Genomic DNA, 57671 nt, shown 5'->3' with positions numbered 1-57671 from the left:
AGATCGTCGAGGGGAGCGAGAGCGGCAACACCAAGCGGGTCGAGGTGATCGGGACGCTCGACATCCTGCCGCCGGGGTTCAAGGTGCAGGACCTGGTGACCGAGTACACCGTCTATCCCGAGGAGCACCGCATCACGAGCCGCACGATCGACTTCAAGCTGGCCGACATCGACTCCGACTACAGGTTCACGTCCACCTCCGACGGGAAGACGCTGCTCACCTTCACGCAGTCGAGCAAGCAGAAGCAGCAGGCGCTGGTCGAGGCGCTGCAGAAGGGCGCGATCCGCGAGACCTACATCACCCAGGTGCGCGCGGTGAACCGCGCGCTCGGGCTCGCGCCGATGCCGGAGAAGCGCGCCGCGGGCTGAGCGGCGGCGCGCCATGAAGGTCATCGCGGCGCGCTTCCTCGGCGCCGCGGCCACTCCCGGCGGCGGGCCGCCGCCCGGTCCCCCGGAGGTCGCGATCGCGGGGCGCTCGAACGTCGGCAAGTCCGCGCTCATCAACGCGCTCGTCGGCCGGCGTGGCCTCGCGCGCACGAGCCGCACGCCGGGGCGGACCCGCCAGCTCAATTTCTTCGCGCTGGACGCGCGGCTGGTGCTGGTGGACCTGCCGGGCTACGGGTTCGCGGTTGGCCCCGAGGCGGAGCGGCGCGCGTGGAAGCCGCTGGTCGAGACCTACCTCCGCGAGCGGCCCACCCTGCGCGGGGTGCTGCTCGTGGTCGACGCGCGGCGCGGCATCGCGGCCGCGGAGGAGGAGCTGCTCGCGTATCTCGCGGCGCTCGGAAAGGCCGCCGCCGTGGCCGCGACCAAGCTCGACAAGCTCGGGCGCGAGGAGGCGCGGCGCGCGCTCGCGGCCGCCGGCCGGCGGCTCGGGGGCACGGTCCCGCTGATCGGCTTCTCCGCGCGCACGGGCGAGGGACGGGCCGCGCTCTGGCGGGTCGTCGACGGTTGGGTAGCTTGAGGCGGACGGTGCGGTGGGGGATAAGACGCCCGGGCATGGCCAGCAGGGACGACGCGATCGGGATCTTCGACTCGGGCGTCGGCGGGCTCACCGTCCTGCACGCCCTCCTCGCGGCGCTGCCGCGCGAGGATCTCGTCTACCTGGGCGACACGGGCCGCTACCCCTACGGCACCAAGTCGGCGGAAACGGTCACCCGCTACAGCATCGAGAACGTCGACTTCCTGATCGCGAAGGGCGTCAAGCTGCTCGTGGTCGCGTGTAACACCGCCTCCTCCGTAGCCCTCGCTGCGCTCGCCGCGCGCTACCCCGTGCCGGTCATCGGCGTGATCGAGCCGGGTGCGCGCGCCGCGGCCGCGCGCACCCGCAACGGCCGTGTGGGCGTCATCGGCACCGAGGGGACCATCGCCTCGGGCGCGTACACGGCGGCGCTGCGCGCGCTCCGCCCGGGGCTCGAGATATACACGCGTCCGTGCCCGCTCCTGGTCGCGCTCGCCGAGGAGGGCTGGGTCGAGGGGCCGATCCCGCGCGCAGTCGTCGAGACCTACCTCGCGACCTTGAAGAAGAGCGGCATCGACACGCTCGTCCTCGGCTGCACCCACTATCCGCTGCTCAAGGCGCTGATCGCCGAGGCGATGGGCGAGCGGGTGGTGCTCATCGACTCGGCCGAGGAGACGGCGCGCGCGGTCGCCGAGCTGCTGGGCGGACAAGGCCTGGAGCGCCAGCGTGGGGCCGGGTCGGCGAGCTTCTTCGTGACCGACGTGCCGGACCGCTTCGTCCGCATCGGCCAGCGCTTCCTGGGCGCCCGGCTCGAGTCGGCGGTGCGGATCGAGCGGTGAGACCGACGGTGCATGGAAGAAGGGTCGAGCGGCGCCATCGAAGGAGGTCGAGCCGAGATCCGTCGAGGTGAGTGGCTGGCCCGTCGAGCCTTGACCTCCCCCAACCCCACGACGACAATACTGCGTTCCCCATGCCGAATTTCCTGACCCGCGTCTTCGGGAGCGCCAACGAGCGCACGCTCAGGCGTCTCTGGCCGATCGTCCACGACATCAACGACCTCGAGGCGAAGCTCCAGGACCTGCCCGCGGAGGCCTTCCCGGAGAAGACCGCGGAATTCCGCGCGGACCTGGCCGACGAGAAGGTCACGCCCGACGACATCCTGCCCGAAGCGTTCGCCTACGTTCGCGAAGCGGCGCGGCGCACGATCGGGCTCCGCCACTTCGACGTGCAGCTGCTCGGCGGCATCGTCCTCCACCAGGGGAAGATCGCCGAGATGAAGACCGGCGAGGGCAAGACCCTGGTCGCGACGCTGCCGCTCTATCTGAACGCGCTCGGGGGCAAGGGAGCCCATCTCGTTACGGTCAATGACTACCTGGCCCGCCGTGACGTCCAGTGGATGGGGCCCATCTACCACTACCTCGGCCTCACGGTCGCCTCGATCATCCACGACACGAGCTTCCACTTCGACCCGACCTACATCCCGAAGGACTACCGCTTCCTCCATCTCCGCCCCATCGAGCGCCGCCCGGCCTACCGCGCCGACATCACTTACGGCACCAACAACGAGTTCGGCTTCGACTACCTGCGCGACAACATGAAGTTCAGCCTGGACGAGTACGTCCAGCGCGAGCTCAACTACGCGATCGTCGACGAGGTGGACAACATCCTGATCGACGAGGCGCGTACGCCGCTCATCATCTCGGGGCCGGCCGAGGAGTCGACCGACAAGTACTACGTCGTCGACCGCATCATCCCCCGCCTGCGCAAGGACACCGACTACACGATCGACGAGAAGCACCGCTCGGCGGTGCTCACCGAGGAGGGCATTTCCAAGTGCGAGCGCCTGCTCGGGGTCTCGAATCTCTACGACCCGAGCCAGATCGACGTGCTCCACCACGTGACGCAGGCCCTGAAGGCCCACACGCTCTTCAAGCGCGACGTCGACTACGTGGTGAAGGACGGCGAAGTCATCATCGTCGACGAGTTCACGGGGCGCCTGATGCCCGGCCGGCGCTGGTCCGACGGCCTCCACCAGGCGGTCGAGGCCAAGGAGGGCGTCAAGATCGAGCGCGAGAACCAGACCCTCGCCACGATCACCATCCAGAACTACTTCCGCATGTACACCAAGCTCGCGGGCATGACGGGCACGGCGGACACCGAGGCGGTCGAGTTCAAGAAGATCTACAAGCTCGACGTGGTGGTCATGCCGCCCAACAAGCCCATGCGGCGCGTCGACCACCCCGACGTGGTCTACAAGAGCGAGCGCGAGAAGTTCGACGCGGTGGTCGAGGAGATCAAGGAGTGCCACACCAAGGGCCAGCCCGTCCTCGTCGGCACCACCTCGGTCGAGAAGTCCGAGCGCGTCTCGAAGCTCCTGAAGAAGGACGGCGTCAGGCATAACGTGCTGAACGCCATCAACCACGAGGCCGAGGCCAACATCATCGCCCAGGCCGGTCGTCATGCCCAGGTGACCATCGCGACCAACATGGCGGGCCGCGGGACGGACATCCTGCTCGGCGGCAACCCGGAGTTTCTGGCGCGCTCCGAGATGGAGAACGAGTGGATCCGGCGCGCGGGGAGCTTCGAGGGCGGCAGCAAGGCGGAGCGCTACGAGGACGCGCTGCGCACGCTGCGCGAGCGTTACGACGAGGAGGTGCAGCGCGCCGGGGCGAAGTACCAGAAGGAGCTGGCGGCGCTCGAGGAGCGGCGCGGCGACGCGCTCCGGCGCCTGACCGACGCGCACCGGAAGATCCTCGAGCTCTCCCCCTATCGCGCCATCCGCGCGCGCTACGAGGAGGTGAGCTCGGTCGAGCTGATCCCCGCCGTGCGCGACCGGGACCCGATCCCGGCGCGCTACCGCCGCGCGAAGGAGGAGCTCGAGGCGACCCTGCTCGGCGCCGAGGGCGGCGGCGCGGTTGCGAGCGAGCGCTCGGCGCTCGAGGACCTGCGCGCGCGCTACGAGGCGGCGCTCGCCGCCTGGGAGGAGGGCGGAGCCCGCACCGACGAGGCCGGACGCGAGCTCGACGAGCGGCGCTCCGAGTACGAGCGCGGGCTCTCGGTGATGGAACTGGCCCTCCTCGTCAAGGGCAACGCCGGGAACGGCGCCGGCAACGGCGAGCTCGAGCCGCTGCGCGCCGAGTACCGTGCCGCCGAAGACGACTACGTCGAGGCGGAACGCTTGCACGAGGAGAAGCAGGGACCCTACGAGGAGGCGCTGCGCGCCGCGGAGCGGCGCTACGAGGCGGACCGCGCCAAGTACGTCGCCGCCGTCGAGGAGATCCGTGAGCAGCTCCAGAAGGCGCCGGAGGAGTACGAGGCGCGCTACAAGGACATCCTCGAGAAGTACAGGCAGGTCTGCGCCGAGGAGCGGGAGCTGGTGGTCGCTGCCGGCGGCCTCCACATCCTCGGCACCGAGCGGCACGAGGCGCGTCGCATCGACAACCAGCTGCGCGGCCGCGGCGGGCGGCAGGGCGATCCCGGCTCGTCGCGCTTCTACCTCTCGCTCGAGGACGATCTGCTGCGCATCTTCGGCGCCGACCGGATGCAGGGCATGATGGAACGGCTCGGGATGGAGGAGGGCGTGCCGATCGAGCACCGCCTGATCACGCGTGCCATCCGCAACGCGCAGGAGAAGGTCGAGGCGCACAACTTCGACATCCGCAAGCACCTCCTCGAGTACGACGACGTCCTCAACAAGCAGCGCGAGGTGATCTACACGCGCCGGCGCCACCTCCTCTCGCGCGACGAGCTGAAGGACGACGTGCTCGAGCTGGCCGAGGGCATCGCCGAAGACCTGATCGCCGCCCACGCCGACGCCGAGACGGCCTCCGAGGAGTGGGACTGGAAGGCGATCGACGACGCGGTCTTCGCGCAGTTCAACTTCCGGCTCAACCTGCCCGAGGAGGAGCGTGCCGGCGTCCGCACCGGTGCGCTTCAGAACCTGCTGGTCGAGCGCGTGCGCAAGGTCTACGAGCAGCGCGAGGCGACCTTCGGCGCGCCCATCATGCGCCACCTGGAAAAGCTCATCATGCTCCAGACGCTCGACGCGCTCTGGAAGGACCACCTCCTCAACATGGATCACCTGAAGGAGGGCATCGGACTGCGCGGCTACGGCCAGGTGAACCCCCTCCAGGCCTACCAGAAGGAGGGGTACGAGATGTTCGAGGACATGATCCGGCGCATGGAAGCGGACGTGATCGAGAAGCTGATGAGCGTGCAGCTCCGCACCGAGGCCGCCGGTGCGCGGCCGGTGGTGCGCGTGGAGGGCGTGGCGGACGAGGAGGCGCCGCTCCCCGCCGAGATCGAGGCGATGGAGCGGCGGCAGCGCCAGGCGACGCGCGTGCGGCTCTCGCACGGCGGTCCGGCGGTGCCGGAGAAGATCGAGACCGTGCGGCGCGACGCGGAGAAGGTGGGGCGGAACGATCCCTGCCCGTGCGGCAGCGGGAAGAAGTACAAGAAGTGCCACGGGCGAGCGTGACGCTCACGCGCGGCCCGCGGGCGCCGGGGGTGCCCCCTCCGCTCCCGATCCTCGGCCCGTGCGCGCCTCGGGGCCGTGGCGCCCCCCCGCCGGCCGTGTGCGCGCGCATGGGCCTGCGGGGGTCGCGGTGGGGGCACCCCCGGCGCCCGCCGGGCGCGGGCCGGTGAGGCTCGCGCGCGGCGCGCATCGCATCCGCGTGCCCGGGTTTCGGTTCGCTGGTGTGCGGTGCGGGATGAAGGAGCGGGGGCCGGATGTCGCACTGATCGTTGCGGAGCCGCCGGCGGTCGCTGCCGGCGTGTTCACGGTGAATCGGGCGCCGGCGGCGCCAGTGCGGGTGGCGCGGCGGCGGGTGGCGGGGGGGAGGGTGGCGGCGGTGCTGGTGCATGCGGGGAACGCGAACGCGTGTACGGGGGCCGAGGGGCTCCGCACGGTGGAGGTGTCGACGGCGCTCGCGGCGCGCCTGCTCGGGTGCGTGCCGGGCGAGGTGGCGCCTGGCGCGACCGGGCGTATCGGTGTGCAGGTCGACCGGCCGCGGCTGCTGCGCGGCGTGCGCGCGGCGGTCGCGGCGCTCTCGCCCGCCGGCCTGTCCGCGGCCGCGCAGGCGATCACCACCACGGATGCGTTCCCGAAGACGGCCGTGCGGCGGCTCAGGCTCGGCGGCCGGCCCGTGACCGTCGCGGCGCTCGGCAAGGGCGGGGGCATGATCGCGCCCGACATGGCGACGCTGCTCGTGTTCGTGGTGACCGACGCACGGGTCGCGGCGGCGGCCGCCCGGCGCACGCTCCACGACGCGGTGGCCCCGACGCTCAATGCGATCACGGTCGACGGCGACACGAGCACCAACGACACCGTGCTCCTCCTCGCGGGCGGCGCGGCCGGCAACCGGACAGTCGCCGCCGGCTCGCGCTATCACCTCCGGCTCACGCGAGCGGTGACCGAGGTGCTGGGCGAGATCGCCCGCCTGGTCGTGCTCGACGGCGAAGGCTCGACGCGCGTGGTCGAGATCGTGGTGCGCGGGGCGCGCTCCGCCGATGGCGCGCGCCGGGTGGCGCGCGCCATCGGCGACTCGATGCTCTGCAAGGCGGCGTTCCACGGCGGCGATCCCAACTGGGGGCGCTTCGTGATGGCGGCCGGGAACGCGGGCGTGCCGATCGACCAGGCGCGGGTCGACGTGACGATCGGCGGCGTGGCGGTCGCGCGGCGTGGGCGGCCGCTCCCGCGGGCGCTCGCGCGGGCGCGGCGGCGGATGCGGGCGCGCGAGTTCACGATCGCGCTCGACCTGCACCTCGGGCGCGGCGAGGGGCGCATCCTGGCCGCCGACCTGTCGGTCGCCTACGTGCGCTTCAACGCCGAGTATACCACCTGAGTGCGGACGGTCGGGCTCCTCGGCCTCGTCGCCGCCGTCCTGGCGGTGACCGCGCTCGCGAGCCCGTGGGTGGCGTGGGGCGCGGCGGCCATCGTCGGCCGTCCCTTCGGCTTCGCGCGGGTCTACGACCGGGTGTTCGAGGTGCTGCTCGTGGCCGGCGTGTTGACCTCGTGGCGCCGCCTCGACCTGGGCAGCGCGGCGGGCCTCGGCTTTCGGCGGCACGCCTGGGCGCGCGAGCTCGCGCGGGGCCTCGCGATCGGGTTCGCCGGCCTCGCCGTCGGGCTCTCGGTGGCCGCGCTCTTCGGCGGCCTCGTGCCCGCGCTCCGGTTCTCGCCGGGGAAGACGGTCCGCAAGGCGCTCCTCGGCGCGGGCGCGGCGGTCGTGCTCGCGGTCGGCGAGGAGACGCTCTTCCGCGGCATCGTGCTGCGGCGCATCCGGCGCGACGCGGGAGACGTGCTCGCGGTCGCGGCGACGGCGCTCCTCTATGCGGCCGTGCACGTGATCCGTGCCCGGAGCTTTGGCGGTCCCGGGGACGCGTGGTCGGGGGTGGCGCAGACGATCACGCTCTTCGCGCCGCTCGCGAGCGGCGCGGCGCTGCCGCAGCTCCTCGGGCTCGCGTTGCTCGGCTGGCTCCTGGCCGTGGCGCGTCTCCGCAGCAGCGCGCTCTGGCTCCCGATCGGCATCCACGCCGCCTGGGTGGCAACGTTCCGCGTCGGGCGGCTCTTCTTCGGAATCCGGCCGACGCCCGCCTGGCTCGTCGGCACGGGCTGGCCGCCGCTCGTCGGCGGTGTCGCGGGGTGGATCGCGGTGGGCGTCGCCGCAGCGCTGCTCGCTCGTCGGCGCTTGATGTTCCGGTGACATCGCCTTCGCTCGGCAGCTCGGGCGCAACGTCGATTGCAACGAACGCGTGGAGATCCTGCGCGCACCGGACCGGAAGGCGAGGCGCTACTGCGAAACCGCCATCGCCGGCCGCGGCGAGCGCATCAACCTCGCCGCGCTCCCCGACGCGTGCGTCGCGGTCGACGAGCTCCTGCCCGGCCGTTAGCCCGCGAGCGCCTTCCGCAGCAGCTCCTGCACCACCTGCGGGTTCGCCTTGCCGCCCGTCGCCTTCATCACCTGGCCGACGAGGAAGCCGAGCACGCGCTCCTTGCCGGCGCGGAATTCGGCGACCTGCGCCGGATGCTTGGCGAGCACGTCGGCGACGGCCGCGTCGAGCGCGCCGCGGTCGCTCACCTGCGCGAGGCCCTCGGCGGCCACCAGCTCGGCCGGGTCGCGGTCCGTGCCGCGCAGGCGCGGGATCAGGCTTTTCGCCGTGTTGCGGGTGATCGTGCCCGCGTCGACCAGCTTGACGAGCCCGGCGAGCTGCGCGGCCGCGAGCGGCCAGTCCCGGATCACGAGCGCGCGGTCGAGCTTCTCGTCGCGCACGACGCGGAGCAGTTCGGTCATCACCCAGTTCGCCATCTCCTTCGGGGCCGCTCCGGCCCCGATCCCGGCCTCGAAGTAGTCGGCGAGGTCCTTGCGCTGCGTGAGGACGTCGGCGTCGTAGGGCGAGAGCTGGTGGTCGCGCACGAAGCGCTCGCGGCGCGGGCCGGGCAGCTCGGGGAGGGTGGCGCGGATCTCGTCCACCCAGCCGCGCTCGACCACCAGCGGCAGCAGGTCCGGCTCGGGGAAGTAGCGGTAGTCGTGCGCGTACTCCTTGCTGCGCATCGAGCGCGTCTCCTCGCGCTCCGCGTCCCACAGGCGCGTCTCCTGCACCAGCCGCTCGCCGCGTGCGAGCGCCTCCGACTGCCGCTCGATCTCGTAGGCGAGCGCCTTCTCGACCGCGCGGAAGGAGTTCATGTTCTTGACCTCGACCTTGGTGCCGAGCGTGGTGCTCCCCGCCGGCCGCACGGAGACGTTCGCGTCGCAGCGGAAGCTCCCTTCCTCCATGTTGCCGTCGCAGATCTCCAGATACTGGAGGATGGAGCGCAGGCTGCGCAGATAGGCGCCGGCTTCGGCGACGCTCCGCATGTCCGGCTCGCTCACGATCTCGAGGAGCGGCACGCCCGAGCGGTTGAAGTCGACCAGGCTCGCGTCGCCGTGCGCGTCGTGGATGTTCTTGCCCGTGTCCTCCTCCATGTGGATGCGCGTGAGCCCGATGCGCCGCACCTGGCCGTCGACCAGCACGTCGAGGTGCCCGCCGGTGCACAGGGGCAGCTCGTACATGCTGATCTGGTAGCCCTTGGAGAGGTCGGGGTAGAAGTAGTTCTTGCGTGCGAAGCGCGAGCGCGGCGCGACCGTGCAGTGGGTCGCGAGGCCGGCGCGGATCGCGAACTCGACGACACGGCGGTTCAGGACCGGCAGCACGCCCGGCATCCCCGTGCAGACGGGGCAGACGTTCGTGTTGGGCGGGCCGCCAAACTCGGCGGTGCAGGCGCAGAAGATCTTGGAGCGCGTGAGCAGCTCCGCGTGCACCTCGAGGCCGATGACGGGTTCGAAGGCGCTCACAGCGGCGCAGGCCTCCGGTGCCACCCGGTCGCCTGCTCGTAGGCGTGCCCGATGCGGAGCACGCTCGCCTCGTCGAACGGCCGGCCGATCACCTGGAGCCCGATCGGCAGCCCGCTGCCGTCGAAGCCGCAGGGGAGGGCGAGGGCGGGGAGGCCCGCCAGGTTGACCGAGATGGTGAAGATGTCCGAGAGGTACATGGTGAGCGGATCGGCCGTCTTCTCGCCCAGGCGGAAGGCCGTGGTCGGCGCGACCGGGGTCACCAGCGCGTCGCAGCGGGCGAGCGCCTGCTGGAAGTCGCGCCGGATGAGCGTCCGCACCTGCTGCGCCTTGAGATAGTACGCGTCGTAGTAGCCGGCCGAGAGCGCGTAGGTGCCGAGCATGATGCGGCGCTTCACCTCCGCGCCGAAGCCGGCGGCACGCGTCGCCTCGTACATCTCGGTGAGCGCCGCGCGCGGCGCGCGCAGCCCGTAGCGGATGCCGTCGTAACGCGCCAGGTTGGAGGACGCCTCGGCGGTGGCGATGAGATAATAGGTGGCGATCGCGTACTCGGTGTGGGGCAGGGACACCGGCTCGACGGCGGCGCCGAGGCGCTCGAGCTCCGCGACCGCGGCGCGCACGCCGGCCTCGACCTCGGGCTGCATGCCCTCGACGAAGTACTCGCGCGGGAGGCCGAGGCGGAGGCCGCGCACCGAGCCGTCGAGCGCCGAGAGATACGACGGCACGGGCCGCGGCGACGCGGTCGAGTCCGCCGGGTCGTGGCCGGCGATCGCCTCGAGCACGACGGCCACGTCGGCGACCTCGCGCGCGAGCGGTCCCACCTGGTCGAGCGACGAGGCGTAGGCGATGACGCCGTAGCGCGAGACGCGGCCGTAGGTGGGCTTCATCCCCGCCACGCCGCAGAACGCCGCCGGCAGGCGCACCGAGCCGCCGGTGTCGGTGCCGAGCGCGGCGTGGCACTCGCGCGCCGCGACGGCCGCGCCGGACCCGCCCGAGGAGCCGCCCGGGACGCGCCCCCCGTCCCAGGGGTTGCGCGTCGTGCCCAACCCCGAGTTCTCGGTCGAGGAGCCCATCGCGAACTCGTCGCAGTTGAGCTTGCCGACGATGACGGCGCCCGCCCGGCGGAGGCGCGCCGTCACGGTCGCGTCGTAGGAGGGCACGAAGCGCTCGAGGATGCGCGAGGCGGCGGTGGTGCGGAGCCCGGCCGTGCAGATGATGTCCTTCACGCCGATCGGCACGCCCCCGAGCGGCCCCGCGTCCTCGCCGGCGGCGACCTTGCGGTCGATCGCCTCCGCGGCCGCCAGCGCCTCGGCCTCGTTCAGGGTGAGGAACGCGCCGACCTTGCCGTCCACCGCGGCGATGCGCGCGAAGGCGTCCCGCACGAGGTCCGTGGCGGAGATCTCGCGCCGGCGGACGCGCGCCGCCGCCTCGCGTAGCGACAGGTCGGCGAGAGCCGTCACTCGATGATCTTCGGCACGCGGAAGAAGCGCCCGTCGCGCGCGGGGGCGTTCGCGAGGAGTGCTTCGGTGGCCGGCGGATTCGCGACCACGTCGTCGCGGAAGGCGGGGCGGTCCTCCTCGACCTGCGCGGTGGGCTCGACCGCGCTCGTGTCGAGCGTGCTCAAGCGCGCGAACGCCTCGAGGATGTGATCGAGGTCGGCGGTCAGGCGCTCCTCCTCGGCGGGCTCGAGGCGCAGCCGCGCGAGCGCCGCGATCCGCCGCACCTCGTCGCGGGTGATGGCCACCGCGCCTTGGTAGCGTACCGCCCGCTGCCGCGCAACGACGACCGCCTTGCGAGGGCGAGAAGCGGCGGGTAATGTCGCGGGCGCGTGGACGGGCGGGGCGAGCTCGGGCGGCGGGGCGAGGCAGTTGCGGAAGCGTTCCTCCGCACGCACCGCTACACGATCGTGGCTCGCAACTACCGCTGCCGCGCTGGGGAGATCGATCTGGTGGCGCTCGACGGGCCGGTGCTGGTGTTCGTCGAGGTGCGGAGCCGCCGGGGCAGCGCCGCCGGCACCCCGCTCGAGTCGGTCGACGGCCGCAAGCAAGCGCGCGTGGCACGTGTCGCCCGCCACTTCCTGGCCGAGCGGCGCTGGCACGAGCGCGACGCGCGCTTCGACGTGATCGGCATCCGCTTCGACCGGGAGCCGCCGGCGGTCGAGCACGTGCGCGGTGCCTTCGAGGTGGCTGGCTAGATGCTCGACATCCGGCTCATCCGCGCTGAGCCCGAGCGCGTGAAGGCCGAGCTCGCGAAGGTGGGCTTCCCGGCGGCCGAAGTGGACGCGCTCCTCGCGGCCGACCGGCGCTGGCGCGAGGCCCTCCACGCCCTCGAGCAGCTCCGCGCCGAGCGGACGAGCGCCTCGAAGGCGATCCGGGACCTGAAAGACGCGGCCGAGCGCGAGCGGGCGATCGCCGGCCAGCGCACGGTGGGCGAGCGCATCGCGGCGGCGGCGGCGGCCGCGGCTGCTGCCGAGGCGGACTTCGAGCGCCGCATGCTCGAGGTGCCGAACCTCCCGCACCCCGACGTGCCCGTCGGCCCCGACGAGTCGGCGAACGTGATCGTGCGCACCGTGGGCGAGCCGCGCCGCTTCGACTTCCCGCCGCTCGCGCACTGGGATCTGGGCCCGCAGCTCGGCCTCATCGACTTCGAGCGAGGCGTCAAGATCTCGGGCTCGCGCTTCTACGTGCTGCGTGGCGCGGGCGCCCGCCTGCAGCGCGCGCTCATCACCTGGATGCTCGACCTGCACACGCGCGAGCACGGCTACGTCGAGGTCTACCCGCCGGCGATGGTGAAGCGCGAGTGCCTGGTCGGCACCGGGAACCTGCCCAAGTTCGGCGACAACCTCTATCGCGACGCGGAGGAGGACCTGTGGTTCGTCCCCACGGCCGAGGTGCCCGTCACCAACCTCTACCGCGACGAGGTGCTCGAGGCCGCAGCGCTGCCGATCCGGCACGTGGCGTACACCCCGTGCTTTCGGCGCGAGAAGATGTCGGCGGGGCGGGACGTGCGCGGCATCAAGCGCGGGCACCAGTTCGACAAGGTCGAGCTGGTCAAGTTCGTGCGCCCGGAGACCTCGGACGCGGCGCTGATGGGTCTCCTCGACGACGCCGAGGACGTGTGCCGCCGCCTCGACCTCGCCCACCGCATCGTGCAGATGTGCACCGGCGATCTCGCCTTCCAGGCGGCGATGAAATACGACATCGAGGTGTGGGCGCCGGGCTCGGGCGAGTGGCTCGAGGTGAGCTCGTGCTCGAACTTCCGCGACTTCCAGGCCCGACGCGCCAACATCCGCTACCGCCCGGCGCCGCGCGCCAGGCCCGAGCTGGTGCACACGCTCAACGGCTCCGGCCTCGCGCTCCCGCGCGTGCTGATCGCCGTGCTCGAGACCTACCAGCGCGCCGACGCGAGCATCGGCATCCCCGAGGTGCTGCGCCCGTACGTCGGCGCGGACGTGATCGCCGCGCAGGACCCTACATGAGGTTCCGAAAGCGCGGCGCCCGCGTGCGCGCGATGCGCTCGGCGCTGAGCACGTCGTAGAGGGTCGCGTCCTCGACGTTCACTTCGGGCACGAAGACGCCCTCGATGCGCACCCAGTCGCCTGTCTCGGCCTCGACCGGGTCCACGGAGCGCACGAGGAGCCGCCGACCCCGGGCGTCGGCCACCTCGAGCAGCGTCGCGTGGGGCAGGAACTGCATCCGCTCGATATGCCCGACGACCTTGACCTTGTGCTGGTAGTACTTGTCCGGCCGCGCGTTGATGCTCGCGATGGACGCCGCGCAACCCGCGAGCGGGAGCACCAGCAGGGCGACGAGCAGGATCGCGCGGAGCCGCATGGCGGCTGCGGGCGGGTAGCACGCGATATGTCGAAAAGCAAAGCGCAGCCGGTGCTTGACGTCGCCGGTTCCGCCCCGTAGCTTGCGTCCTTTCGGAAGGAGGATTCCCGGATGAAGATAGCGAGCGCCCTGACGGTCGTGGCTCTCGCCGCGTCTCTCGCCGTCGTGCCCGCGAGCTTGGCCGCTCAGGCCGGCAAGGTCGCCACGGTCGGCGAGCGCACCATCACGCGTGCCGAGCTCGAGGACCACGTGCGCGCAAAGCTGATCGAGCTCGAGAACCAGCGCTACGAGACCCTGCGCGAGGGGCTCGACGAGATGATCGCCGACGAGCTCTTCAAGCAGGAGGCGAAGACGCGCGGCACGTCGGTCGAGGAGCTCAGGAAGCAGGAGGTGACCGCCAAGGTGACCGAGCCGACCGACGCCGAGATCCAGAAGGTCTACGACGACAACAAGGCGCAACTCGGCTCGCAGACGCTCGAACAGGTCAGGCCCCGCATCGTCGAGTACCTGAAGCAGCAGCGCGCGGAGCAGGGAGAGGCGGCCTTCGTCGCGGACCTCAAGAAGAAGCACAAGACGACGGTCGCACTCCGGCCGCCCGTGATCGACGTGGCGACGGCGGGCCGCCCGGAGCGGGGTGGGGGCGCGAAGGCGCCGGTCACGATCATCGAGTTCTCCGACTACCAGTGCCCGTTCTGTGGCCGGGCGGAGGGCACCGTCGACGAGGTGTTGAAGGCTTACGGCGAGAAGGTGCGGATCGTCTACCGCGACTATCCGCTGCCGTTCCACCCGCAGGCGCGCCCCGCCTCCGAGGCGGCGAACTGCGCCCATGCCCAGGGCAAGTTCTGGCCGTACCACGCCAAGCTGTTCGCCAACCAGACAGCGCTCGGCGAGGACAAGCTGAAGGAATACGCGAAGGACGTCGGCCTCGACGAGGCCAAGTTCGAGCAGTGCCTGAAGGACAAGCCGTTCAAGGCGGCGATCGACAAGGACATCGCCGACGGCGGGAAGGTCGGCGTGAACGGCACGCCCGCCTTCTTCATCAACGGACGCATGCTCTCCGGCGCGCAGCCCTTCGAGAAGTTCAAAGAGCTGATCGACGAGGAGCTGAGTGCGAAGGGCGTGTCGCCGTCGTAGGACGCGGAACAGCTACTTCCGGCGGGGGGCGGCCTGCCCCCTGTCCCGGCTAGCCCAGCCCTTGGCGGCGCCGGGCGCTGCCCGTCCGGCGCTCGCCGTCAGCCAGCCCTTCGCGCCGGCGCCCGACCCGGAGCGCGCACTCGCCCAGCCCTTGGCCGAGCTCGCCTGGCCGTGCGAGTCGCCGTCAACCCACGCGCTCTTGCCGCCGCTCGAAGAGACGCCGCTCCCGGAGAGGTGGCTCGTGATGGCGTCGCGCACGGCGCGCGCAGTCGTGGCGCCGCTCGCCCCGGCCGCCGTGACGCTGCCGCCGACCCCTTGGGCGGCGGACAACTCGCCGAGCGTCTGCGCCCACGCAGGGGCGTGAAGGAAGAGGGCGATCCCGAGGGCCGCGCCGAGCGTCGTCCACGTCCGCATCGTTCCTCACATTGTCCGCAGACTCAGCGGGTCGCTCAAGCCCGCGCCCGCGGCAGCGGGCGCCGTGCGGGCTCATGTGCCCTTTAGCTCGCGCGCCGTCACGTGTAAGAGGTGGGGCGCGCGCGCCGGGAGGGGTGGCCGAGCCCGGTTGAAGGCAGCGGTCCTGAAAACCGCCAGGGTCGAAAGCCCTCGGGAGTTCGAATCTCCCCCCCTCCGCTTTATGCTGGTTTGAGATGACCCGGAGCCCATGCCGATCCCAATCTGACTCACCGATGGAGCGATGGGGAAGGGCGGCTATCGGGGGCGGCCTTCTGGGGCTCGCCGTGGGTGCCTTGGTCGGTTGCGGACCGGAGCTTCATGCATTGGAACAGTCGCTCAGGCCATTCCATCCCGTTCCGAACGAGAACGAGCGCTACGAGCTGCAAGGCGTGTCGGTGCTGCCTCCCCAGGGGCCTTGGCGCTTCGCCTTCGCACGGGGCAACGAGAGCGGATCATGGCTCGACCCGGCCGATGGCGACCACGTGGCGCGCAAGCACGCGAACCTGCTCAAGTTCGCGAGAATGGCGAGCACGGACTACCGACGCGCCGGCGCGTTCATCCTGATCCGGCGACCGTCGATCGTCGGTGCGGACATGGTGGCCCTGCATGCGCGAGTCGAGCAGGGGGTACGAGCGGAGATTCGTGACCGACTACAGTACGAGCGCGCAGAGGCCGACGTCTCGGTGGACCGTTCCCTCGGGCGCCCATGCGTCCGCGTCGTGTTTCACACGATGGACCGTCCCAGCTGGCCGACCGTCCGCAAGGTCCGTCGCGGCACCACCTTCTGGTGTCCGGCGCTGACTGCCACCTCACGGTTCGTTCAGATCGGGTTCTTCGACGAGTTTCCCCCGGGAGCGGAGCCGCTCCCGATCGAGGAAGAGGTTGGCCGCTTCCTCGGGAGCTTCGCCGCATCAGCGTCATAGCTCGTGGTGAACGCTCGGCGGTGGCGGCGGCCTGCGGGGCGCTCGACGCGTCCGGAGTAGCGAGGAGGAGCGCCGTTGAAGGCAGCGGTCTTGAAAGCCGCCAGGGTCGAAAGCCCTCGGGAGTTCGAATTTCCCCCCCTCTTGCCTGCTCTACGTTTTCCGGCGCTCCGCGAAAGGTTTCACCAAAGGTTGCACCTCCGAGGCCCGGTCGGTCGGGTCGCCAGGATGGCGAGCTGTCAGCCGTCGTCACCGAGCCACTTCCCGTAGTGCTCGTCGATCATCTCGACCGAGGTGCCGCAGTACCGGGCGACCCACTTGAGGCTCGCCCCCTTGCTGAGCGCGGCCGAGATGAACGTGTGCCGGGTGGCGTAGAACTTCCGCGGGCGGATGCCGGTCGCCCGGATGGCGCGGTGCCAGTGCTTCTCGACGAACCGTTCCTCGTCGATCGGGCGCCCGGTCGGCGTCGTGAAGAGGAACGTTTCGTCGGTCGCGTGGAGCGGGGCGGGTTTGGCGCGGAGCACGGCGGCGACTCTGGCATCACGGTTTGAGGGGATACCCGAACACGCACCGGCTGGGTATTGCCCGAACTGTGCTCTGGGCGGTTACGTCAACTTTGGCCAGTGAGAGCTATGCCCAGAAAACGCGATGAAGGAGGACGCGCGATGAAGCCCCTGGTTTTGGCAGCAGCTGTCGTCTTCGCTACGGTTGCGGTCGCGCCCGATGCACACGGCGGCGGCTACAGCCACGGGAACGGATCGGGCTCATGTTCCTTCACCCCCAGCACCGCCCTAGTCGGGCAGTCGTTCACGGTCAACGCGGTCGGCCTACCGACCGGAGTCGAGGTCGACCTGGTCGTCACGAACTACGAGGCGCCGACGCACACCTACGGCCCCCTCGCCGTCAACCCAGACGGCACCTGGAGCGGGACGTTTGCGGAACCGAACGACGGCTGGTGGAACTTCGACTTCGTCAGCCCGTCGACGAACGCCACGCGGCTACCTGATCGGGATGCCTCCTGCAAGATCAGGATCAGCTAGCTAGCCAGTTACTCGGGTCCTATCGGACGTAGTGGTCGGCGAACGTCCGCGTTCGGGTGTCACGTACGCGGGCCCGAGAAAGGCCGCTGATATCGGTCATCTGCCTATCTGCCCTGCTGCTATCTGCTGGCCATCCTCGACCATCGCGAACCCGCCCGCGACGGCGAAGGGAATGTTCGCGCCCCGCGGGATGCGCCCAACGCGGGCGAGCGTCTCGTCCCCGGGCCGACGGGAATCTCGCGCACCCATACGGCTTGCACGAGCGCGGTAGGTGCGGAGTGGCGCGGTGCGCATCGGTCGCTGGCGGCGACGAGGAACGCTTCCTTACCCAGCCAAAGTGGCCTGTACAGGTTGCCGTCGGCTGCCGGAGTGTGCTGCCCGCGTGCGGTCACGGTGTGCAACCGACGCTCGTACTTCTTCCGGCGCCGGGCGAGACAGGTCTTGGGTATCCCTTCCTTTGCCGTGACCGTGCTCATGCCTGTCGGGCCGCGGCCCGCCGTCCCGATCAGGGCTGGTCGCTTCGCCTTGCGGTGTGCATCCGGCCGACTGCGGCCGCCTGAGTGATGCGGGTCGGCGTTGTTAGGCCGACACGTACGGCACAACGAGCAGGCCCGCCGAGCGCTGCTGGGCACGCTCGCGGGGGCGGGTAGTCAGGCGCCAGCGAGCGGCAACGGCGGCACGGCAGCACGCAGCTCGCCCAGCTCCAGGTGATCGAGCCGAAACGGGCGCGAGACTGTCAGCGTGGTGCGCTCGAGGGCGGCCGTGTCAGGGCAGGAAAGCGAGGCAGATCTGCCTCCACGCCGAGTCCGTGTGAAACTGCGGTATCCCGAGGGCGGTGAGAACGCCGGTGACGGCGAGAGCGGTTACGACGAGCGCGAATCCCCAGTGCTTGCCTGCCTGCCCCATGAAGCCTCCGCGCAGCTCAAGCAAACGAGCGGCCAGCGCGATGGCAACCAGGCGAGGGCACGACTGGCCGCGCTGGCGTCATGCCGGCAGCGACCGGCGCCCTCCAACGTTCGGTTTTGCGCGCGGTCCCGTCGTGTTCGCGGCCCCAACCCTCCACGCAGGTGACGCAGCATGAGGCTTGTCAGGCGATGACCGCGGCCTTTGACAAGCCGGGGGGACGGCGGCGCGCCGCCAAGGACGGCGTCAACCTTGGGCGGAGCACGACGCCCGCGCACGCGGGGTGCCGAGGAGTGGCGAAGGCGGTGGAGCTACCGGGCGGTCGGCACTGTCGTGTCCACCGCCCGACCCGGACGGCGGCTGCGGCTGCGTGCCAGCGCCTCGTCCGCGAGCGGGGGAAACTCACGCTTCAACTCGGCCACCGCTTCGTCCCGGGTGATTCCGCAACCAGCGTGCATGAGCGTCAGCCACACGAGGTGGTCCAGCAGGTCGTCTTCCCAACCCTTCATTCGAAACCCCGCACCTTGGGGAGGAGGATGACCGGCTGCATATCCTGCCCGGGTTGCGCCGATCAACATGCCGTTGGGCTCGGGCCGTAACATCCTCGTAACATAGAGACTGTCGCGGGCATCCTCGCTCGGCCGCGAGCGCATCGCCACGCTGTGACGGGGTCGCCTCGCGCTCCTTCGCAAGCAAGCGGCGTAGCCCCCACAGGGCACGGACGTCCGGGGCCAACCACCACGCCGTGGCGAGCGGTCAGCGCCGCGACCCGGCGAGCGTGTGGTGGATCACCCGGGCGAGGCGCTCGATCCCGAAGGGCTTCTGGAGCCGGTGAGCCACCCCGACCAGCCGGCTGTCCTTCCCGTCGATCGGATACCCGGAGATCACGATGACGGGGGCACGGTCCTGACGCCTCAGCGCCGAGCAGAGATACGCGCCGCTCACGCCCGGCAGCACCAGGTCGGTGAGCACGAGCGCGACCTCGTCTTCGTGCCGCACCCACAGCTCCCACGCCTGCTCCGCGGTCTCCGCCGCGAGGACGCGATATCCGAGGGCTTCGAGCGCCTCGGCGCTCGCGACGCGCGAGGTCGCGTCGTCCTCGACGAGAAGGACCAGCTCTCCCCCGCCAGTCGGCAGCGTCTCGTCGGCGGAGTCGAAGACGTCGGGCGCCTTCGCCTCCCGCGGCCCGTCGGGAGCCCTCGTCTGCGGCTCGCGGCGGACGTCCGCGAGCGGCAGGTACACGGTGAAGGTCGTTCCCCGGCCGACCTCGCTCGTCACGTCGACATGACCTCCGTGCTCCTTCACGATGCCGTAGACCTGTGCCAGCCCGAGCCCCGTTCCCTTCCCGGCCTTGGTGGAGAAGAAGGGTTCGAAGAGTCGCCGCTGGACGGCGGGCGACATGCCGAAGCCCGTGTCCGCTACCGAGAGCGTGGCCCATTCCCCCGGCGTCATGCCCGCGAGCGGCGGGCGCTCGCCTTCCTTCAGCGTGCGGCGGGAGAGCTCGATCCGAAGGCGTCCCCCACCCGGCATCGCGTCGCGCGCGTTGAAGGCGAGGTTGGCCACTACCTGCTCGACTCGGACCGGGTCGACGTCGGCCACGCACTCCCCCGGAGCCAGCGCGGTGCCGATGACGATGTTCTCGGGGATGGTCCGCTCGAGCAGGTTCACGGTCTGCCTGACGCACGCGGCGAGATCGACCCGCTGGCGACGCGTGGGTGTGCGGTGGCTGAAATCCAGAACCTGGCGGACCAGCTGTCCGCCCCGGCGCGCCTGGTCGGCGATGGCCCTGAGCTTGACGCGCACGTCGTCGGGGAGCGTGGGGTCGTTGCGCAGCAACTGCGCGTGGGTCAGCACCACCGACAGGATATTGTTGAAGTCGTGCGCGATGCCGGCGGCGAGCTGCCCGGTGGCGGCGAGCCGCACCTGCTGCTCCGCCCTCTCCCGGGCTGCGCGCTCGGCCGTCACCTCCCGCACCAGGAGGACGTAGCCGCCGCTCGCGATGGGGCTGATGCGCAGATCGAGCATTTGTTGTGGGGCTTCGAGCGTCACCTCGTAGGCTACACCCTCGGCGCCGGCGGTAGGGGTCAGGCGCACCGGGCGCCCGGCGCAGGCGAGCGTATCCGCGAGCCGCCGCCGCAGGAGCTTCTCCCTCCGCACATCGAGAAGCGTCTCGGCGACGTCGTTGACCAGGGTGATGCTGCCCGTCCGATCGACCGCCACCAGGCCATCGCCCGTGCTCCGCAGGATCGCGGCCATCAGCTCTCGCTCGGCCTCGAGCGCGCTCCGCAACCCCGCAGAGGATTCCGCCGGGGCGATCTCGAGTGACGCGTCGCGCGTGCGCGTCCCTCGGGCGAGCTCCTCCCCACGCTCGCGCAGAACCTCGATCTGCTCGGCGACCCGGCCCCGGCGCTCTTCCGTCACGCGGCCCTCGCTCGGCGGCACACGATCCCTCGCGACCCCGGCGCCGTCGGCAGGTGCTTCCCCGGCGGGCCGAGGCCGCGGCGCACATACTCCGGCTCCAGCCCGAGCGCCTCGCAGATCCGCTCGAACGAGAAGCACCAGGAGCGATCGCTGCTGCCGAGCCAGCTCGCGGCCTCCCGACGGAGGCGCAGGGACGCCTCCGGCTTGCAGTAGATCTGGATCGCGTCCTGCAGGATCGCCAGCGCGAGCCGGGCCTCGCCGCTGAACGTCGTGGGTGACACGCGCTCGCCGAGGAACTGTGAGGCGAGGATGGTCTCGGGCGCGAGGAGGCGGACGTCCGCCTCCGCAGCGCCCTCCGGGGCGGCCCCGGGCTCGCGTCCGGGGACTTCGCCCGCCTTCGAGTTCCGTTGCTCGCGCTGCGAGTGATCTGATGCGTGGTTGTTCACGCGACCTCCTCCCGCGCGGATCTCTTCTCGTGAACCGCTTATCGCAATTCCGTTGCGACGGCCTCCCGCGCATGCGGGAGGGGCGAAAAAAAAAGTCGTGGGGCGAGCGCTCTTGACGAATCGCTCTGGCGCGTACACAAATACGTATATGACGCGCGGCTACTCGCGCGCAGCGGTCTGCACGAGGGTCGGGCTCCAGCCGCGGCAGGTCATCGACTGGGCGGAGAAGGGCGTCGTGCGGCCCGAGATCGCGGATACCGTCGGCGCCGGGAAGCCGCGCCTCTACTCCGAGGACAACCTGATCGAGTTCGTGCTGGCGAACGAGCTGGTCGGTCTCGGGCTGCCGGTCCGGGGGGCTGCGCGCTTCCTCCGCTTCTTGAGGACCCGGCCGCCCGGGTTCCTCAACACCATCGGCGCGCTCCGGCTGGCCCGTACGCGCGACGGGCGGCTCCACGTGGCGGGGCTCAGCCCGCGCGGAGCGCGGCACTGGGAGATGCTCGCCTCGGCGCGACGGAGCCCACGCCCTTCCGACGATATCGTGCTGTGGGTGGTCCTCGACCTCGACGCCGCCAGGCGGCGCCTCAAGGCATGACGCGTGTTGTCGCTGGTGCGGACGGGCGATGGGGGGCGAGGCTGCTTGACGGTCTCCTCGACCCGTCCTAGGGTGGCTGCCCGGCTGGGCGTGAAAGTGCTGCTCCCGTCCATCCTCGCCCGGTCGGGAGGCCTCACGTTGGCCACAGATCCGTTCCCGGGGCTCGGGAAATGACGCACGGCGCCTCGCCCGAGGACGCCGCCTTCGACGTGGTCGCGTTCGCTGCGTCGGCCGGAGGACTCACCGCGCTCAGCAGCGTGCTCAGCGACCTGCCGGCCGGTTTCCCGGCCTGCATCCTCGTGGTGCAGCACCTCGACCCGCGCCACCGCAGCCTCATGGCCGACATCCTGAGCCACCGCACGCGCCTGGAGGTGAGGCAGGCGGCGGACGGCGACCGCCTGGCGGTTGGGCGGGTCTACATCGCCCCGCCCAACCGGCACCTGCTGCTGAACGCCGACGGCAGCCTCTCGCTCACGCAGTCCGAGCTGGTGCACTTCGTGCGCCCCTCCGCCGACCTCCTGTTCGAGTCGGTGGCGGCGAGCTACAGGGACCGTGCGATCGCCGTCGTGCTCTCCGGCAGCGGCGGCGACGGCTCGATGGGGGTCAAGGCCATCAAGAAGATGGGCGGCACCGTCATCGCCCAGGACCAGCACACATCGGAGTTCTTCGGCATGCCCGGCGCGGCCATCGACAGCGGCAACGTCGACTTCGTCCTGCCCCTCGAGGAGATCGCGTCCGCGCTGGTGACGCTGATGAAGGGGCAGGTGCAATGAAGGACGTGGAAGACGGCCGGGCGCTCGAGGCGCTGCTCGAGCATCTGCGGAGCAGCCGCGGATTCGACTTCACCGGGTACAAGCGGTCGAGCCTCGCGCGGCGCGTGAGCAAGCGCACCCAGATGCTCAACCTGCAGGGCTACGGCGACTACCTCGAATACCTCGAGACCCATCCCGGGGAGTTCACCAACCTCTTCAATACCGTCCTGATCAACGTCTCGAGCTTCTTTCGCGACTCCCCCGCGTGGGAATACCTTCGCGCCGAGATCCTCCCGCAGCTGCTGGCCGCCAAGGCCGACGCGGAGCCCATCCGTGTCTGGAGCGCCGGGTGTGCCGGCGGCCAGGAGGCGTACAGCCTCGCGATGACGCTGGCGGAAGTGCTCGGCGCAGACGCGTTCAACCAGCGCGTCAAGATCTACGCCACCGACGTCGACGAGGACGCGGTCACGCAGGCCCGTCAGGGAAGCTACAGCGCCCAGGATCTCGAGCCCGTCCCCCCCGACCTCCGCGACAGGTACTTCGAGCGTGCGGCGGCCCGCCACGTCTTCCGCAAGGAGCTGCGCCAGGCGATTATCTTCGGGAACCTGAACCTGGTCCAGGACGCGCCGATCTCGCGTCTCGACCTGCTCGTGTGCCGCAACACCCTCATGTACTTCAACCTCGAGACCCAGCGCCAGGTCCTCGCCCGTTTCCACTTCGCGCTCAACGACGCGGGCTTCCTCTTCCTGGGGCGGGCGGAGATGCTCCTCATGCACACCAGCGTGTTCAGTCCGGTCAACCTGAAGCACCGCGTCTTCGTGAAGACCGCGAAGATCAACCTGCGCGATCGCCTGATGATCCTCGCCCAGACCGGCGATCAGGAGGCCGGGAGCCGCGTGTCACGCGAGGTCAGGCTGCGCGAGCTCGCGGTCGACGGCATCCCGGTGGCGCAGGTGGTGGTCGACACGAACGACGCGATCGTGCTCGCCAACGAGCAGACGCGTGTCCGCTTCGGGCTGAGCGCCGCGGACATCGGGCGCCCCTTCCGCGATGTGGAGCTGTGCTACCGGCCGGTCGAGCTGCGGCCGCTGATCGAGCAGGCGGTCGCGGAGCGCCGGCCGGTCGGGATGGCGAACGTCGAGCGTCCCGGCCCCAACGCGCAGGCGCGGTACTACGACGTGCAGGTGGCGCCGCTCCTCGACGACGGCGGCCCGGCGCTCGGGGTGGCGATCACGTTCACGGACGTCAGTCGCTACGCGCAGCTCCACGAGGAGCTCGAGCGGTCGAACGCCGAGCTGGAGACGGCCTACGAGGAGCTGCAGTCGACCAACGAGGAGCTGCAGACCACCAACGAGGAGCTGCAATCGACCGTCGAGGAGCTCGAGACGACCAACGAGGAGCTGCAGTCCTCCAACGAAGAGATGGAGACCATGAACGAAGAGCTGCAGTCGACCAACCAGGAGCTCCAGACGACGAACGACCAGCTGCACGGCCGCACGGGCGAGCTGAACCGCGCCAACGTCTTCCTCGAGTCCATCGTCGCCAGCATGCAGTCGGGGGTCGTCGTCCTCGACGCGAACCTCGCCGTCCAGATCTGGAACCGCAAGGCCGAGGACCTCTGGGGGCTGCGCGCCGACGAGGTGCGGGGGCAGAACTTCCTGAACCTCGACATCGGCCTGCCCGTGGAGCAGCTGAGGACGCCGCTGCGCGAGTGCGTGGCCGGGAACAGCGGCCCGCACGAGCTGAAACTCGAAGCGCGCAACCGGCGTGGCAAGGCCTTCAGGTGCCCCGTGGTGTGCTTCCCGCTCGCCGCGCCCGACAACCAGCCGCACGGCGTGATCCTGCTGATGGAGGAAGGCGGGTAGGCGCGCAGCGAGGGGCCCGCCCGGCGGAGCGCCCTGGCGGGCAGGCGCTGCCATGGCGCCCCCGTGCGCGGAGACGTGTCCGCCCAGCGCCCATCCGCGCCGTGCCGCGGGGAGGAGCACGAGCTGGATCGGGTGAAGGAACCGCCCAGCTGGCCGGTGTTTCCACCCCGACCACGTGGGCACCGGGCCCTACCCGAAAGTGGTGATTGACCGATGGCGTTTCGGACGGCACGAAACCTTTCATGCACTCCGGGACGATGGTGCGTCCGTCATCGACGTCGAAGACGGGTCTGGAACCAAGGACGCGTACCCGGGTACTCCTCGTCGATCCCCAGACCATCGTCCGCCAGGGCCTCCACCGCATCCTGGAGACGGACGACGCGATCGAGATCGTGGGTGAAACCGGAGACGGGCGCACCGCGGTCGAGATGACGGAGCGGCTCCGTCCCGACGTCGTTGTCATGGACGTGACGCTCCCCGAGCTGAACGGCATCGACGCGACCGCGCGGATCGTGGAGCGTGACAAACGCGTCAGGGTGCTCATCCTGACCTCGGTCTCTGACGACCTGGCCGTCCGTCGCGGCCTACGGGCTGGAGCGTCCGGCTACCTCCTCAAGGACTCGGAGGGCCTGGAGCTTCTGAAGGCGGTGAAGGCGGTCGCACGCGGCGAGTCCGCCTTCAGCCCCATGGTCTCGCAGATCCTCCTCAAGGACTACGTCGAAAACGAGGACGGAGGGGCCCTCGAGGATGATCTCACGCTGCTCACGGACCGCGAGCGCGAAGTCCTGCAGCTCGTCGCCGAGGGCAAGGTGAACAGCCAGATCGCTGGCGTCCTCTCGATCAGCGTCAACACCGTCGAGACGCACCGCAAGCGGATCATGGAGAAGCTCGACCTCCACACCACCGCCGACCTGGTCCGCTTCGCGATGCGGAAGCACATCGTCGCCTGAGGCCGCGGGCTCGGGTCGCGCCCTGGCGGCTGGCCGGTCCCTGTGCTTATCGGGGCGCATGACCCAGCTCGCCACCACCGCGGCCTTCCGGGAGTTCAGCGACCTCGCCGTGGCGCAGCGAAGTCGGTGATGCGGACGGCCGCCCGCATGGGAGCGGCCTGTAGCGACCCCTCGCGCCCGACGTCAATCCAGCCCGGCGTCGGCGTCGGAGGGATCGGTGTCGGTGGGATCGACCGCGTACGGATCGACGGCAGGCGCGCCGGGCCCGAGCTGCGGCCTGTCGTTCTCCGTGCCTGCCTCGTCCTCGGACGGATCGCGCGGGTCCGGATTGGCTTCCGGCCGTGCGGCCTCGCTCTCCGGCGCGCCGAGCTGCGTGGAGTCGTCGCCCGGGGCCGCCGGGGCGACGCTGCCGCCCGGGGCCGGAGCCTGCCCGTGCGCTGGGCCGCCCGTCACCCCGGGAGGAGACGCGCTCGCATCGTCGCCCTCCTCGGCCAGCGCGCGTGGTGCCGCGCCGACGAGGAAGGCCGTGAGCGCCAGGAGCGCGACGATGATTCTCATCCCTCATCAACAGATCCTCCGAGGACAGCCCATGTCAAATCGCGGCTCGATGCCGGCAACCGGAAGTCCGCGCCGAGCGGGGCCCTCGTCGTCGCCTGGCCGGAATCCCGAGGGCCCTCCGCGCCTGCGCGCCGCAGGGGGCGCCAGCGGCGCCGACGCATCCGCGACGGGGGTGGCGGTTTTTGACCACCTGCGCGCCGGCGGTCGCGGGTTTGTAGTCACGGACAAGCGGCACAGCGGTTGCAGTCGAATCGTGTCGCAGATGGGCATCTTCCGCAGGTTGCAGCCGCGTGCGTCCGCGGCGATGGCTCTTGCTGCGGACCCCGCCGCGGCGCTCGCCGACCGCTTGCGCGCGATCGCTGCCAGCGAGGTGCCCGAGGACGCGCTCCAGCCGGCGCTGCAGGCCATCCTCCAGGCGAGCGGCGCGCAGGCCGGAGCGCTCTGCCTCTTCGACGTACGCTACCGGCTCCTCCGGCTCGCCGCCGAGGTCGGGCTCTCGGACGAGGGCTGCCGGTTGCTGCGCAGCGTTCGGCAGGGCGATGCCCGGGGCTGGGAGGTGCCGCTCCGGAGCCTGCGTGATCGCCGGATAGAGCGCATCGAAGCCGCCCCGGGTACCCATCATCATCTGCCGGCACTCGTCGAGGCACCCATCCGCAGCGTCGCCTGCGTGCCGCTGTGCGCCGGGGAGACGCCGTTCGGGAGCCTGGTCCTGGTGGCGCTCGAGCCGCGCGCGCTCTCCGAGGGGGACATCCAGCAGCTCGAGGGCCCGCTCGGCGAAGTAGTGCGGATGATCGCGGCCGCACGCCGCGTGCGGGCCGCTGAGGCGACCCCGGCGGCCGAGGATGCGGTGGCGGCCGGCGCCGCCGAGAGGGCCGAGCTGCTCGCGGTCGCCGAGCGGGAGCGCGCGGAGATGGCCGTTGCGCTCGAAGAGGCCGCCGGGCAGGCGCGCGCGGCCGAAGCGGCGCGGGCGGCGGTCGAGGCGGAGCTGGAGAGCGTGCGGAACGAGCGCGGGCGGAGGGATACGGAGCTGGCGGAGGTCCGGGCGCGCTTCGACGAGCTCGCCGCGCGCGGCAGCGCGGTCGAGAGCGAGACGGGCGCGCTGCGCGAGACGGTCGCCGCCCTGCGCACCGAGCTCCAGGTGCTCACCGCTGGGCGCGATGAGCTGCACGCTGCGCTGGCGGAGCTCCGGGCCGAGCGCGACCGTCTCGCCGCCGACGCCGAGGTGGTGAGGCCAGCCCATACGCCCTCCGAGGACGTGCTCGGGTCCGAGACGGCCGAGTTGGACCCCGAGGTCATACCCGTCGTCACGGTAAGCGCGCCCGTGGGGGAAGAGTTCGAGCCGGTGGAGAGGTCCCATGTGCCGGCCGCAGCGCCGGCCCTCGCCGCCGAGCCGCTCGCGGGTGAGGCGGGCAGGACGCGGCGCCTGGTCGCGGTGCTCGACACCGACCCGGCGTGGGCGGGCGCAGCCATCGACGGGACCGACGTGGCAGTCGTCGAGCCAGCAGGCGACGTGGTCACCCGACTCACGGGGGTGACGCCCGCGCGCCTGGTCGTCAACGTGGCCGCCCCGGGCGCGCTCGCAGCCATGAGCGCGCTCCGCGCGGCCGGCGCGAGCGGACGCTTCTGGGGTTGTCTCTCCTCCCCGACGAGCGACAAGGCCCTCCCGCTCGGCATGATCGAGGCGACGACGCGCCCCCTCGACCTGGACGTGGTCCTTGCCCTGCTCGCCGGCCACGCCAAGCGCGGCACGCGCGTCGTGACCGCGGGTGCGGACGGCGACACGCTGATGAGCCTGCGCCACGCCCTCACGCGCCAGGGGCTGTCGGTGTCGATGGCGTGGGATGCCAAGCAGGCGGTGGATCTCTTCGACGCGGTCCGCCCCGAGGTGGTGGTGCTCGATCTCGACCTGCGCCCACGCAGCGCCTACGAGCTGGTTGTCCGCCTGGCCGGCGCGAGCCCGGTGCCGAGCCTCGTGCTCGTCTACGGCGACGAGGACGACACCGCCGCCGGCTTCGCTGCCGCGCTCGCGCGCAAGGCCCCGGCGAGCCTCCCCGTACCGCGCGACCGTCTGCTCGCCGACGTGCTCGCGCAGAGCGAGGCGTCGCCGGGGCAGCGGCTGGAGAAGGTCCGTGCGCTGCAGGGGGGGCGGTAGACGGCCAGTCCCGGCGGCCCCTCAAGTGGGCGCCCTTTTCGCCCGACAAATGGAGGGAGGACCCCGGCGGGAGGCGCTTGCCCGCGGGGGGTCGGAGCGAAGGACGCAGCGTGGAGAGTACCCCTGGGCCCCAGGTCCGCCGCGGCCCGGCCGGTCCGCGTCCGGCCGAGAATCCGGTGGCCTCGCGCCTCGCCGGGCAGCTGCGCGAGATCGCCACCGGCGCCGCCGCTCCCGAGGACATGCTCGAGCCCGCGCTGCGGGCCGTGCTCGAGGCGAGCCGTGTCAGCGCCGGTGCCGTCTGCCTGTTCGACCAGCGCCACGACCTGCTCCGGCTCGCTGCGGAGGTCGGGCTCTCGGACGAGGGCTGCAAGCGGCTGCGCCAGGTGCGCCGTGGGGGGACGGCCGGGTGGGACATGCCGCTCCACGGCCTGCTCAACCGCCGCGTCTACCTGATCGAGAGCGCGGCGCGGAACCGCTACGTCCCGCCGCTGGTCGACGCGGCGACCTCCGTCAGGGCGGTTGCCTGCGTGCCGCTCTATGCCGGCACGACACCGGTCGCGAGCCTCGTCCTGGTTGCAATCGCGCCGGAGCGGATCACCGAGGAGCAGCTCGCGCCGCTCTCCGAGCCGCTGCGCGACCTCGCGCACATGATCGAGGCCGCGCGCCGGCGCGGGGCGACGGCAGCGCCGGCCGGCACGCCGCCCGCGCCCGTCCGCCCTGCGGCTGAACGCGACCGGAGGGAGGCGGCGCGGGTGCAGTCGCCAGTCACCTCGGTGGCCGCGGCGGAGGCGCGCGAGGCGGCGGCCGAGCCCGTTGGGAACGAGACGCGCGAGGCCGAAGAGGTCGAGCGCCTGATGGCCCGGCTCGCCGAGGCCGAGGCCGCCGCCGAGCGCGAGCGGGAGCGGCTGCGCGCCTCGGAGGGCGAGCGGGAGCAGCTCGCGGCCCAGTTGCGCGAGGCCGCCACGCGCGAGGAGCGGGCGGGCGACGAGATCGCGCGGCTCATGGCGGACACGGGCACCTTCCTGGCGGAGCGGGAGCAGCTGGCGGAAGCGCGGGCCCGGGAGGACGAGGCACGTGCGCGCCACGCCGATCTCGAGATGCGCGTCGAGGGCCTGCGCGCGGAGCGCGAGGCGGAGGTGGTAGCCGTGAGCGCCCGGCTCGAGAGCATCGCGGCCGAGCGCGACCGCCTGAGCGCGGCGCTGGCCGAAGTGCAGGCCGAGCGCGACTGCCTTGCGGCCGAGGCGACGCGCCATGTGGCGGGTGAGGCGCGGCCGCCGCAGTCCGGCCTCGCGCCCGCGGACATCGTGGTCGTGGACGACGAGCCGGCGTGGGCGGCCGCCGCAGCCGGGGGACGGCAGGTGAGGGTGATTCCGCCCGGGGACCCCGCGCTCCAGTCTCTCGGCGGAACGCCGCCCGCGTGCGTCGTCGTCAACCTCGCCGCACGCGGCGCGCTCGCCGCGCTCGCCACGCTGCGCGAGCCCGGATCGAGCGCGCGCATCTGGGGCTGCCTCGCGACGCCGGGCGCGGGGCGCGCGCTGCCCCTCGGCCCGGTGGAGCCCGTCGTCCGGCCCGTCGAGCCGGGCGCGGTGCTCGCCACCCTCCGGCGCCACGCCGCGGGCGGCGCTCGGATCCTGACCGTCGGGGCCGACGCGGATGCGCTCATCAGCCTCCGCCTGGCGCTCGTGCGCGAGGGCATGTCGGTCTCGATGGCGTGGGACGGCGCGCGCGCCGTCCAGCTGTTCGGCACGGAGCGGCCGGAGATCGTGGTGATCGACCTGGCGCTGCCCGGACGGGCGGGCTACGCCCTCGTCGCCGAGCTCGCGGCCTGTGACCCGCCGCCGGTCGCCGCGCTCATTCCCGGTGACGACGACGCAGCCACCGCCTTCGCCGCCACGCTCGCCGGGCAGGCGCACGCCGAGCGGACGCTGCCGCTCGCCGACCTCGTCGCCCGGCTGCCTGGGCGGGAGTAGGCCGCGCCCGCCGGCGCGTTTGTTTGTCGGGCAGCGGCGGACGTGGTACGCGCCCGTCGTCGCGGCGGGCGCCCCGGCGCCCGCGCGCTCGCCGCCGTGCCGCCCACTCTCGACCTGATCGTGCAGCCCGGGCTCTCTCCAAGCCAGAGCCTGGCCGCCGATCGGCGGCTGCTCGACGAGGCCCGGACGGGGCAGGGGGCGCTCCGCGTCTACGACCTCGCTGGCGAGGTGCTGTCGCTCGGCCGCTACCACCTGGCGCCGGAGGCGCCCGCCGGCTCGGGGGTCGACGTCTGGCGGCGCCGCTCCGGCGGGCGCGCCATGCCGTGGGGGGAGGGGTTCGTCGGTCTCTCGCTCGTGCTGCCCCACCGCGGAGCGCTGGTGGGGTCCGATCCCCTCGCGCTCGCGCCCGAGCAGGTCATGAACCGCTGCGTGCGCGGCATCCTCGAAGCCTGCGAGCTGTGCGGCATCCCGGCCCTCTACCCCGGCCGAGACCTGATCACCGTCGGGCGCCGCATCCTCGCCCTGGTGTCCTTCGAGGTCGAGGCCTCGGGGGTGCTCCTCTTCGAGGCGGTGATCGCCAGCGGGCGAGACTTCAGCGTGCTGCCGGGCCTGCTCGACCGCGCGGACCCGCGCGGCGTGGTGAAGGCCGGCATGCTGACGCCCGGGGACACGACCAGCCTGGCACGACTGCTCGGCCGCGCGCTCGACGCCGCGGAGGTCGCCGACCGCCTCCGGCGCGGCTACGAGCGGCGGCTCGGCGTGAGCTTCCGGGAGCGGACGCTCGAGCGCGGCGCCGCCCGCGACGAGGCGGGGTGGCTCGGCCAGCGCCGCCTCGGCGCGCACCTCGACCGGCACGCGTCGGCCGCCACCCAGCTGGGCGTCCTCGAGGCGCACCTGGCGCTCGCGGGCGGCCGCATCGAGGAGGCCATGCTGGCCGGCGACTTCATCGCCAACTCGCCGGCCGTCGAGCGCCTCGAGCGGGCGCTGCACGGCTGCCCGGCGGAGCCGGCCGCGGTGGAGGCGATGGTGGCCGGCGTCTTCGCCCGGCCGGAGAACTTCATCCTCGGCGTCGGCCCCGTCGAGACGGTGGCCGGGACGATCGCGCAGGCGCTCGCATCATGACCCGGGCCGAGCGCCTCCGTGCGCCGGATCCCGAAATCTGCCGCGCGGCCATCGCCGAGCTGGCCGAGCGGGGCAGGGCGACCCCCGAGGAACTCGCCGCCCTCGCCGACTGCCTGGGCGCCGGCCGCAAAGTGGTGGAGCGCCCGGCGGCCGAGGCGTTCGCTGCGCTCGCGGCGCGCGGCGCCCCGGTCGAGGACGTGCTCCTTGCCGCTCTCGCGTCGCCGCTCCCGCGCCGGCGCTGGGGCGCGGCCTTCGCGCTCTCGCTCGTGGGCAACCCGCCCGCGGCGACGCTCCCCGTCCTGCTCGAGACGCTCGGCGACGACGACGGCGACCTGCGCTGGGCGGCGGCGGCGATCGTCGTGCGTCTGGGCGACCGGGCCGCGGTGGACGAGAGCCTGCGCGCGCTGCTCACCACCGGCAACGCCGTACAGCGCAAGATGGTGCTCTACTGTCTGCGCGACCTGGGGGCCCGGACGCCTGAAGTCGAGCAGGCGGTGCTGCACGCGCTCGGCGACCAGGAGCGCGACGTGCGGCTCGCTGCCGTCGCCGCGCTCGCGCGCCTCGCGCTCGATCGCGGTGGGGCGGCGGCGCAGCTCGTCCGTGCGCTCGAGACCGGCGACGAGCGCGTGCGCCGCGCGGCTGCGGCGGGGCTGGGCGCCCTCGGCGAGCGGAGCGCGCCGGTGCTGGCGGCGCTGCACGCGGCGAGCGCCAGCGCCGACCGCTCGCTCCGGCGCGCGGCGGAGGGGGCGCTCCGCCAGCTCGGGGGCGAGTAATATCTCAGTGGACGGGCGCGTCCGCGTGCCCGTTGCCGCGCGCCCGGGTGGGCTCGAAGGTGAGCCCGCCCGCTCCGGCGTTCACCACCAGCCGGTCGCCGTCGCGGATCTCCCCCGCGATGAGCTTCTGCGCCAGCGCGGTCTCGACCGTGCTCTGCACGACGCGCTTGAGCGGCCGGGCGCCGTAGACCGCGTCGAACCCGCGCTCGGCGAGGAAGTCCTTGGCCTTGTCGGTGAACACGAGCTCGAGGTGGCGGTCCGCGAGCCGGGCCTGGAGCCGCGCGAGCTGGATGTCGACGATCTGCCGCAGGTGGGAGCGCGTCAGCGGGTGGAAGACCACCACGTCGTCGACGCGGTTCAGGAACTCGGGGCGGAAGTGCTGGCGGAGCGCCTCCAGCACCTCCTGCTTCATGGCGTCGTAGGCGCCGGGGTCGTCGCCGCCGCGGTAGCCGGTGAGCAGCTGGCTGCCGACGTTGGAGGTCATGATGACGACCGTGTTCTTGAAGTCGACCGTGCGGCCGTGGCCGTCGGTCAGGCGGCCGTCGTCGAGGATCTGGAGGAGCACGTTGAAGACGTCGTGGTGGGCCTTCTCGATCTCGTCGAAGAGGATGACGCAGTACGGCCGGCGGCGGACGGCCTCGGTCAGCTGCCCCCCCTCCTCGTAGCCCACGTAGCCGGGCGGCGCGCCGATCAGCCGCGCCACGGTGTGCTTCTCCATGTACTCGGACATGTCGAGGCGGACGAGCGCCTGCTCGCTGTCGAAGAGGAACTCGGCGAGCGCGCGCGCGAGCTCCGTCTTCCCCACGCCCGTCGGCCCGAGGAAGATGAACGAGCCGATCGGCCGGTTCGGGTCCTTGATGCCGGCGCGGGCGCGGAGGACGGCGTTGGCGACCGCCGTCACCGCGTCGTCCTGCCCGACCACCCGCTTGTGGAGGTGCTCGGCCAGGTGGACGAGCTTCTCGCGCTCGCCCTCGACCAGCTTGGAGACGGGGATCCCGGTCCAGCGCGACACGACCTCGGCGATGTCCTCTTCGTCGACGCGCTCCTTGAGCAGCCGCCGACCGCCGTCCTCGCTCGCCGCGAGCCGCGATTCCTCCTGCGCGAGCTGCTTCTCGAGCTGGGCGAGCTTCCCGTACCTGAGCTCGGCGACCTTGTTGAGGTCGTACTGCCGCTCGGCGCGCTCGATCTCGAGCTTCGTCTGCTCGATGTCTTCTCGGAGCGTACGCAGCCCGGCGATCGCGCCCTTCTCCCGATCCCACTGGGCGCGGAGCGCGCTCGCCTGCTCGCGCAGGTCGGCCAGCTCCTTCTCGAGCCGCGCGAGGCGCTCGCGCGAGCCGGGGTCGGCCTCCTTCTTGAGCGCCTCCCGCTCGATCTCGAGCTGCATGACCTTGCGGTCGACTTCGTCCAGCTCCTCGGGCTTCGAATCGATCTCCGTGCGGAGCCGCGCCGCCGCCTCGTCGACCAGGTCGATCGCCTTGTCGGGCAGGAAGCGGTCGGCGATGTAGCGGTGCGAGAGCGTCGCGGCGGCGACCAGCGCCGCGTCCTTGATCTCGACGCCGTGGTGCACCTCGTAGCGCTCCTTGAGCCCGCGCAGGATCGAGATGGTGTCTTCGACCGAGGGCTGATCGACCAGCACGGGCTGGAAGCGGCGCTCGAGGGCCGCGTCCTTCTCGATGTGCTTGCGGTACTCGTCGAGCGTGGTCGCGCCGATGCAGTGCAGCTCGCCGCGCGCAAGCATGGGCTTCAACAGGTTGGAGGCATCCATCGCTCCCTCGGCCGCGCCCGCGCCGACCACCGTGTGCAGCTCGTCAATGAACAAGATGATGTCGCCGCCCGAGGTCTGCACCTCCTTGAGCACCGCCTTGAGTCGCTCCTCGAACTCGCCGCGGAACTTGGCGCCGGCGACGAGGGCGCCCATGTCGAGCGCGATGATGCGCTTCTGCTTGAGCCCTTCGGGCACGTCGCGCTTCACGATGCGCTGCGCGAGGCCCTCGACGATCGCCGTCTTGCCCACGCCCGGCTCGCCGATGAGGACCGGGTTGTTCTTCGTGCGGCGCGACAGGACCTGGATCACGCGCCGGATCTCGTCGTCGCGCCCGATCACCGGGTCGAGCTTCCCCTGCGTGGCGAGCCTGGTGAGGTCACGCCCGTACTTCTCGAGCGCCTGGTAGGTGGTCTCGGGATCGGGCGAGGTGACGCGCTGGTGGCCGCGCACCTGCTGGAGGGCCGTCATGAGCCGCTCGCGCGTGAGGCCGAGGCCGCGGAAGACGCCGCCCTCGGCCAGCATGGCGAGGAGGAGGTGCTCGACGCTCAGGTACTCGTCCTTGAGCGCGCGCATCTCGTCCTCGGCCTTGGTGAGCAGCTGCGAGAGGCGCTGGGTGATGAACGTCTGCGAGGGGCCGGCGGCGGGGCCGGAAACCTGCGGGCGGCGCGCGAGCTCGCGCTCGACGGCCTCGAGAGCGGCGCGCGGCGCCACGCCGGCCGCCTCGAGCAGGTTGGGCGCGAGGCCGTCGGGCTGCTCGAGGAGGGCCAGCAGCAGGTGCTCGACGTCGATGCCCTGGTGGCTGCGGCGCGTGGCGATTCCCCCTGCCGCCTGGAGCGCCTCCTGGGCCTTGTGGGTCATCCGGTTCACGTCGACCATCGAGGCCCAAGCTGCGCACGCGCGCCTGCCCCGTCAAGGCAGGACGCGGCCGAGACCGGTCAGCGGGCGGCGCGCGACGCCTCGCCGGCGGGCCCGGAGACGAGCCGCGGGGCGCGCGTCCACAGCAGATCGATCAGGCGCGCCAGGAGGAGCACCGCCTCGTCCCACACGGTACGCGTGATCTCGCGCAGGCTCGCCGCCACGCCCGACTGGCTCCGCTTCAGGCGCGAGGAGCGACCGCAGCCGCCCATCTGGAGCGCGAGATGGGCCGCCACGGCGTCACGCTCGCGTACGCACAGCTTGTAGTAAGTGCCCGACGGGCGGCGCTCGGCCGCGATATCGAACGCGATGCCGGCCAGCTTGAGGCAGCGCTCGCGCCGTCCGAGCGCGGCGCCCTCGCGGTCGCACACGAAGACGACGGCCCGGGGCTCCGCTTCCACCGCCTTCTCCATCCCGTCACCTCCGCGGCTCGATGTGCCGGCCGCTTGTAGCGCGCGCCGGGCGGGGGCGCAACTCGACGATTGCCTCGCGCGGGCGCGGGTGGTAACCCGCGAACGTGCGGCGCCGGGACTTCGCCGGGGCGACCGTCGAGCTCGTGCGCGGAGACATCACCGCGCAGGCGACCGACGCGATCGTGAATGCGGCCAACACGACGTTGCTCGGCGGCGGCGGGGTCGACGGCGCGATCCACCGCGCCGGCGGGCCAGGGATCCTGGCCGAGTGCCGAACGCTCGGCGGCTGCGCCACCGGCGACGCGAAGCTCACGCGCGGGGGGCGGCTGCCGGCCCGCTTCGTCATCCACGCCGTCGGCCCGGTCTACCGAGACGGCCGGCACGGGGAGCCCGAGCTGCTCGCGAGCACCTACCGCCGGAGCCTCGAGGTCGCGGTGGATCACGGTCTCGAGTCGGTCGCGTTTCCCTCCATCTCGACCGGCGCCTATCGCTTCCCCATCGCAGAGGCCGCGCCCGTCGCCCTCGGCACCGTGGCCCGCTTCTTCGCGGCACGGCCAGGCACGCTCACCCTGGTTCGCTTCGTCCTCTTCAGCGAGGCGGACCTGGCCGCGTACGAGAGGGCGCTCGCGGCGTTGCCCGGCCCGCCGGCCTGAGCCGCGCCGGCTTGCGACCCCGGTCGCGGCGTGGCACAGGGATTCTAGGCCGCCGCGCCGACGCGGCGGGGAGGAGAGAACGGCGATGCGCAGAGTCCTCGTGGCCCTAGTGATCCTGAGCGTCGCGCTGGGCCGGCCGGCGTCCGCCCGGGCGGAGGGCGCGGCCGCCGAGTTCGGGCTGGCGGTCGGCGCCGCGGCGGGCAACCTCGTCTACCTCCCCGTGAAGGGGATCGTGGCGCTCGGCGGCCTCGCGCTCGGCGCCGTAACCGGCCTCCTCACCGGCGGCGACCTGCGCGCCGCCTACGCCGTCTGGGTGCCGGCGGCGAGCGGGACCTACTTACTCACGCCCGCCGAGCTCGAGGGCACGGAGCCGATCGAGTTCTTCGGCTCCGACTACGTCGATCGGCCGTCCACGACGACGGCTGCAGTCGAGGCCGCGGGCATCTATGAGATGCAGTACTCGAAGTGAAGCGTCACGAGCGCCGCGGCCCACGGCGCGAGCGAGCACGCCGCGTAGACCGCGGCGCTGAAGACGAGGGCCGGTGCCGCCAGCCGGCTCCGACGCACGTGCCAGAGGAGCAGCAGGCACGCGCATGCTTGCAGCTTGAAGAGGAGGAGTGCGAAGCCGGGCCCGACGTGGGCAAGCGCCCACACGAGCAGCGGGTTCCCTTCCGGCACGCCGGCGTGGATGCCGACGTAGCTCGCGATTCCGTCGAACACCTGCAGCGCCAGGTTCACGCTCACGAGCGCGAGGATCCCGCGCTCGGTCTGCGGTCGCATCGGAGCCCCTCCTTTCGACCCGGACCGCCCTGCACGGGGGTGGCCGAGCCGTGGGCGGACTCTCGCGCGGACCCGTGCGCGCCGTCAAGGGCGTCTGCTGTGCGGTCTGCGCGGTGAAGATCCCGGGAATCAGCCGGCGCCGGCGTCGCGCTCGACGCGGCGGAGGAAGTAGGTACGGGAGCCGCCGTTGACGAGGCCCTCGATCCGGACCGCGGTCCCGGGAGGGGCGTCGCGCAGCTGGGCGACCAGAGCTTCCGGTCCCACGACGAGGAAGTTCGGCGTGAAGGGTGCGACCACGGCGAGCACGTCCTTCCCGTCGAGCGGCTGGTCGCCGCCCACGGTGCGCGCCTTGGTGACGCCGAGCCAGCGCTGCGCCTCCGTCTTCGCACCGAGGAAGGCGAGGGAGGTGACCGTGAAGCCGGTCCGCTTGGCTGCCACCTCGGTCGGCTGGATCACGCCCTCGAGCTTCAGGAGAAGCGGCGGCCCGCCGGGAACGGGACCGGGGACGCCCGGCGCGCGCTGGGCGGCCGCGCCGGCCGCCGTCGCGAGGAGCGCGAGCGCGACGATCGCGAGACGCGACATGCGACGAGGATACCCCCGCGGCCGCGCCGCTCAACCGGGCGCACCGCGCGCGGTGGCGACGTGCCCGGCGACGTGGTATCCGAGTCCGCCGCGCTTGGAGAGGTGACCGAGTGGTCGAAGGTGCACGCCTGCTAAGCGTGTGTAGGGGTAGTACCCCTACCGAGGGTTCGAATCCCTCCCTCTCCGCTCACGTTTACCGGCTGCCGAGCCAACGGTCGGCGGCCATCTTGGCGTTACGGAACTCCGTCGCGATGGATGCGGCGCAGCCCGGTGATATCGTCCCCTTCTTCGCAGCCGTGGCGGCGAGCCCGGCCGCCTGCTTCAGCGCCCTGATGCCTCTCCGCATCAGTCGCTTGGCCTTCTTCTTGCCGCTCGTGCGCGCCGCCCGAGAGAGCAACTGCTGCGCTGTATCGAGTCGCTGGACCAGCGCCGCCGGCAGGCTCTCGCCGGTGCAGAGAGGCCGCGTAACGGCCATCTCGATGGCGCACCCGCCCGTACACGCCCCCACACACTTCGGTCCCGTCGAATCCACCAGTGATCCCTGATCCGCACATGCTCGGCCCCTCCCCTGGTCGTGCGGCACACACACCGTGACGGTCCCCGTACAGCGCCCGCCCCGACCATCGCCGGCTGTGAAGCCGATGTGGTAGACGCGGCCGTCGCCGCCTCCTTGGCGCTCAGCGCGCAAGCTGGCGGTCGGGCTCCCGACACCGCTCGCATCAGGACAGGTGTTCCCCTCGCCGCGACCATTGAATGGTTCATCCTGCGTGATGCCCGTGATGGTAACGGCAACCGGGTCCCCGTCCGGGTCCGTCACGCCAACGACGGACACGTTCACGAACCGGTGGTTCGGCGGCCAGAGTACGGCGGGGCTGGTGGCTGCGGCGCTGCAATCCGGCGGGAGGTTCCCCGGGATGGTGGTGGTGGGCGGCCGCGTGCTGGTCGCGGAGGTGGTGGATGTCGTTGTGGTCGGGGGGCGCGTGGTCGACATCGACGTTGTCGTGGACGTGCTGCTGCTCGACGTCGCACTGATGGTCGTGCTCGTCGGCTGGGTCGTGATAGTCGATGAGGTAGTGGTCGTCGGCCGTGTTGTCGTCGTGGACGTGCTCGTCGTCGATGTCGCGGTCGTCGTGGTGCTCGAGGTGGTCGTGCTGCTCGAGGTGGTCGTCGGCGGGTGAGTCGCGGTAGTGGAGGAGGTGGTCGTGGTGGTAGACGTGGAGGTGGTCGTGGATGAGGTCGCGATCACGTCGGCCCAGAGTTCGACGCCGGTCGTTGGTTCGAAGGCGCTGAAGAAGAGCGTCCCGTTCACGTTCTTCAGGTCGAAGGGCTGTGAGCTGCCGGCGCCGGGGTTGATGTCCTGGACCAGGACCGTGCCATCGCCCGTGCCGTCGCTCCTCCAGAGCTCGATGCCGTTGGTGCTGTCGTCGGCCGAGAAGAAGAGCGTTCCGTCCACGTTCGTCAGGTCGAGGGGCTGTGAACCGCCGGCGCCGGGGTTGATGTCCTTGACCAGGACCGTGCCGGCGGCCGTGCCGTCGCTCTTCCAGAGCTCGATGCCGTTGGTGCCGTCGTCGGCGGAGAAGAAGAGCATCCCGTCCACGTTCGTCAGCGCGATGGGGTCTGAACTGCCGGCGCCGGGGTTGATGTCCTGGAGCAGGGCCGTGCCGGCGGCCGTCCCGTCGCTCTTCCAGAGCTCGATGCCATCGGTGCCGTCGTCGGCCACGAAGAGGAGCGTCCCGTTCACGTTCGTCAGGAAGCGGGGGTCTGAACTGCCGGCGCCGGGGTTGATGTCCTTGACCAGGACCGTGCCGGCGGCCGTCCCGTCGCTCTTCCAGAGCTCGATGCCATTGGTGCCGTCGTCGGCCCGGAGGAAGAGCGTCCCGGCCACGTTCGTCATGTTTTGGAAGGGTAGCGAACTGGCGGCGCCGGGATTGATGTCTTTGACGAGGACCGTGCCGGCGGCCGTGCCGTCGCTCTTCCAGAGCTCGAAGCCGTTGCTGCCGTCGCCGGCCGAGAAGAAGAGCGTCCCGTTCACGTTCGTCAGGTTTCTGGGGAATGAACTGCCGGCGCCGGGGTTGATGTCCTTGACGAGGACCGTGCCGGCGGCCGTGCCGTCGCTCTTCCAGAGCTCGATGCCGTTGGTGCCGTCGCCGGCCGAGAAGAAGAGCGTCCCGTTCACGTTCGTCAGGGCTCCGGGGAATGAACTGCCGCCGGGGTTGATGTCCTTGACCAGGGCCGTGCCGGCGGCCGTCCCGTCACTCTTCCAGAGCTCGAAGCCGTTGGTGCCGTCGCCGGCCGAGAAGAAGAGTGTCCCGTCCACGCTCCTCAGGTTTCCGGGGAATGAACTGCGGCCACCGGGGCCAATGTCCTTGACGAGGACCGTGCCGGCGGCGGTGCCGTCGCTCTTCCAGAGCTCGATGCCGTCGATACCGTCGTCGGCCGCGAAGAAGAGCGTCCCGTTCACGTTCGTCAGCGAGATGGGGTCGGAACTGCCGCTGCCGGGGTTGATGTCCTTGACGAGGAGCGGGCTTTCCGCTGCTGCTGGCCATCCCGCCACCGTCATCGCCAAGAGCCCGAGGCGGAGCGAGAGACTGAACAGGGGAGTCATTCGGCTCATGGCCGTTCCTCCAGGTAGAATACGCCCCTTGGCGGCGTCGCCGTACCCTTCATTACCACAGCGCCGGAGCATCGATGGTCGCCCGCCAGCGGCGCGATGCTGTGGTATGTCCACGGCGTGCGCGCGGGCGGCCGGGCGGAACTGTCGCTAGTTGCTGACCGAGGCCAGGTGGTCGTGCAGGCCCTGGCCGTAAGCGGTGGGCGTGCCGCTGTAGTCCGTGATCAGGGACGGCCCGGAAGAGCAGTCCCAGGTGTTCCACGTCCAGCCGAGGTATCCGACTGTGTGCGAGTCGGCCCAGTTCATCAGGGTGTCGACGAAGACGTGGGCACAGTCGTTCTCACCGATCTCGCCGAGCGTCAGCGGCACCTGCGCGGCAACCGGCGCCAGCTGGCTGTCGTAGCAGGAGGTGTTCGAGCACGAGTTGAAGTTGTAGATGTGCGCGGACGCGGCGAGGTTGCCGGTCGAGTCGGTCGGCTTGTACTGCAGCCACTGGGTCAGGTCGTTGGAGTAGGCCAGGCCGCCGAGCAGGATGACGTTCGTCGCGCCGGTGACCCGGACCGCGTTGACCAGGCTCTGGAAGCCGGCCACCTGGTACGCGATGGCCGGACAGGTGCCACCGTCACGCCAGCACACCCAGCCCGCGGTCTCGTTGCCGCTGGCCCGCTCCGGGTAGGGCTCGTTGAACAGGTCGAAGACGACCGCGTTGTTGCCCTTGAAGGCGTTGGCCACGCCGGTCCAGAAGGACGGCGCGTACTGTGCGTCCGGCATCGGCTTCTGGCAGGTCGCCTTGACGTCCGAGCAGGCGGCCGACGGCCCGGTGTACTGGCCATAGCTCCAGTGCATCTCGACGATCGGCGTGATTCCGTTGGACACGAGCAGGTTCACATAGTCCTTGACAGCCTGCTGGTACGTCGCGCCGCCGTACTGCACCGGCACGTCGCTCGTACCCAGCCAGCACTCCTCGTTCAGCGGGACGCGGACGGCACGTACCTTCCACGAGCGGATCGCGGTGACCGAAGCCTGGTCCATCGGGCCGTCCCAGATGCCAGTGCCCTGGATGCAGGCGAACTCGCCGCCGGAGCGGTTGACCCCAAGCAGGCGGTATGTCGCGCCGCTGGAGGTGACCAGCCGGTTGCCTGATACGTGCAGCGCCGGCGCGGAGCCACCACCGCCACAGCCCGCGCTCGGGCTTACGCCGCGGTTCGGGCTGACCCACTGGTTGACGATCGCGTAGTAGCCGGCGCTGCCCGAAGCGTTGGAGGGCATGCTGGCGCCGGCGAAGCTGGCCGCAGCCAGCGCTGCCGCGGCACGCGCCGCCAGCAGGGCAATGTGTCGATGTTTCATCTGATGATCTCCTCCCGGGCGCTGAGGTGATCACCAATGGAAGCGCTCCGGGGCATGGTGCGCGACTCAACCGGGTAGGTCAAGCCGACCGTCGTACCGACACGCGGCGGTGAGCGCCGTGCCGCTTGCGGGCTATGATCGCGGCCACGACGCACGTACCGTGAAGGCGTGCTCGACGGCAGCGCCAGATTCAAGGTCGCCTGTAAAAGCTGCGCGATGCGGCTCGCGGTGGACCGCATCCGCGACGCGGAGGCGACGGCGATGGCGAGGCACCTGTGCGAAGACCATCCCGAGCTTGGCGTCAGCCGAGGCGCCGCGCTGGGCGAGGTTTTCGAGCACTTCCGGGTGACGCCGACCGACTGAGCTACTCTTGCTGGCCACCACGCGTGGACGCGGACGGCGCGTGAGTGGTCGAGGAGGGGGGACGCTCAGCCGACGGCACCGGAGACGAGCAGCACGGCGAGGATTGCCGAGAGCGCGAGCCGGTACCAGCCGAAGGGCGCAAGGCCGTGGCGGGTGAGGAACGACACCAGCCAGCGCACGGCGAGCGCGGCGGACACGGTCGCCACGGCGAAGCCGAGGATCATGGGCTGGGCGCCGAGCTGCTCGAACATGGAGGGACCGCCAGCGGCCGCCGCGTGCCGCAGGTTGCCGACCAGGTCGTGCACGCAGGCGGCTCCCAGCGTGGGCAGACCGAGCAGGAACGAGAACTCGGCCGCTGCCACGGTGCCCAGGCCGAGCACCATGCCTCCGCCGATCGTCACCATCGAGCGTGACGTGCCGGGCCAGAGGGCGAGTGTCTGAAACAGCCCGATGCCGAGCGCCGTCCGCCACGACATGGCCGCCACGTCACTGCTCCCGCGGTCACCTGATCCGCCGAGCCAGATCATCCACAGCCCGCCCGCTGCCAGCGCCGCCAGCACCGGCCAGTCGCTGAACAGCGTCGCCTTGATGGCCTTGCTCAGGAGCAGGCCCGCAGCCGCCGCGGGGACGAACGCCAGCGCCACGCTGCAAGCCAGCCGCAAACCGTCGGCGTCGCGGCCCACGAGGCCGCGCGCCATCTGCACGACGCGCGACCGATAGAGAGCGAGGACCGCCAGGATGGCGCCGCCCTGTACGACGACGAGGTAGGCGTCCAGCGCCTCCTTCGTCTCCGGCCGATCCAGGTGCAGGAGCGACGAGGCGAGGATCAGATGCCCCGTCGAGCTCACCGGAAGATATTCCGTGATGCCCTCCACCAGCCCCAGCACGATCGCCTGCCACCACGCGAGCACGTCGCCCTCCTCCCGTGCGAACATAGCCTCGGCGCGAACGGCGTGCCACCGCCCCGCGTCCAGCCCGAGCGGGGATCGTTCCCGGGCTACAGCATGCCGTGCCGCGTGCGCACGCGCTCGGCCGCCTCGCCGATGTAGAGCCGGAAGTGCCCCGGCGGTCCCTCGACCAGGTAGGGCTGGGGATATGCCGGGCCGTTCACCCGCTTGAGCCACCGCCTGAGGACGTTGATCTCGCGCGCGCTGGCCACGTCGAGCTCGAGGCAGTTCTCCTCCACCCGGACCGTGCTGCGGGACACCTTGGGCTCCCGCGGCGCCCTTGCCGTCGCTCCTCTCGAGCGTGCCATGCCCGGCGACGTAGCAGGGAGCGTGCCGGGGAAAACGCCTTGCCGTGCCGTGTGCGTCTTGCTGCAGGTTTGCGCGATTGGGCGCAGATGCGTTGACCTGCCATCGGCGGCGGTGCAAAAGAACCCCCTCCCAAAGGAGGAGCCCCAATGGCGCAGGTCACCATCCGCCCGCTCAAGAACGGTCCGTATCAGGTCTCCGGGAAGCCGCCGCTGGTCGACGCGGAGGGGGCGTTGTCCCCGGTGGACGAGGACCCGATCTACCTCTGTCGCTGCGGGCACTCGGCGTCGAAGCCCTTTTGCGACGGCACGCACAAGAGAGTCGGCTTTCAGGCCGACGGGTATGTGCGCATGTCTACGGGTCGCTGACGGCCGACGTCCTCTACCTCTACCCGACGGCCCTGAAGGGGGAGGGCGTGCTGCGCGAGCGGGCACGCGCGGCCGGCTGCCTCCTCGGCCATCGGGTGACGACCTTTCCGGAGCTGACCGATGCGCTCGCCCGCGACCTGGGTGCGCCCGCGCGCGTGCTCGAGCCGGAGATGGCCGCGGTGGTCCTGGCGCGCGCACTCGAGGCCCCCGGCACTCCCGCGCCGCTCCGCCTCGCGCAGCGGGGGCTCCTGCACGAGCTCCTGCGGGTGATCGCCGAGCTCGAGTCGGCCTACCTGGCGCCCGCCGACGTGGCGGCCATCGCGGCCGCACTCCCCTCCGGCCCCGCGGCCACCCGCCTCGGCGAGCTGGGGCGCGCGTACGCCGCGTACCGGGCGGAGCTCGCGCGGGTGGGCGCGGTCGACCGCCACGGGCGCGAGTGGCTCGTCTACGAGGGCCTCGCCGCCGCCGAGGCGGCGGGGACGTGCCCGCGGACCCTCGCCGGGGTGCGGAAGATCGTCTTCGCGGAGATCTACGACTTCTCGATCCTCCAGTTCCTCATCGCGACCGGCCTGATCCGCCTGGTCGGCGATGCCGAGCTCGTCGCCTTCGCACACTCCGAGAACGTCGATGCGACACGCTTCCTCGAGCGAACGTGGAACCGCTTCGTGGGCGACGCGGCGATCGCCGACCAGGTCCTGCCCTCGTTCGTGGTGCGCGGCGGCCGGAGCGGTAGCCTCGCGGCGGCGCTGCGCGGCGTGTTCGCAGCCGAGCGGCCGGCGCCCACGCCACCCGACGGCTCGATCCGCATCGCCGTCGCGCCGAGCCGCTATCGCGAGGTCGAGGCGGCGGGGCGCGACATCCGCGCCCGCCTCGAGCGGGGCGCGCTGCCCGAGCGCATCGCGTTCCTCGCCCGCGACCTCGACGTGTACGGCGACTTGATCGAGGACGTGTGCCGGCGCTACCGCATCCCGGTCTACTTCCGGAAGGGACGCCCGCTCCTCGGCAGCGGCCTCGTGAGGGCGTGCCTCGACGTGGTGCGGTGCGTGACAGACGGCTTTCCGCGCGCGCGCCTGGAGGCGCTGCTCGACTCCGACTACCTGGGCGCGGCGAAGCCCCGGCTGGCGCGCGTGCTCCGCCACCTGGGCTTCGTCGCCGAGGCGGCGCGGCCGCTCGCGGACTGCCTCGCCCACCGCCTGGCCGCGCTTGCCGAGGAGGCCGGCGACACGCGCGTCCCGGCCGAGCGCCGGCAGCGGGCGGCGGCGCGGCGCGCCCGCCTCGAGGGCGACGGGGCGCGCCTGGTGGCGCTGGTCGAGACGCTGCGCGGGCTCGACGGCCCACGCACGCCCGCCGGACACGTGCGGGCGCTGCGCCGGGTGCTCCGCGACCTCGGTTTCCGCCCCGTGCCGCGGGGGGCCCTCGTCCCCGCCACCGTGCGGCGGGACGTGCGCGCCCTCGAGGGCCTGGAGGAGGCCCTCGACCAGCTCGCCGGGCTCGCACGCACGCTCGGCATGGCGCCCATACCGCTCGCCGGGCTCCTCCGCCTCCTCGTCGCCGTGCTCGAGCCGCTGCAGGTCGAGGACCCGGCCGAGCGCACCGGCAGCGTGCGCGCCCTCAGCGTGCTCGACGCGCGCGGTCTCGACTTCGACGTGGTCTACCTGCTCGGGCTCGACGACGGCACCTTCCCGGCGCCGCGCGGCGAGAGCCCGCTCTGGCCTGACGCGATGAAGCGCGAGGCGAACCGCGCGGCGGCCGAGCGACTCCGCCGCAAGCTCGGCCCGCGCGCCGCGGGTCTGCCGCTCGGGGGGCTCTTCCGCACCGCGCGCGAGGCGAGCCTCGAGGATCCGTTTCTCTTCTTCCTCGCCCTCTCGATGGCCGAGCACGAGGTGGTGCTCTCGTACCCGGAGACGAACGAGCAGGGGAACCCGACCGTCCCCTCGCCCTTCCTCGACGAGGTGCAGGCGACCGCGGCGGGGCCGCTTCCGCGCACGGCGCCCGATGCAGCCGCGCTGCTGCCGCCGGGCGAGGAGTGCTGCGAGCTGGCGGAGCTGGTGGGGCGCGCGTCCCTCGCGCGCTGGCCACGGCGCACCGATGCGCCGCCGGACCGCCTCACCAGCGCGCTCGCCGCTGCGCGGCCGGATCTCGCCCGTCGTCTGGCCGCGATCGACCGGCGTGCCGCGCTCGAGGAGCGGCGGAGCCGCTACTTCCTCTGCAGCCGTGGCGATCCCCGAAAAGATGCGCTCGCCGACGCCTTCGTGGGACGCGTCGCTGTCCCGCCCGAGCTCGCGGCGCGCCTCGGCGCCGTGCGCTGGACGCCGACGCGCCTCGAGGCGCTCGGCGCCTGCGGATTCAAGTTCTACGCCCGCGAGGTGCTCGGCCTGGTGCCCGAGGACGATCCCGAAGCCCAGGTCGGCACGCTCGAGCGCGGCACGCTGGCGCACGCCGTCCTCGAGGCGTTCTTCCGCGCCCACGCGCGCCTGCCCGCCGACCTCGCGGCGGCCCGCGCGCTCGGCCGGGAGCTCGCCGCCCACACCCGCGAGCAGGCAGCGCGCACCATCGTCGCCAAGGACCCCTGGCTCTTCGACGTCGCCTGGCGGCAGGTCGCGGCCGCGGTGGACGCGCTCATCGTGCACGAGCACGCGGAGGAGCAGGCGTGGGGGGGAGCGCCCGAGCGCATCGTCGAGCGGGAGGTCGAGCGGGTGCTCGCCGATCCGCGAGGCGGGCCGGCGCTCACGCTCTCCGGGACGCCGGACCGCGTCGATCTCTTTCGCGACGGGGCGGCGATCGTCCGCCTGCGCGTGGTCGACTACAAGATGAGCCGCACCGCGACCCGCTACGCGGCGCGCATCGATGCCGCACGCGAGCTCGGCCGCACGGGCTTCCAGATCCCCGTCTACCTCCTGGGCGCGCTCGGGGGACTCGACGGCCTGGCGGACGAGGCGGCCCTCGAGGGCGGCTATCTCGTGCTCCAGGCCGAGAAGATGGAGCTGGTGCGGGAGTTCCCGCGCCCGCTCCTCGACGACATGGCTGCACGCATCACGGCGCTGCGCGCGCGCGCGTGCGACGGCCGCTTCGACGTCGATCCCGAGCCGTGCGACCCCTACTGTCCGTACCGCGCCGTCTGTCGGTACCAGCGGCCGCAGCTCGAAGAGGAGACGGCCGGTGGCTGACCCCTGGAGCCCGACCGCCGAGCAGCGCGCGGCGGTGGAGATCGCCGGCTCGGCCGCCGTGCGCGCCGGGGCAGGCTCGGGAAAGACCGCGGTCCTGGCGCGGCGCTTCGTTCACCTGCTCCGGTCGGGTGGCCCGGTGGCCGAGGTGGGCCAGATCCTCGCCATCACCTTCACCGAGAAGGCGACCGCGGAGATGACGCGCAAGATCCGCCAGGTGATCGCGGAGGAGGTCGAGAGCGCGGACGCGGCGGCCCGCGCGCACTGGGGACGCGTGCGCCGCGATCTCCTGGGCGCGCAGATCTCCACCATCCACGCCTTCTCGGCGCGCGTCCTGCGCGAGAACCCGCTCGAGGCCGGCGTCGATCCGCGCGCCGTCGTGCTCGACGAGCACGAGAGCCGGAGCTACGTCGAGAGCACGGTGGAGGTCGCCTTGCTCGCGCGCCTCCGCGCCGGCGACGCGGCGGCGCGTGAGCTCGTGCTCCGCGCGGGGCTCGCCGGCGGGGCGAGCGGGGGCGCCGTCGGCCTGGTCGCGGACTTCCTCGCCCGGCTCGGCCGCACCGGACGGGACGGCGCCTGGCTCGTGGCGGCGACGGCGCGGCAGGCGGAGCGGGCGCCCGAAGCCGCCCGGGCGCTCGGCGCCGCCGCGGCGCGCCTGATCGACGCAATCGACGCACGCCTGGCTCCGGGCGGCAAGGGAAAGGGCATCCGGGCGCTCGCGCAGGCGTGGCCGGCGTGGAAGGAGCGACTCCAACACCTCGGACCCGGCACGCCCCTCGAGGAGTTCCTCGCGCTGCGCTCGCTGCGCCGGCTCCTCGCCGGGGGGTCGCTCGCGAGCGCGGTCGCGGCCGAGCTCGCGGTGCAGCCGGGCGGGCGTCTCGTGGGGGCGCTCGCGGAGACGTACGGCTTCCTCCGCGCCCAGCCGGAAAACGAGCGCCTCGCCGCCCTGATCGCCTCGGTCGCCGACGCCCTCCGAGCCCGCAAGCACGAGGACGGCGTCCTCACCTTCGACGATCTCATCGGCGAGACGCGCGCCGTCCTGGCGGCGCACCCCGCCGTGCGCGAGCGCTACGCCCGCCGCTTCCGCGCCATCCTGGTCGACGAGTTCCAGGATACCGACCGCGTGCAGGCGGAGATCGTGCGCTTGCTCGCCGCGGGCACGCCCGCGCCGCTGGTGTTCGTGGTGGGCGACGAGAAGCAGTCGATCTATCGCTTCCGCGGCGCCGACGTGTCGGTCTTCCAGGACATGCGCGAGCAGCTCGGCTGCGAGCTGCCCCTGGGGACCAACTTCCGTTCCGTCCCCGCGGTCCTCGACTTCGCGAACGCGCTTGCGGCGGCGGTCTTCCAGGTGCCGCCGGGTGGCGACCCGAGCCACTGGACCCGCTTCGACGCAGGGCAGCGCCTGCTGGCGCGCCGGACCGCCAGCGGTCCCGAGGCGGCGGTGCGGCTCGTCACCTTCGTCCACGAGCACGACCAGCGCGACCTGAAAGCCGCCGAGGCGCGCGAGCTGGAGGCGCGGGTGCTGGCCGGCGTCGTGGAGCGCCTGCGCGGCGAGGACGGCATCCAGTACGGCGAGATCGCCGTTCTCCTGCGCGCCTTCACCGAGGTGAAGACGTACGAGAATGCGCTCCGCCGGCGCGATATCCCGTACTACGCCGTCAAGGGGCGCGGCTTCTTCCAGTGCCAGGAGGTGAACGACGTGGTGAGCCTGCTCGCCGCCGTCCTCGATCCCGAGGACGGCGTGGCGCTCGCCGCCGCGCTGCGCTCGCCGCTCTTCGCCCTCGACGACGACACGCTCTGGCGGCTCGCCTGGCCGCCGGGCGCGGACCGCCCCTCGCTCCCGCGCCGCTTCCGCGCCGGGGAGGACTTCGCCGACCTGCCCGCGCAGGCGGCGGCGCTGGGCGCCGTCCGCGACCTGTGGCTCGGGCTCCGCGCGCGCGCGGGCCGCGCCACCATCGCGGAGCTGATCGAGGAGGCGTGCGCGGCGAGCGACTTCGAGGCCGTCTGCCTCACCCAGTTCCAGGGCACGCAAAAGGTGGCCAACGTGCGCAAGCTGATCGAGCTGGCGCGCGACTGGGAGCGCCGGCGCTTCTTCACCCTGCGTGACTTCGTGCGCACCGTCCGCCGCATGGCCGCGACCGAGCCGCGCGAGCCGGAGGCGCCGCTGGTCGCCGAGCAGGGTGACGTGGTGCGCCTGATGACCATCCACCAGGCGAAGGGGCTCGAGTTCCGCGCCGTGGTCGTCCCCGACCTGGGCCGTCCGCTGAAGCTCGACAACCGCATACCCGCGCTCGACGACGCGCTCGGCGTGGTGGGCGGGCCGATCGACTCGAGCGGGCACGTGGCGACCGGGCACCTCGGCCTGGAGGAGCATCGCCGGAAGGAGCTCGACCGCGAGCGCGCCGAGCAGGCCCGCCTCTTCTACGTCGCCTGCACGCGGGCGAGGGACGTGCTCGTCCTGCTCGAGGGCAAGGGCGACGCACGCTACCTGCGCGAGGGCGGGGGGGAGCGCCACGTGTGGTGCCACCAGGTGTGGGACGTGCTCGAGCGGGGGAAGATGGCGGCGTTCGTCGCGGGTGGCGCGGCGGAGGAGACCCTGGCGCTCGCCGATGGCGGGACGGTGCGCGTCGAGCGCGCCGCGCGCTACCTCGAGCCCGCCGGCGCGGGCCCGCCCATGCCCGAGCCGCGTGTCGCGCCCGCGGGCGAGGCCGAGCGCGCGCAGGTGGCGCGCGTGCTCGGCTTCGCGCCGCCTCCGCCGCGCGAGGTCGTGACCAGCCCGACCGCGCTCGCCGACTTCCGGCGCTGCCCGCGCCAGCACTGGTACCGTCACGTCCTCGGGCTGCCCGAGCGGGGCACCGGCGGGCGGCGCGCGACGCGCCTCGGGACGGCCGCGCACGGCGTCCTCGAGGCCGTCGATCTCGCGGCGGCACCCGAGGATGAGATTGCACGCCTGGTCACCGCCCGCCCCGAGGCGTTGGCGCTCCGGCGGTCCGAGCTGGAGGCGCTCGCGGCCGACCTCCGCGCTGCGGCGGTGGCGCTCCGGGGGGAGATCGCCGCCGGCCTCGCCATCGTCGGCCGCGAGGTGCCCTTCGTCCTCGCCCTCCCGGCCGGCGCGCCGCGGGTCTTCCTGCGCGGCCGGCTCGATCTTCTCGCCCGCCGCGGCCCGGCGCACGTTGTGCGCGACTACAAGTACGCCCGGCCGACGGCCGCGTCGGTCGAGAGGTACGCGCCGCAGCTGGGCGCCTACGAGCTCGCGGTCGGGGCGGCGGGCGCGGCGGCGGTCGAGACCGAGCTGGTCTTCCTGCGCGGCGCTCCGGTCGTGCGGCGGCTACCGCCAGTCGACGCGAGGGACGAGGAGGCGGCGCTGGTGGAGGCGGGCGTCGCGCTCGGCCAGGCGCTCGCGTCGGGCGCGATGGACGCCTTCCCGCGCCGCCCCGAGGATCCCGCCGCCTGCGAGCGGCTCGGCTGCGGCTACGTGGGACGCTGCTGGGGCCCGGCTCCCGCTCACTCGTAGAGCTTCGGCTCGTCCGTCTGGTAGCGCCGCATCTTGACACCCGGGAAGACGTAGACGCCCCCGTCGTCGACCGAGCCCTGGAGGAAGAAGGGGATGTAGCGCTCGAAGCGGCCGGCGTCCGGGTCGCGCCGCTCGGCGGTCAGGAGCCGCGCGTAGAGCGCCTCCTCGGCGGCGGCGCGCGCGCGCTCGTAGGCCTCGGAGGTGAGGCTCCGCGTCTCCACGTGCTGACCCGCCTGGCCGACGTTGTAGAGCGTGAGCCGCAGCTGGCCTGGGGAGAGCGTCACGCCACCGTCGGCCAGCTCGCCGTTGTCGTGGTCGCCGTCGAGGAGCTTCGGGTCGAGGTCGAAGGCGGCCAGGAGCGAGGGGTCCGCCTCCAGGACCTCGCGCGCGATCGCGGTCTCGCCGTCGGCGTGCCGCGCGCGCAGGCGCTTCCGCGCCTTGTCGGCGGCGGCCGTCGCACCGAAGCGCTGGATGATGCCGGAGAGGAGGATCGGCTTGCCGCCGCCGCGCTCGGCGTCCTCGAGGAGCTTGTCGGCCGCCTTGCCCGCGAGCCGCTCGATGCGTTTGGGATCCGGCCCGGGCGTGGCACGGTAGTGCAGCAGGGCGCGATCGTAGTTGCCGGCGCGCTCGTAGGCGTCGGCGAGCCGGGCGTGCACGGCGGGGGCGTCGGGTGAGTGCGGTGCGCGCGCGAGGAAGGCCTCGCCGCGCTCGATGATGGCCTGGTTCGAGACCGGATCGTGCCGCCACGCCTGCCAGGCGCGGGTCAGCACGCCGAGCAGGTTGAAGATGCCGAAGGACTCGGCGGCGTGCGCGCCCTCGGTGCCGAACTGGGAGGCCGTGTAAAGGGCGTTGCGGCCGTCGACGCGCCCGCCGAGGAGGACGTAGCGCGCCGTGTCGCGCGCGTGGCGGCGCTCGGCGTCGCGGATGGCGTCGAGGGCGCTGTAGTCGGCGCTGGCGAGGACGGCGGCCGCGTGGCGGCCGGCGCTCGAGCCGCGGTTGCCGGCCAGCTCCTCGAGCGCCGCCCGGCCCGCGTCGCGGTGGCCGGCCAGGTCACGCGCCACGGCGATCGCGAACAGGGCCGAGGGCGCGAACGGGCTCCCGTCGTGGCGCTCGCGGAAGCGGCTCGCGGCTTCGATCATCGCGCCCGGGTCGGCGAGCGCGGTGGCGACCAGGAGGGTCTGGTAGTCGCTGAGCTCGTCCGCGGAGGTCGGCTGCGGCGGCTCGTCGATCGGCCAGCGGCCCGCCTCCTCGCGCGCCGCGCGCCGGGCGCGGGCCTCGTTCACCCGGGCGAGCGGGCGCGCCGCGTCGTCGGCGCAGCCGTCGATCCGGTCGGCCGCGTGGGCGAAGAAGGCGGCGTGGTCGAGGTCGTTCGCGTCGAGCGCCTTCTTCGCCTGCTCGAGCGTGCCCGTGCACAACACCGCCGCGCGCTTGGCGCCGAGCCGCCGGACGGCGCGCGCGATCTCGGGCGCGTCCTGCGTGCGCGGCTCGCGCTCGAGGAGGCTGCGGTAGCGCGCGAGCGCCTCGCGCTCGGGCGCGGAGAGGCGATCGTAGTGCCAGAGGTTGACGGCGGTGGTGACCAGGCTGTCGGCCACGCTGCCGGCGAGGAGGAACGGGTTGAGCGCGGCCAGGAAGGCGCCGCCAGAGAAGATGCCGAGCGGGCGTACCGCGTCGTTCAGCACCGCGGCGCGGCGATTGTGGCGGTCGTCGGCGAGCAGGCGGTCGGCGGTGGCGGCGTCGTCCGTCTCGAGCGCGTGCTCGGCGAGGCGGCGGACGAGCGGGTCGGGGTGGGCGCTCAAGACCGCGTGGAGCGCCTCGCGCTGCGTGTCGCGCGTTGCCGCGAGCCCGGCGGCGAGGTAGCGCGCGTCGTCGGCGAGACCGGTCCGGGGCAGGCCCGCGGACCGGCGCGCCTCGTCGCGCGCCTCCAGATCCGCGAGGTCGGCAGCGAGGAGCTCGGCGTTCCCCTCGAGGCGATGGACGGCGATCAGGCGAACCCGCGCCTCGAGCGCCGGGTCGGCCGCCGCCGCCTCGGCGAGGAGGTCGTCGGCCCGCCCGCCCGCCGGCACCGCGAGCAGCGCGAGGAGCGCTAGGCGGAGGCCGACCGCGAGAGCGGTCACGCCGGCCGACGGGGTCCGGGGGCATCGGAGCAGCGGAGCGCGCGCAGCGCGCGAGCAGCGGACGGGCCCCCGGCTGATTGGGAGGCCGACCGCGAGAGCGGTCACGCCGGCCGACGGGGTCACCGATACCGCCCCAGCACCGCCGTCTTGTAGGCGTCGAGGGCCGCGAAGCGCGCCTGCGCCTCGGGCTTCTCGCGCGCCCCGTCCCAGGTGGAGACCTTGCGGTAGGTGTCGAGGGCGCGGTCGGCTTGGCGCACGAACTCGTCCTCGTCGAAGGCGAGCGGGCGCTCGTGGCTCTGCACGTACTCGCGCGCGAGCTCGGCATAGAAATCGGCGAGGCGGAGGATGTGGCCCGGGAGCTCCTTCGAGTCGGCGTGCTTCTGGACGAGGAAGCGGAGCGCGCGCTCGGCGGCGGTGGGGCCCTCCTCGAGCGCGCGGCGCTGCTCGACCACGAGGCGGGCGGCCGTCGCCTCGAGGCGCTCCTCCTCGGCGAGCGCCCCCGGCTCCCACGGCGTCCCCCCGTAGCGGGCGACTACGGTGCCCCAGGCGTCGAGCTTCCGGCGCAGCGCGCCGAGCGCGCCCGCCGCCTCGGGGGCGTCCTCGGGGAGCGCCGCGGCTCCCGCGAAGACCCCGGCCCGCTCCGCGCCCTGGCGCGCGGGCTCGGCGAGGGGGGAGGGCAGCGCGGCCACCTGGCGGTAGAGGTCGGCCGCGGGCTGGTACTCGCCCAGGTGCTCGAGCGCCTCGGCGCGTGCGAACCCCGTCACGTCGCGCAGCCTCCCCGGGTAGCGCTTCTCCCAGTTCTCGACGCGGCGGAGCGCGAGCTGGTAGAGGTCGTGGCCGGTCGGGTCCTTGGGGGGCGGGAAGCGGTAGGTGTCGTCCCTGAGATGCCAGGTCAGGTCGGCCAGGACCTCGAGCAGGTCCTCGTAGGGCGCGAAGGCGCCGGTCGCATCACCGGCGGGCGCCGCGCGCGCGACCGCCAGCACGATCAGGAGCGCTCCGATGGCTGTTCGCATGCGGCGCTCCATAGCACGGGCCGAGAAATCTTGCCCACCTGCCGTCCCTCCGCTAAAGCAAGGACGCTCTGGGCTGGCTCCGTGGCATCGTGCTCGTCGCGACGATGGCGGCCGCCGGCGCCGCGGCGGCGGACGATGCGCTCGCGCGCCTGCGCGCGCGGGGGACGCTCCGCTGGGGCGGCGACATGCAGGGCGGCGAGCCCTACGTCTTCCAGGACCCGCGCGACGGGCGCCGGCTGACAGGCTTCGAGGTCGAGATCGCCGACGCGCTCGCACGCCGCCTCGGCGTGCGCGCCGAGTTCGTGCAGAACGACTGGCAGACGCTGATCCCGTCGCTCGAGCGCGGCGACTTCGACGTGGCGCTAAACGGTATCGAGGTGACGCCGGCGCGGCGCGCGCGCGTGGCCTTCACGCGCCCGTACTACGCGTTCACCGAGACGCTTGTCGTCCGCCGGGACGACCGGTCCGTGCACGGCCTCGGCGATCTGCGCGGCGCGCGCGTGGGCACGCTCGAGGGCTCGCTCGCGCTCGACCTCGTGCGCGCCGCGCCCGGCGTCGAGCTGGTGCTCTACGAGGGGGTCGAGGAGCCGTACCTCGACCTCGAGCGCGGGCGGGTGCGCGCCGTGCTCCTGGACAACATCATCGCTGCCCGCTACGGCCTCCCGCGCCCGACGCTGCGCGCCGCCGGGACGCTCGGTGAGGGCGTGTATGCGATCGCGCTGCGCCCGAGCGAGCCGGAGCTGCTCTCCGCGGTCGACGGCGCGCTCGCCGCCACGACGGGCGAGGGCGAGCTGCGCCGCATCCTCGAGCGCTGGCAGCTGTGGGACGCGCGGCAGGCGACGCTCGCCGGCGCCCCCGCGCCGCCGGTGGATGCCGCCGCGGCCGCCGGAACGCTCGCCTACGTCCCGCTCTTCGTCCACGGCGCGGGGTTCACGATCGTCATCTCGGTGCTCGCGATGGCGATCGCGATCGCCGGCGGGCTCGTGCTGAGCGTCGCGCGCCGCTACGGAGGACGCGTGCTCGCCGCGGCGGCCGGCGTGTACGTCGAGGTGTTCCGCGGCACGCCCGTGCTGCTCCAGCTCTACGTGCTCTACTACGGCCTGGCGCCGCTGCTCACGCTCGACGCGTTCACCGCCGCCGTCGTGGGCCTCGGTCTCAACTACGCCGCCTACGAGTCGGAGCTCTACCGCGCCGGGCTCGAGGCGGTGCCCGTCGGGCAGAGCGAGGCGGCGCTGGCGCTCGGCATGTCGCGCTGGCTGGCGCTCAGGCGGATCGTGCTGCCGCAGGCGCTGCGCGTGGCACTCCCGGGCGTGGCCAACGACTTCATCGCGCTCCTGAAGGACTCCTCGCTCGTCTCGGTCATCACCGTCGTCGAGCTGACCAAGCAGATGACGATCACGGCGGTCGACGTGCGCGGCTGGCTCGGGCCGGGCGTGCTGTGCGCCGCCCTCTACCTGGCGATGAGCTACCCGCTCTCGCGCCTGGCGCGCCGCCTCGAGCGGCGTCTCGCGCCCGCCCCGGCATGAACGTCGTCACGGCGCGGGGGCTCTGCACGCGGCGGGGCGCCACCGAGGTGCTGCGCGGGGTCGACCTCGAGGTGCGCGGCGGCGAGGTGGTGGCGGTGGTGGGGCCGTCGGGGAGCGGGAAGACGACGCTGCTGCGGGCCCTCAACTACCTGACGCCCTTCACCGCCGGGGAGGTCGAGATCGCGGGCCACGCCCTCCGGCCGGGCATGAGCGAGCGGGCCGACGCGGAGGCGCTGCGCGCGGTGAGAACGCGCGTCGGCATGGTGTTCCAGAGCTTCAACCTCTTCCCGCACCTGACCGCGCTCGCGAACGTGACCGAGGCGCCGCGGCGGGTGCTCGGGCTCGACGCGACGGCCGCCGCGGCGCGGGCGCGCGGGCTGCTCGCGCGCGTCGGGCTGGCGGAGCACGCGGACGCGTACCCGTCGACCCTCTCGGGCGGACAGCAGCAGCGCGTGGCGATCGCGCGCGCGCTCGCCATGGAGCCGGTGGTGATGCTCTTCGACGAGCCGACCTCGGCCCTCGATCCGCGGCTGGTGGGGGAGGTGCTGGCCGTCGTCGGGGATCTCGCCGCCGCCGGGCAGACGATGGTGATCGTGACGCACGAGATCGCCTTCGCGCGGCGGGTGGCGGATCGGGTGGTGGTACTGGTCGGAGGGCGGATCGTGGAGAGCGGGACGGCCGCCGAGGTGCTGGAGCGGCCGCAGGCGCCGGAGACGCGGGCGCTGCTCGGGCTGGCCGACGGCGGGCGCTGAGGATTGCATCGCGCGCCCGGGCGACCCTGCGCCTTCGGGCGCTCGGTCCTGCTCCTTGTCGCGCTTGCTCGTCTCCTCGCGCCCGCTCGGCGCCGGCGACCGCATCACGCAGACGGCGTGCCCCGCGATCGGCATGCGCTTCGGCCGAATCGCCACGGACGGGCTCCTCGCCGAGAGCGACGGCCACACGGTCCAGGGCAGCGTCGCCGTGGGGCCTTAGCATCTGCGCCTTCCCCTGCGACCCGTTTGTATGTCAATGAGGAGCTTCATCGGCTTCGGTGTCGGCTTTACCAACAGAGAAGGAGAGTGAGGCATGCGCGCCCTGGTGACGACCCTGGTGGTGCTACTGACGCTCGGCATCGCGGTCGGCGGCCTGCCGGCGGAGAGCGCGGCGGCGCAGGCGACTCTCGGCTGTCCCGCGACGGTGCAGGCCGGCGCGCAGCTCGGGATCGAGATCGCGATCAACGTCGGGACGACGCCGCTCGGCGCCTACGAGATCGCCGTCACGTACGATCCCGCCGTCCTGACGGTCGCATCGGTCGCGGGGGAAAGCACGGCCCAGTTTTCGGGCAGCCCGACGACGAACACGCCGACGCCGGGGACGACCAACATCTCGGCCTTCCAGAGCGCGAGCCTCACGATGCCGACGGGCGTCGTGAGCGTCGCCATGATCACCTTCAATGTCGCCGCGACCGCGAGCGCGACCACGGCCATCGGCCTTACGGTGAAGACCCTCTTCGACACCAACTCCGTGGCGATCCTCCCGGCGACGGGAACGGGCTGCAGCGTGTCGGTGACGGGCACGGGGTCGACCACCACGTCAACCACGAGCACGACCATTGCAACGAGCACCACGACGACGACCGGGCCCCGGCCGTCTACCACCACCAGCACGACCACGACTCGGCCGCCAACGACGACAACCACCGTGCCGCCAACGACGACGACTCGGCCGCCAACGACGACGACTCGACCGCCGACCACCACGAGCTCGACGAGTTCCACGACAACCACTTCCACGACGACCACTTCCACCACCACGAGGACACAGGGGCCAACGACCACCACGACGTCCACGACGACCCCGACCACCACCACGCGACCCACGACCACCTCAACGACGACCACTACGACTCGGCCAACGACGATCACGACCTCGTCGTCGACGTCGAGCACGACGTCGCCGACCGCGACCACCAGCATCTCGACCACGACGACGACGGCGCCGCCGACGACAGACCAGTGCCCGGAGGGCTCGGGATTCTGGAAGACCCATCCCGAGCTGTGGCCCGTCAGCTCGCTCACACTCGGCAGCCAAGCCTATTCGCAGGCCGAGCTGCTCACGCTTCTCACCGCGCGGGTCGGGGGTGACGCGAGCCTGCTCCTGGCTCGCAAGCTCATCCCAGCCAAGCTCAACATCGCGAATGGCTCCGACCCGACCCCAATCGCCGCCACCATCGCGGACGCGGATGGTCTCTTGAGTGACTTTGCCGGGAAGCTCCCGTACGGCGTCGATGCGAGCTCGGCCACCAAGCGGGCGATGATGCACGACGCGAGCATCCTGGCGACGTACAATGGCGGGGCTTTGACGCCGACTTGCAGCACGACGGCGACCGGCGACCTTCTCCAGCCCGCGGTGGCGCGGGTCGCGGCCCAGCTCGACGCGATCGAGGTGGCCTGCAGCGGTGAGCGGGAGCCCCGGGGGCTCCAGCGGCGGCTCGAGCGAGCGGGGGGTCTGCTCGCCCGCGCTGGCGCGCACGGGGGGCATGCGGCAGAGGCGCTGCTGGGCCGCGCCGCGCGCCAGCTCCGTGGGGCCCTTGCCGTGGCGACCCGGGCGGCGGGCAGCGGGAGAGTCTCCCCCGAGTGCCGCGAAGCGCTCCGATCGGCGCTGGCGGACACGAGCGACTGAAGCGGACTGAGTCCGCTGCACCTCACGCAGCGGTGGGTGATCCAGGTCGCGGAGAAGAAGAGCCGGTAGCCGTTACCTGCAGGCCACGACGCCGCTTCTGGTCCGCGCTACGAAAGACGCAGCGATTGCCCTTGAAGCACGGCTCGCCGCACTGCGGCCGCGGGCAGCAATCGGACGCCCTCGCCCGTCCTGGTCTCCTACGAGCACGCCCCCGGTCGTTGCACGGTCACCCCGACCGCCCAGGCATCGCACGAGTTCACGTAGCTCCTGTCATCACATCCGCACACAGGCCCGTCGGCACACGGATCGTACGAGGGCAGGTACGCGTACCGGATGGGCCAGCATGCGCCCAAGCCATCGCACTGCCCCGGCTGGCGCACGCACAGCAAGACAGACTTTAAGTCGGCGGTGCGCTCGCACTGGATGAAGCATCCCGGCTCTGCCTGACAATCCGCGGCGCAGCAATCGCCGGCGATGGTGTTGCCGTCGTCGCAGGTCTCTCCGCCGTCGACGTACCCCTTGCCTCACTCGGGGATACGGATCGCGGTGAAGTGCGTCTTGGCGCCGCCGCGTGCCCGCAGCACGCCCACGAGCGTGTCGCACGGTGGATCGAACCGGGCACGCATCGCGACGAGACGGCCCGGGCCGCATGGAGCACCCCAGCGGGCTCGCATCCGCAGCTGGACACCATCGGGGTACGACCGCGGCCGGAGCGGCGTGACCGCACAATGGCCTTCAAGCGTCGCCCCGTTCCCGTCGAGCTGGAGGACCATCGCGACGGCGGGCAAGTTCTTGGGGGTGAGGGTGAAGCGCCCGTACGGGCAGAGCTTCCCCGCCGCCGGTCGTGCCCCTGCCGCCAATACCACGGCCGTGAACAGGGTGAGCGCGCCGAAACGCCGGGGCGTGGGCATTGCCGTCGGATCCTTGAGTACCGTGTCCCGAGGCCATTGACAATGAGCACCCTCGCAGCCGGGCGCGGTGGTCCTCGGACGTCTGACTGACAGACCGGGGCGCGCCGAAAACCCCTCGCGGGCGCTTGCCTTGTCGCCCGCTTGCAGCGGTTGTGCGGTGCCCAATTCCCTGTTTGAGTCCTCGCTGCGGCGAATGCTCGAAACCTTGACCACCATCGCGGGCTGTTACCGGATCATGCTGATGAAGTGCGCTGCGATGCTCGGCGTGGACAGCACGGGCGGGCAAGCGGAAGCGGGCCGTCCGCGTCGACGCGCGCGGTGAAATGCTCGCCCTTGTAGGACCCTCTCAAGTTCGAGGGGCGGCGTGAGGAGGCCGGCGTCGATGAGCCCGCCGCGACGGTGACGCCGCCAGGTCTGCCGCCGTGGACGGTCCTTCCACCCAGTTGATGTCCCAAGCTCGATCGACGGTGATGAACGTCAACGAGCCCGCGGGGAGCCAGACCTCGTGGACCATCTTCGCGGGCATGAAGTTGAACGCGCCGGGGCCGAG

The 57671-nt window shown here is 72.4% G+C and carries 45 protein-coding genes, 2 tRNA genes and 5 pseudogenes (1 of these 52 running past the window's edge); 31 read left to right on the top strand and 21 right to left on the bottom strand.

Annotation, left to right across the window (positions count from 1 at the left end):
- From E6J59_09840 to E6J59_09815, 6 genes are all read left to right on the top strand, one after another.
- Positions 1-368 carry the 3' portion of an SRPBCC family protein gene (locus E6J59_09840; protein ID TMB20112.1) on the top strand. 256 nt of this gene lie to the left of the window's left edge, so 368 of the gene's 624 nt are visible here — the last part of the coding sequence; the start codon falls outside the window, past its left edge; it ends in the stop codon at positions 366-368.
- A 13-nt stretch (positions 369-381) separates the two neighbouring features.
- Positions 382-960 carry a ribosome biogenesis GTP-binding protein YsxC gene (ysxC, locus tag E6J59_09835; GenBank protein TMB20111.1) on the top strand — a complete coding sequence of 193 codons (579 nt, stop codon included), beginning with the start codon at positions 382-384 and terminating at the stop codon, positions 958-960.
- Positions 961-995: 35 nt separating this feature from the next.
- On the top strand, positions 996-1796 hold the full coding sequence (locus E6J59_09830) for a glutamate racemase (protein TMB20110.1): 801 nt from the start codon (positions 996-998) through the stop codon (positions 1794-1796).
- A gap of 131 nt (positions 1797-1927) precedes the next feature.
- A complete protein-coding gene (secA, locus tag E6J59_09825; protein TMB20118.1) occupies positions 1928-5434 on the top strand; it encodes a preprotein translocase subunit SecA in 3507 nt (1168 codons plus the stop codon).
- Positions 5435-5597: 163 nt separating this feature from the next.
- On the top strand, positions 5598-6800 hold the full coding sequence (gene argJ / locus E6J59_09820) for a bifunctional glutamate N-acetyltransferase/amino-acid acetyltransferase ArgJ (GenBank protein ID TMB20109.1): 1203 nt from the start codon (positions 5598-5600) through the stop codon (positions 6798-6800).
- Entirely contained in the window at positions 6801-7658 is an 858-nt protein-coding gene (locus E6J59_09815) for a CPBP family intramembrane metalloprotease (GenBank protein TMB20108.1), read from the top strand.
- A 183-nt stretch (positions 7659-7841) separates the two neighbouring features.
- Here E6J59_09815 and gatB read toward each other — a convergent pair whose 3' ends face one another.
- The 3 genes from gatB to gatC are packed head-to-tail and all read right to left on the bottom strand — an operon-like array spanning position 7842 to position 11028.
- Positions 7842-9287 carry an Asp-tRNA(Asn)/Glu-tRNA(Gln) amidotransferase subunit GatB gene (gatB, locus tag E6J59_09810; protein ID TMB20107.1) on the bottom strand — a complete coding sequence of 482 codons (1446 nt, stop codon included), beginning with the start codon at positions 9285-9287 and terminating at the stop codon, positions 7842-7844.
- Positions 9284-10744 carry an Asp-tRNA(Asn)/Glu-tRNA(Gln) amidotransferase subunit GatA gene (gatA, locus tag E6J59_09805; protein ID TMB20106.1) on the bottom strand — a complete coding sequence of 487 codons (1461 nt, stop codon included), beginning with the start codon at positions 10742-10744 and terminating at the stop codon, positions 9284-9286. Before gatA ends, gatB begins: the two co-directional genes overlap by 4 nt.
- Positions 10741-11028, bottom strand: a complete 288-nt coding sequence (gatC, locus tag E6J59_09800) for an Asp-tRNA(Asn)/Glu-tRNA(Gln) amidotransferase subunit GatC (protein TMB20105.1) — start codon at positions 11026-11028, stop codon at positions 10741-10743. The genes gatA and gatC overlap by 4 nt, the downstream gene beginning before the upstream one ends.
- Positions 11029-11112: 84 nt before the next feature.
- Between gatC and E6J59_09795 the strand changes: the two genes are divergently transcribed.
- Together E6J59_09795 and serS are read left to right on the top strand one after the other, a co-directional pair.
- Positions 11113-11478, top strand: a complete 366-nt coding sequence (locus E6J59_09795) for a YraN family protein (protein ID TMB20104.1) — start codon at positions 11113-11115, stop codon at positions 11476-11478.
- Entirely contained in the window at positions 11479-12762 is a 1284-nt protein-coding gene (serS, locus tag E6J59_09790; GenBank protein ID TMB20103.1) for a serine--tRNA ligase, read from the top strand.
- Here the strand turns inward: serS and E6J59_09785 are convergent.
- Entirely contained in the window at positions 12755-13117 is a 363-nt protein-coding gene (locus E6J59_09785) for a hypothetical protein (GenBank protein ID TMB20102.1), read from the bottom strand. The genes serS and E6J59_09785 overlap by 8 nt on opposite strands.
- A gap of 111 nt (positions 13118-13228) precedes the next feature.
- Here E6J59_09785 and E6J59_09780 point away from each other — a divergent pair, with 111 nt between their 5' ends.
- Complete coding sequence (locus tag E6J59_09780) at positions 13229-14251, top strand: hypothetical protein (GenBank protein TMB20101.1); 1023 nt, start codon at positions 13229-13231, stop codon at positions 14249-14251.
- Between the two features lie 12 nt (positions 14252-14263).
- Here the strand turns inward: E6J59_09780 and E6J59_09775 are convergent, their stop codons facing one another.
- A complete protein-coding gene (locus E6J59_09775) occupies positions 14264-14665 on the bottom strand; it encodes a hypothetical protein (protein ID TMB20100.1) in 402 nt (133 codons plus the stop codon).
- Positions 14666-14793: 128 nt separating this feature from the next.
- Between E6J59_09775 and E6J59_09770 the strand changes: the two genes are divergently transcribed.
- A tRNA-Ser gene (locus E6J59_09770) sits at positions 14794-14881 on the top strand.
- A 107-nt stretch (positions 14882-14988) separates the two neighbouring features.
- Positions 14989-15627 carry a hypothetical protein gene (locus tag E6J59_09765; protein TMB20099.1) on the top strand — a complete coding sequence of 213 codons (639 nt, stop codon included), beginning with the start codon at positions 14989-14991 and terminating at the stop codon, positions 15625-15627.
- Between the two features lie 236 nt (positions 15628-15863).
- Here E6J59_09765 and E6J59_09760 read toward each other — a convergent pair whose 3' ends face one another.
- Entirely contained in the window at positions 15864-16148 is a 285-nt protein-coding gene (locus E6J59_09760; GenBank protein TMB20098.1) for a hypothetical protein, read from the bottom strand.
- Between the two features lie 141 nt (positions 16149-16289).
- Here E6J59_09760 and E6J59_09755 point away from each other — a divergent pair, with 141 nt between their 5' ends.
- Entirely contained in the window at positions 16290-16664 is a 375-nt protein-coding gene (locus E6J59_09755; protein TMB20097.1) for a hypothetical protein, read from the top strand.
- A gap of 1214 nt (positions 16665-17878) precedes the next feature.
- Here the strand turns inward: E6J59_09755 and E6J59_09750 are convergent.
- Together E6J59_09750 and E6J59_09745 are read right to left on the bottom strand one after the other, a co-directional pair.
- Positions 17879-18076 carry a hypothetical protein gene (locus tag E6J59_09750; GenBank protein ID TMB20096.1) on the bottom strand — a complete coding sequence of 66 codons (198 nt, stop codon included), beginning with the start codon at positions 18074-18076 and terminating at the stop codon, positions 17879-17881.
- 247 nt (positions 18077-18323) lie between these two features.
- Positions 18324-20507: a response regulator gene (locus tag E6J59_09745; GenBank protein TMB20095.1), complete on the bottom strand. Its 2184-nt coding sequence runs from the start codon at positions 20505-20507 to the stop codon at positions 18324-18326.
- Positions 20508-20582: 75 nt separating this feature from the next.
- On the opposite strand from E6J59_09745, the gene E6J59_09740 reads away from it, so the two are divergent.
- From E6J59_09740 to E6J59_09725, 4 genes are all read left to right on the top strand, one after another.
- Positions 20583-21026 (top strand): MerR family transcriptional regulator, encoded by a 444-nt coding sequence (locus E6J59_09740; protein TMB20094.1) that lies wholly within the window; start codon positions 20583-20585, stop codon positions 21024-21026.
- Positions 21027-21196: 170 nt separating this feature from the next.
- Positions 21197-21799, top strand: coding sequence for a chemotaxis protein CheB (locus E6J59_09735; GenBank protein ID TMB20093.1), 603 nt, complete (start codon positions 21197-21199; stop codon positions 21797-21799).
- A complete protein-coding gene (locus E6J59_09730) occupies positions 21796-23643 on the top strand; it encodes a PAS domain-containing protein (protein ID TMB20092.1) in 1848 nt (615 codons plus the stop codon). The genes E6J59_09735 and E6J59_09730 overlap by 4 nt, the downstream gene beginning before the upstream one ends.
- Positions 23644-23885: 242 nt before the next feature.
- Positions 23886-24593, top strand: coding sequence for a response regulator transcription factor (locus E6J59_09725; GenBank protein ID TMB20091.1), 708 nt, complete (start codon positions 23886-23888; stop codon positions 24591-24593).
- Positions 24594-24776: 183 nt separating this feature from the next.
- On the opposite strand, the gene E6J59_09720 is transcribed toward E6J59_09725, so the two are convergent.
- Positions 24777-25151, bottom strand: a complete 375-nt coding sequence (locus E6J59_09720; GenBank protein TMB20090.1) for a hypothetical protein — start codon at positions 25149-25151, stop codon at positions 24777-24779.
- Here E6J59_09720 and E6J59_09715 point away from each other — a divergent pair.
- The 4 genes from E6J59_09715 (at position 25141) to E6J59_09700 (ending at position 31168) form a co-directional block, all read left to right on the top strand.
- Positions 25141-27303 carry a hypothetical protein gene (locus E6J59_09715; GenBank protein TMB20089.1) on the top strand — a complete coding sequence of 721 codons (2163 nt, stop codon included), beginning with the start codon at positions 25141-25143 and terminating at the stop codon, positions 27301-27303. The two genes, E6J59_09720 and E6J59_09715, sit on opposite strands and share 11 nt — an antisense overlap.
- Before the next feature lie 176 nt (positions 27304-27479).
- Positions 27480-29273 (top strand): response regulator, encoded by a 1794-nt coding sequence (locus E6J59_09710; GenBank protein ID TMB20088.1) that lies wholly within the window; start codon positions 27480-27482, stop codon positions 29271-29273.
- A 96-nt stretch (positions 29274-29369) separates the two neighbouring features.
- On the top strand, positions 29370-30395 hold the full coding sequence (locus tag E6J59_09705; GenBank protein ID TMB20087.1) for a hypothetical protein: 1026 nt from the start codon (positions 29370-29372) through the stop codon (positions 30393-30395).
- On the top strand, positions 30392-31168 hold the full coding sequence (locus E6J59_09700; GenBank protein ID TMB20086.1) for a hypothetical protein: 777 nt from the start codon (positions 30392-30394) through the stop codon (positions 31166-31168). Before E6J59_09705 ends, E6J59_09700 begins: the two co-directional genes overlap by 4 nt.
- 4 nt (positions 31169-31172) lie before the next feature.
- Here E6J59_09700 and clpB read toward each other — a convergent pair whose 3' ends face one another.
- Both clpB and E6J59_09690 read right to left on the bottom strand, forming a co-directional pair.
- Positions 31173-33809 (bottom strand): ATP-dependent chaperone ClpB, encoded by a 2637-nt coding sequence (clpB, locus tag E6J59_09695; GenBank protein TMB20085.1) that lies wholly within the window; start codon positions 33807-33809, stop codon positions 31173-31175.
- A 59-nt stretch (positions 33810-33868) separates the two neighbouring features.
- On the bottom strand, positions 33869-34261 hold the full coding sequence (locus E6J59_09690; protein ID TMB20084.1) for a hypothetical protein: 393 nt from the start codon (positions 34259-34261) through the stop codon (positions 33869-33871).
- A gap of 143 nt (positions 34262-34404) precedes the next feature.
- On the opposite strand from E6J59_09690, the gene E6J59_09685 reads away from it, so the two are divergent.
- Together E6J59_09685 and E6J59_09680 are read left to right on the top strand one after the other, a co-directional pair.
- Entirely contained in the window at positions 34405-34914 is a 510-nt protein-coding gene (locus tag E6J59_09685) for an O-acetyl-ADP-ribose deacetylase (GenBank protein TMB20117.1), read from the top strand.
- Between the two features lie 85 nt (positions 34915-34999).
- Positions 35000-35383 (top strand): hypothetical protein, encoded by a 384-nt coding sequence (locus tag E6J59_09680; GenBank protein ID TMB20083.1) that lies wholly within the window; start codon positions 35000-35002, stop codon positions 35381-35383.
- Here E6J59_09680 and E6J59_09675 read toward each other — a convergent pair.
- Positions 35359-35694: a hypothetical protein gene (locus tag E6J59_09675; GenBank protein TMB20082.1), complete on the bottom strand. Its 336-nt coding sequence runs from the start codon at positions 35692-35694 to the stop codon at positions 35359-35361. The two genes, E6J59_09680 and E6J59_09675, sit on opposite strands and share 25 nt — an antisense overlap.
- A 129-nt stretch (positions 35695-35823) precedes the next feature.
- On the bottom strand, positions 35824-36276 hold the full coding sequence (locus tag E6J59_09670) for a hypothetical protein (protein ID TMB20081.1): 453 nt from the start codon (positions 36274-36276) through the stop codon (positions 35824-35826).
- 96 nt (positions 36277-36372) lie between these two features.
- On the opposite strand from E6J59_09670, the gene E6J59_09665 reads away from it, so the two are divergent.
- Positions 36373-36462, top strand: a tRNA-Ser gene (locus E6J59_09665).
- A gap of 1066 nt (positions 36463-37528) precedes the next feature.
- Here E6J59_09665 and E6J59_09660 read toward each other — a convergent pair.
- Positions 37529-38962: pseudogene (locus E6J59_09660) on the bottom strand (hypothetical protein).
- A gap of 75 nt (positions 38963-39037) precedes the next feature.
- Positions 39038-40234: a glycoside hydrolase family 5 protein gene (locus tag E6J59_09655; GenBank protein TMB20080.1), complete on the bottom strand. Its 1197-nt coding sequence runs from the start codon at positions 40232-40234 to the stop codon at positions 39038-39040.
- 168 nt (positions 40235-40402) lie between these two features.
- On the opposite strand from E6J59_09655, the gene E6J59_09650 reads away from it, so the two are divergent.
- Entirely contained in the window at positions 40403-40597 is a 195-nt protein-coding gene (locus E6J59_09650) for a hypothetical protein (GenBank protein TMB20079.1), read from the top strand.
- Between the two features lie 65 nt (positions 40598-40662).
- Here E6J59_09650 and E6J59_09645 read toward each other — a convergent pair whose 3' ends face one another.
- Complete coding sequence (locus tag E6J59_09645; GenBank protein TMB20078.1) at positions 40663-41532, bottom strand: undecaprenyl-diphosphate phosphatase; 870 nt, start codon at positions 41530-41532, stop codon at positions 40663-40665.
- Between the two features lie 62 nt (positions 41533-41594).
- Complete coding sequence (locus E6J59_09640) at positions 41595-41804, bottom strand: hypothetical protein (GenBank protein TMB20077.1); 210 nt, start codon at positions 41802-41804, stop codon at positions 41595-41597.
- Between the two features lie 195 nt (positions 41805-41999).
- Between E6J59_09640 and E6J59_09635 the strand changes: the two genes are divergently transcribed.
- The 4 genes and pseudogenes from E6J59_09635 to E6J59_09620 all read left to right on the top strand — a co-directional run bounded on the left by E6J59_09635 (position 42000) and on the right by E6J59_09620 (position 49371).
- Positions 42000-42218: a CDGSH iron-sulfur domain-containing protein gene (locus E6J59_09635; protein TMB20076.1), complete on the top strand. Its 219-nt coding sequence runs from the start codon at positions 42000-42002 to the stop codon at positions 42216-42218.
- Positions 42219-42265: 47 nt separating this feature from the next.
- Positions 42266-45385, top strand: coding sequence for a hypothetical protein (locus E6J59_09630; protein ID TMB20075.1), 3120 nt, complete (start codon positions 42266-42268; stop codon positions 45383-45385).
- On the top strand, positions 45066-48896 hold the full coding sequence (locus E6J59_09625; protein TMB20074.1) for a hypothetical protein: 3831 nt from the start codon (positions 45066-45068) through the stop codon (positions 48894-48896). Before E6J59_09630 ends, E6J59_09625 begins: the two co-directional genes overlap by 320 nt.
- 289 nt (positions 48897-49185) lie before the next feature.
- Positions 49186-49371 (top strand): annotated as a pseudogene (locus E6J59_09620) (chitinase).
- A gap of 1758 nt (positions 49372-51129) precedes the next feature.
- Here the strand turns inward: E6J59_09620 and E6J59_09615 are convergent.
- Complete coding sequence (locus tag E6J59_09615; GenBank protein TMB20073.1) at positions 51130-52023, bottom strand: hypothetical protein; 894 nt, start codon at positions 52021-52023, stop codon at positions 51130-51132.
- Positions 52024-52127: 104 nt separating this feature from the next.
- Between E6J59_09615 and E6J59_09610 the strand changes: the two genes are divergently transcribed.
- From E6J59_09610 to E6J59_09600, 3 genes and pseudogenes are all read left to right on the top strand, one after another.
- The gene (locus E6J59_09610; protein TMB20116.1) at positions 52128-53549 is read left to right on the top strand and encodes an ABC transporter permease subunit; all 1422 of its coding nucleotides are present in this window, start codon (positions 52128-52130) and stop codon (positions 53547-53549) included.
- Complete coding sequence (locus E6J59_09605; GenBank protein TMB20072.1) at positions 53546-54301, top strand: amino acid ABC transporter ATP-binding protein; 756 nt, start codon at positions 53546-53548, stop codon at positions 54299-54301. Before E6J59_09610 ends, E6J59_09605 begins: the two co-directional genes overlap by 4 nt.
- An 808-nt stretch (positions 54302-55109) precedes the next feature.
- A pseudogene (locus E6J59_09600) lies at positions 55110-55307 on the top strand (hypothetical protein).
- Here E6J59_09600 and E6J59_09595 read toward each other — a convergent pair.
- The 3 genes and pseudogenes from E6J59_09595 to E6J59_09585 form a co-directional block, all read right to left on the bottom strand.
- Positions 55289-55504: pseudogene (locus E6J59_09595) on the bottom strand (hypothetical protein). The pseudogenes E6J59_09600 and E6J59_09595 overlap by 19 nt on opposite strands.
- A gap of 903 nt (positions 55505-56407) precedes the next feature.
- Positions 56408-56734 (bottom strand): annotated as a pseudogene (locus E6J59_09590) (hypothetical protein).
- Entirely contained in the window at positions 56735-57121 is a 387-nt protein-coding gene (locus E6J59_09585; GenBank protein ID TMB20071.1) for a hypothetical protein, read from the bottom strand. It lies immediately after the preceding pseudogene.
- Positions 57122-57671: the final 550 nt, after the last annotated feature.

Source organism: Deltaproteobacteria bacterium (assembly GCA_005879795.1).
In the GTDB taxonomy this organism is placed as follows: Bacteria; Desulfobacterota; Binatia; order DP-6; family DP-6; genus DP-6.
The sequence above is the reverse complement of the archived record's forward strand: the minus strand, read 5'-3'. Positions and strand labels throughout refer to the sequence as shown.

Bases quoted from the DNA above. Each gene is read 5' to 3' on its own strand.
- E6J59_09625 (TMB20074.1), top strand. From the start codon at position 45,066: ATGCCGCACGCGAGCTCGGCCGCACGGGCTTCCAGATCCCCGTCTACC.
- E6J59_09730 (TMB20092.1), top strand. From the start codon at position 21,796: ATGAAGGACGTGGAAGACGGCCGGGCGCTCGAGGCGCTGCTCGAGCAT.
- ysxC (TMB20111.1), top strand. From the start codon at position 382: ATGAAGGTCATCGCGGCGCGCTTCCTCGGCGCCGCGGCCACTCCCGGC.
- clpB (TMB20085.1), bottom strand. From the start codon at position 33,809: ATGGTCGACGTGAACCGGATGACCCACAAGGCCCAGGAGGCGCTCCAG.
- E6J59_09750 (TMB20096.1), bottom strand. From the start codon at position 18,076: ATGAAGGGTTGGGAAGACGACCTGCTGGACCACCTCGTGTGGCTGACG.
- E6J59_09605 (TMB20072.1), top strand. From the start codon at position 53,546: ATGAACGTCGTCACGGCGCGGGGGCTCTGCACGCGGCGGGGCGCCACC.
- E6J59_09680 (TMB20083.1), top strand. From the start codon at position 35,000: ATGCGCAGAGTCCTCGTGGCCCTAGTGATCCTGAGCGTCGCGCTGGGC.
- E6J59_09780 (TMB20101.1), top strand. From the start codon at position 13,229: ATGAAGATAGCGAGCGCCCTGACGGTCGTGGCTCTCGCCGCGTCTCTC.
- E6J59_09615 (TMB20073.1), bottom strand. From the start codon at position 52,023: ATGCGAACAGCCATCGGAGCGCTCCTGATCGTGCTGGCGGTCGCGCGC.
- E6J59_09745 (TMB20095.1), bottom strand. From the start codon at position 20,507: ATGCGCGGGAGGCCGTCGCAACGGAATTGCGATAAGCGGTTCACGAGA.
- E6J59_09715 (TMB20089.1), top strand. From the start codon at position 25,141: ATGATTCTCATCCCTCATCAACAGATCCTCCGAGGACAGCCCATGTCA.
- E6J59_09635 (TMB20076.1), top strand. From the start codon at position 42,000: ATGGCGCAGGTCACCATCCGCCCGCTCAAGAACGGTCCGTATCAGGTC.
- E6J59_09725 (TMB20091.1), top strand. From the start codon at position 23,886: ATGCACTCCGGGACGATGGTGCGTCCGTCATCGACGTCGAAGACGGGT.
- E6J59_09700 (TMB20086.1), top strand. From the start codon at position 30,392: ATGACCCGGGCCGAGCGCCTCCGTGCGCCGGATCCCGAAATCTGCCGC.
- E6J59_09830 (TMB20110.1), top strand. From the start codon at position 996: ATGGCCAGCAGGGACGACGCGATCGGGATCTTCGACTCGGGCGTCGGC.
- E6J59_09610 (TMB20116.1), top strand. From the start codon at position 52,128: ATGGCGGCCGCCGGCGCCGCGGCGGCGGACGATGCGCTCGCGCGCCTG.
- secA (TMB20118.1), top strand. From the start codon at position 1,928: ATGCCGAATTTCCTGACCCGCGTCTTCGGGAGCGCCAACGAGCGCACG.
- E6J59_09735 (TMB20093.1), top strand. From the start codon at position 21,197: ATGACGCACGGCGCCTCGCCCGAGGACGCCGCCTTCGACGTGGTCGCG.
- E6J59_09740 (TMB20094.1), top strand. From the start codon at position 20,583: ATGACGCGCGGCTACTCGCGCGCAGCGGTCTGCACGAGGGTCGGGCTC.
- E6J59_09655 (TMB20080.1), bottom strand. From the start codon at position 40,234: ATGAAACATCGACACATTGCCCTGCTGGCGGCGCGTGCCGCGGCAGCG.
- E6J59_09775 (TMB20100.1), bottom strand. From the start codon at position 14,665: ATGCGGACGTGGACGACGCTCGGCGCGGCCCTCGGGATCGCCCTCTTC.
- E6J59_09785 (TMB20102.1), bottom strand. From the start codon at position 13,117: ATGCGGCTCCGCGCGATCCTGCTCGTCGCCCTGCTGGTGCTCCCGCTC.
- serS (TMB20103.1), top strand. From the start codon at position 11,479: ATGCTCGACATCCGGCTCATCCGCGCTGAGCCCGAGCGCGTGAAGGCC.
- E6J59_09585 (TMB20071.1), bottom strand. From the start codon at position 57,121: ATGCCCACGCCCCGGCGTTTCGGCGCGCTCACCCTGTTCACGGCCGTG.
- E6J59_09720 (TMB20090.1), bottom strand. From the start codon at position 25,151: ATGAGAATCATCGTCGCGCTCCTGGCGCTCACGGCCTTCCTCGTCGGC.
- E6J59_09755 (TMB20097.1), top strand. From the start codon at position 16,290: ATGAAGCCCCTGGTTTTGGCAGCAGCTGTCGTCTTCGCTACGGTTGCG.
- E6J59_09690 (TMB20084.1), bottom strand. From the start codon at position 34,261: ATGGAGAAGGCGGTGGAAGCGGAGCCCCGGGCCGTCGTCTTCGTGTGC.
- E6J59_09675 (TMB20082.1), bottom strand. From the start codon at position 35,694: ATGCGACCGCAGACCGAGCGCGGGATCCTCGCGCTCGTGAGCGTGAAC.
- E6J59_09645 (TMB20078.1), bottom strand. From the start codon at position 41,532: ATGTTCGCACGGGAGGAGGGCGACGTGCTCGCGTGGTGGCAGGCGATC.
- E6J59_09670 (TMB20081.1), bottom strand. From the start codon at position 36,276: ATGTCGCGTCTCGCGATCGTCGCGCTCGCGCTCCTCGCGACGGCGGCC.